At 55.5% G+C, this 57,451-nt stretch carries 55 protein-coding genes (2 of these 55 running past the window's edge); 27 read left to right on the top strand and 28 right to left on the bottom strand.

What is annotated here, in order from left to right; translation table 11 throughout:
• The 4 genes from pheT to JYB84_RS07830 form a co-directional block, all read left to right on the top strand.
• Nucleotides 1-42, top strand: the final stretch of a protein-coding gene (gene pheT, locus JYB84_RS07815; protein WP_207322841.1) for a phenylalanine--tRNA ligase subunit beta. 2,346 nt of this gene lie to the left of the window's left edge; only the last 42 of its 2,388 coding nucleotides appear in the window; its start codon lies off the left edge, out of view; the stop codon is at nt 40-42.
• A gap of 3 nt (nt 43-45) precedes the next feature.
• Nucleotides 46-342: an integration host factor subunit alpha gene (ihfA, locus tag JYB84_RS07820; protein WP_207322842.1), complete on the top strand. Its 297-nt coding sequence runs from the start codon at nt 46-48 to the stop codon at nt 340-342.
• A 78-nt stretch (nt 343-420) separates the two neighbouring features.
• Complete coding sequence (gene lpxM / locus JYB84_RS07825; protein ID WP_207322843.1) at nt 421-1,359, top strand: lauroyl-Kdo(2)-lipid IV(A) myristoyltransferase; 939 nt, start codon at nt 421-423, stop codon at nt 1,357-1,359.
• Nucleotides 1,360-1,445: 86 nt separating this feature from the next.
• Nucleotides 1,446-2,426, top strand: a complete 981-nt coding sequence (locus JYB84_RS07830; protein ID WP_207322844.1) for a sensor domain-containing diguanylate cyclase — start codon at nt 1,446-1,448, stop codon at nt 2,424-2,426.
• Nucleotides 2,427-2,442: 16 nt separating this feature from the next.
• Here the strand turns inward: JYB84_RS07830 and hisIE are convergent, their stop codons facing one another.
• The 8 genes from hisIE to hisG are packed head-to-tail and all read right to left on the bottom strand — an operon-like array spanning nt 2,443 to nt 9,583.
• Nucleotides 2,443-3,084: a bifunctional phosphoribosyl-AMP cyclohydrolase/phosphoribosyl-ATP diphosphatase HisIE gene (gene hisIE / locus JYB84_RS07835; RefSeq protein WP_207322845.1), complete on the bottom strand. Its 642-nt coding sequence runs from the start codon at nt 3,082-3,084 to the stop codon at nt 2,443-2,445.
• Complete coding sequence (gene hisF / locus JYB84_RS07840) at nt 3,077-3,868, bottom strand: imidazole glycerol phosphate synthase subunit HisF (RefSeq protein WP_207322846.1); 792 nt, start codon at nt 3,866-3,868, stop codon at nt 3,077-3,079. The genes hisIE and hisF overlap by 8 nt, the downstream gene beginning before the upstream one ends.
• Nucleotides 3,850-4,587, bottom strand: coding sequence for a 1-(5-phosphoribosyl)-5-[(5-phosphoribosylamino)methylideneamino]imidazole-4-carboxamide isomerase (gene hisA, locus JYB84_RS07845; protein ID WP_207322847.1), 738 nt, complete (start codon nt 4,585-4,587; stop codon nt 3,850-3,852). Before hisA ends, hisF begins: the two co-directional genes overlap by 19 nt.
• On the bottom strand, nt 4,584-5,243 hold the full coding sequence (hisH, locus tag JYB84_RS07850; protein ID WP_207322848.1) for an imidazole glycerol phosphate synthase subunit HisH: 660 nt from the start codon (nt 5,241-5,243) through the stop codon (nt 4,584-4,586). The genes hisA and hisH overlap by 4 nt, the downstream gene beginning before the upstream one ends.
• Nucleotides 5,243-6,310: a bifunctional histidinol-phosphatase/imidazoleglycerol-phosphate dehydratase HisB gene (hisB, locus tag JYB84_RS07855; protein WP_207322849.1), complete on the bottom strand. Its 1,068-nt coding sequence runs from the start codon at nt 6,308-6,310 to the stop codon at nt 5,243-5,245. The genes hisH and hisB overlap by 1 nt, the downstream gene beginning before the upstream one ends.
• Nucleotides 6,311-6,321: 11 nt before the next feature.
• Nucleotides 6,322-7,386 (bottom strand): histidinol-phosphate transaminase, encoded by a 1,065-nt coding sequence (hisC, locus tag JYB84_RS07860; protein ID WP_207322850.1) that lies wholly within the window; start codon nt 7,384-7,386, stop codon nt 6,322-6,324.
• Nucleotides 7,383-8,681 carry a histidinol dehydrogenase gene (hisD, locus tag JYB84_RS07865; RefSeq protein WP_207322851.1) on the bottom strand — a complete coding sequence of 433 codons (1,299 nt, stop codon included), beginning with the start codon at nt 8,679-8,681 and terminating at the stop codon, nt 7,383-7,385. The genes hisC and hisD overlap by 4 nt, the downstream gene beginning before the upstream one ends.
• Before the next feature lie 2 nt (nt 8,682-8,683).
• A complete protein-coding gene (hisG, locus tag JYB84_RS07870; protein WP_207322852.1) occupies nt 8,684-9,583 on the bottom strand; it encodes an ATP phosphoribosyltransferase in 900 nt (299 codons plus the stop codon).
• Nucleotides 9,584-10,090: 507 nt separating this feature from the next.
• On the opposite strand from hisG, the gene JYB84_RS07875 reads away from it, so the two are divergent.
• From JYB84_RS07875 to rnd, 8 genes are all read left to right on the top strand, one after another.
• Complete coding sequence (locus tag JYB84_RS07875) at nt 10,091-12,013, top strand: ATP-dependent DNA helicase (RefSeq protein WP_207322853.1); 1,923 nt, start codon at nt 10,091-10,093, stop codon at nt 12,011-12,013.
• A 77-nt stretch (nt 12,014-12,090) separates the two neighbouring features.
• Nucleotides 12,091-12,825, top strand: coding sequence for a tRNA (adenosine(37)-N6)-threonylcarbamoyltransferase complex dimerization subunit type 1 TsaB (gene tsaB / locus JYB84_RS07880; RefSeq protein WP_207322854.1), 735 nt, complete (start codon nt 12,091-12,093; stop codon nt 12,823-12,825).
• 96 nt (nt 12,826-12,921) lie between these two features.
• On the top strand, nt 12,922-13,209 hold the full coding sequence (locus tag JYB84_RS07885) for a hypothetical protein (protein WP_207322855.1): 288 nt from the start codon (nt 12,922-12,924) through the stop codon (nt 13,207-13,209).
• Nucleotides 13,202-13,897 (top strand): M50 family metallopeptidase, encoded by a 696-nt coding sequence (locus JYB84_RS07890; RefSeq protein WP_207322856.1) that lies wholly within the window; start codon nt 13,202-13,204, stop codon nt 13,895-13,897. Before JYB84_RS07885 ends, JYB84_RS07890 begins: the two co-directional genes overlap by 8 nt.
• 81 nt (nt 13,898-13,978) lie before the next feature.
• Nucleotides 13,979-14,785, top strand: a complete 807-nt coding sequence (locus JYB84_RS07895; protein ID WP_207322857.1) for a class I SAM-dependent methyltransferase — start codon at nt 13,979-13,981, stop codon at nt 14,783-14,785.
• Nucleotides 14,786-14,825: 40 nt separating this feature from the next.
• On the top strand, nt 14,826-15,710 hold the full coding sequence (locus JYB84_RS07900) for an alpha/beta fold hydrolase (protein WP_207323147.1): 885 nt from the start codon (nt 14,826-14,828) through the stop codon (nt 15,708-15,710).
• A 193-nt stretch (nt 15,711-15,903) separates the two neighbouring features.
• Complete coding sequence (gene fadD / locus JYB84_RS07905; protein WP_207322858.1) at nt 15,904-17,580, top strand: long-chain-fatty-acid--CoA ligase FadD; 1,677 nt, start codon at nt 15,904-15,906, stop codon at nt 17,578-17,580.
• Nucleotides 17,581-17,634: 54 nt separating this feature from the next.
• Nucleotides 17,635-18,744 carry a ribonuclease D gene (gene rnd / locus JYB84_RS07910; protein ID WP_207322859.1) on the top strand — a complete coding sequence of 370 codons (1,110 nt, stop codon included), beginning with the start codon at nt 17,635-17,637 and terminating at the stop codon, nt 18,742-18,744.
• Nucleotides 18,745-18,815: 71 nt separating this feature from the next.
• Here the strand turns inward: rnd and minE are convergent, their stop codons facing one another.
• Genes minE through minC form a run of 3 tightly spaced genes read right to left on the bottom strand, consistent with a single transcriptional unit; the run spans nt 18,816 to nt 20,579 of the window.
• Entirely contained in the window at nt 18,816-19,073 is a 258-nt protein-coding gene (gene minE / locus JYB84_RS07915; RefSeq protein ID WP_207322860.1) for a cell division topological specificity factor MinE, read from the bottom strand.
• A 2-nt stretch (nt 19,074-19,075) separates the two neighbouring features.
• A complete protein-coding gene (gene minD / locus JYB84_RS07920) occupies nt 19,076-19,885 on the bottom strand; it encodes a septum site-determining protein MinD (RefSeq protein WP_207322861.1) in 810 nt (269 codons plus the stop codon).
• Nucleotides 19,886-19,913: 28 nt separating this feature from the next.
• Nucleotides 19,914-20,579 (bottom strand): septum site-determining protein MinC, encoded by a 666-nt coding sequence (gene minC, locus JYB84_RS07925; RefSeq protein ID WP_207322862.1) that lies wholly within the window; start codon nt 20,577-20,579, stop codon nt 19,914-19,916.
• Nucleotides 20,580-20,701: 122 nt separating this feature from the next.
• Between minC and JYB84_RS07930 the strand changes: the two genes are divergently transcribed.
• The 3 genes from JYB84_RS07930 (at nt 20,702) to JYB84_RS07940 (ending at nt 22,482) form a co-directional block, all read left to right on the top strand.
• Nucleotides 20,702-20,980 (top strand): YcgL domain-containing protein, encoded by a 279-nt coding sequence (locus tag JYB84_RS07930; RefSeq protein ID WP_207322863.1) that lies wholly within the window; start codon nt 20,702-20,704, stop codon nt 20,978-20,980.
• A gap of 26 nt (nt 20,981-21,006) precedes the next feature.
• Entirely contained in the window at nt 21,007-21,984 is a 978-nt protein-coding gene (locus JYB84_RS07935) for a lytic murein transglycosylase (protein ID WP_207322864.1), read from the top strand.
• 90 nt (nt 21,985-22,074) lie between these two features.
• The gene (locus JYB84_RS07940) at nt 22,075-22,482 is read left to right on the top strand and encodes a YcgN family cysteine cluster protein (protein WP_207323148.1); all 408 of its coding nucleotides are present in this window, start codon (nt 22,075-22,077) and stop codon (nt 22,480-22,482) included.
• Between the two features lie 72 nt (nt 22,483-22,554).
• On the opposite strand, the gene dsbB is transcribed toward JYB84_RS07940, so the two are convergent.
• Nucleotides 22,555-23,067 (bottom strand): disulfide bond formation protein DsbB, encoded by a 513-nt coding sequence (gene dsbB / locus JYB84_RS07945; protein WP_207322865.1) that lies wholly within the window; start codon nt 23,065-23,067, stop codon nt 22,555-22,557.
• A gap of 81 nt (nt 23,068-23,148) precedes the next feature.
• Nucleotides 23,149-24,735, bottom strand: coding sequence for a sodium/proton antiporter NhaB (nhaB, locus tag JYB84_RS07950; RefSeq protein WP_207322866.1), 1,587 nt, complete (start codon nt 24,733-24,735; stop codon nt 23,149-23,151).
• Between the two features lie 299 nt (nt 24,736-25,034).
• Between nhaB and fadR the strand changes: the two genes are divergently transcribed.
• Nucleotides 25,035-25,751 carry a fatty acid metabolism transcriptional regulator FadR gene (gene fadR / locus JYB84_RS07955; RefSeq protein ID WP_207322867.1) on the top strand — a complete coding sequence of 239 codons (717 nt, stop codon included), beginning with the start codon at nt 25,035-25,037 and terminating at the stop codon, nt 25,749-25,751.
• 42 nt (nt 25,752-25,793) lie between these two features.
• Here the strand turns inward: fadR and JYB84_RS07960 are convergent, their stop codons facing one another.
• The 4 genes from JYB84_RS07960 to sodB all read right to left on the bottom strand — a co-directional run bounded on the left by JYB84_RS07960 (nt 25,794) and on the right by sodB (nt 31,405).
• Nucleotides 25,794-27,311, bottom strand: coding sequence for a SpoVR family protein (locus JYB84_RS07960; RefSeq protein ID WP_207322868.1), 1,518 nt, complete (start codon nt 27,309-27,311; stop codon nt 25,794-25,796).
• 9 nt (nt 27,312-27,320) lie between these two features.
• Nucleotides 27,321-28,589 (bottom strand): YeaH/YhbH family protein, encoded by a 1,269-nt coding sequence (locus JYB84_RS07965; RefSeq protein ID WP_207322869.1) that lies wholly within the window; start codon nt 28,587-28,589, stop codon nt 27,321-27,323.
• 56 nt (nt 28,590-28,645) lie between these two features.
• Nucleotides 28,646-30,580, bottom strand: coding sequence for a PrkA family serine protein kinase (locus JYB84_RS07970; RefSeq protein ID WP_207322870.1), 1,935 nt, complete (start codon nt 30,578-30,580; stop codon nt 28,646-28,648).
• A gap of 240 nt (nt 30,581-30,820) precedes the next feature.
• Nucleotides 30,821-31,405 carry a superoxide dismutase [Fe] gene (sodB, locus tag JYB84_RS07975; RefSeq protein WP_207322871.1) on the bottom strand — a complete coding sequence of 195 codons (585 nt, stop codon included), beginning with the start codon at nt 31,403-31,405 and terminating at the stop codon, nt 30,821-30,823.
• Nucleotides 31,406-31,646: 241 nt separating this feature from the next.
• On the opposite strand from sodB, the gene grxD reads away from it, so the two are divergent.
• Nucleotides 31,647-31,979: a Grx4 family monothiol glutaredoxin gene (gene grxD, locus JYB84_RS07980; protein WP_207322872.1), complete on the top strand. Its 333-nt coding sequence runs from the start codon at nt 31,647-31,649 to the stop codon at nt 31,977-31,979.
• Between the two features lie 47 nt (nt 31,980-32,026).
• Here grxD and JYB84_RS07985 read toward each other — a convergent pair whose 3' ends face one another.
• On the bottom strand, nt 32,027-33,277 hold the full coding sequence (locus JYB84_RS07985) for a uracil-xanthine permease family protein (protein ID WP_207322873.1): 1,251 nt from the start codon (nt 33,275-33,277) through the stop codon (nt 32,027-32,029).
• A 186-nt stretch (nt 33,278-33,463) separates the two neighbouring features.
• On the opposite strand from JYB84_RS07985, the gene JYB84_RS07990 reads away from it, so the two are divergent.
• Nucleotides 33,464-34,525, top strand: coding sequence for a DUF2066 domain-containing protein (locus JYB84_RS07990; protein WP_207322874.1), 1,062 nt, complete (start codon nt 33,464-33,466; stop codon nt 34,523-34,525).
• A gap of 92 nt (nt 34,526-34,617) precedes the next feature.
• The gene (hda, locus tag JYB84_RS07995) at nt 34,618-35,328 is read left to right on the top strand and encodes a DnaA inactivator Hda (RefSeq protein WP_207322875.1); all 711 of its coding nucleotides are present in this window, start codon (nt 34,618-34,620) and stop codon (nt 35,326-35,328) included.
• Nucleotides 35,329-35,399: 71 nt separating this feature from the next.
• Here the strand turns inward: hda and JYB84_RS08000 are convergent, their stop codons facing one another.
• The 4 genes from JYB84_RS08000 to bepA form a co-directional block, all read right to left on the bottom strand.
• On the bottom strand, nt 35,400-37,319 hold the full coding sequence (locus JYB84_RS08000) for a hypothetical protein (RefSeq protein WP_207322876.1): 1,920 nt from the start codon (nt 37,317-37,319) through the stop codon (nt 35,400-35,402).
• Between the two features lie 194 nt (nt 37,320-37,513).
• Entirely contained in the window at nt 37,514-37,888 is a 375-nt protein-coding gene (locus JYB84_RS08005; protein WP_207322877.1) for a DUF2069 domain-containing protein, read from the bottom strand.
• 11 nt (nt 37,889-37,899) lie between these two features.
• Nucleotides 37,900-38,250, bottom strand: a complete 351-nt coding sequence (gene arsC, locus JYB84_RS08010) for an arsenate reductase (glutaredoxin) (protein ID WP_207322878.1) — start codon at nt 38,248-38,250, stop codon at nt 37,900-37,902.
• A gap of 104 nt (nt 38,251-38,354) precedes the next feature.
• Entirely contained in the window at nt 38,355-39,788 is a 1,434-nt protein-coding gene (bepA, locus tag JYB84_RS08015; protein WP_207323149.1) for a beta-barrel assembly-enhancing protease, read from the bottom strand.
• A gap of 143 nt (nt 39,789-39,931) precedes the next feature.
• Here bepA and JYB84_RS08020 point away from each other — a divergent pair, with 143 nt between their 5' ends.
• Both JYB84_RS08020 and JYB84_RS08025 read left to right on the top strand, forming a co-directional pair.
• Complete coding sequence (locus tag JYB84_RS08020) at nt 39,932-40,159, top strand: sulfurtransferase TusA family protein (RefSeq protein WP_207322879.1); 228 nt, start codon at nt 39,932-39,934, stop codon at nt 40,157-40,159.
• Between the two features lie 45 nt (nt 40,160-40,204).
• Nucleotides 40,205-41,287 (top strand): AI-2E family transporter, encoded by a 1,083-nt coding sequence (locus JYB84_RS08025; RefSeq protein WP_207322880.1) that lies wholly within the window; start codon nt 40,205-40,207, stop codon nt 41,285-41,287.
• 73 nt (nt 41,288-41,360) lie between these two features.
• On the opposite strand, the gene bcp is transcribed toward JYB84_RS08025, so the two are convergent.
• Together bcp and JYB84_RS08035 are read right to left on the bottom strand one after the other, a co-directional pair.
• A complete protein-coding gene (bcp, locus tag JYB84_RS08030) occupies nt 41,361-41,822 on the bottom strand; it encodes a thioredoxin-dependent thiol peroxidase (RefSeq protein WP_207322881.1) in 462 nt (153 codons plus the stop codon).
• A 32-nt stretch (nt 41,823-41,854) separates the two neighbouring features.
• Nucleotides 41,855-42,394: a glycine cleavage system protein R gene (locus tag JYB84_RS08035; RefSeq protein WP_207322882.1), complete on the bottom strand. Its 540-nt coding sequence runs from the start codon at nt 42,392-42,394 to the stop codon at nt 41,855-41,857.
• Nucleotides 42,395-42,564: 170 nt separating this feature from the next.
• On the opposite strand from JYB84_RS08035, the gene dapA reads away from it, so the two are divergent.
• From dapA to JYB84_RS08065, 6 genes are all read left to right on the top strand, one after another.
• Entirely contained in the window at nt 42,565-43,446 is an 882-nt protein-coding gene (gene dapA, locus JYB84_RS08040; protein ID WP_207322883.1) for a 4-hydroxy-tetrahydrodipicolinate synthase, read from the top strand.
• 6 nt (nt 43,447-43,452) lie between these two features.
• Nucleotides 43,453-44,547, top strand: coding sequence for an outer membrane protein assembly factor BamC (gene bamC / locus JYB84_RS08045; protein WP_207322884.1), 1,095 nt, complete (start codon nt 43,453-43,455; stop codon nt 44,545-44,547).
• 239 nt (nt 44,548-44,786) lie between these two features.
• The gene (locus tag JYB84_RS08050) at nt 44,787-45,872 is read left to right on the top strand and encodes an efflux RND transporter periplasmic adaptor subunit (protein ID WP_207322885.1); all 1,086 of its coding nucleotides are present in this window, start codon (nt 44,787-44,789) and stop codon (nt 45,870-45,872) included.
• Nucleotides 45,869-48,970, top strand: coding sequence for an efflux RND transporter permease subunit (locus JYB84_RS08055; protein WP_207322886.1), 3,102 nt, complete (start codon nt 45,869-45,871; stop codon nt 48,968-48,970). Before JYB84_RS08050 ends, JYB84_RS08055 begins: the two co-directional genes overlap by 4 nt.
• 104 nt (nt 48,971-49,074) lie before the next feature.
• A complete protein-coding gene (locus tag JYB84_RS08060; protein ID WP_207322887.1) occupies nt 49,075-49,311 on the top strand; it encodes a ribosomal protein L7/L12 in 237 nt (78 codons plus the stop codon).
• 18 nt (nt 49,312-49,329) lie between these two features.
• Entirely contained in the window at nt 49,330-49,620 is a 291-nt protein-coding gene (locus JYB84_RS08065; RefSeq protein WP_207322888.1) for a YciI-like protein, read from the top strand.
• A 48-nt stretch (nt 49,621-49,668) separates the two neighbouring features.
• Here the strand turns inward: JYB84_RS08065 and JYB84_RS08070 are convergent, their stop codons facing one another.
• The 4 genes from JYB84_RS08070 to recC all read right to left on the bottom strand — a co-directional run.
• Nucleotides 49,669-50,679, bottom strand: a complete 1,011-nt coding sequence (locus tag JYB84_RS08070) for a D-alanine--D-alanine ligase (RefSeq protein ID WP_207322889.1) — start codon at nt 50,677-50,679, stop codon at nt 49,669-49,671.
• Nucleotides 50,680-50,801: 122 nt separating this feature from the next.
• Nucleotides 50,802-52,703 carry an exodeoxyribonuclease V subunit alpha gene (gene recD / locus JYB84_RS08075; protein ID WP_207322890.1) on the bottom strand — a complete coding sequence of 634 codons (1,902 nt, stop codon included), beginning with the start codon at nt 52,701-52,703 and terminating at the stop codon, nt 50,802-50,804.
• Nucleotides 52,700-56,245, bottom strand: coding sequence for an exodeoxyribonuclease V subunit beta (gene recB / locus JYB84_RS08080; protein ID WP_207322891.1), 3,546 nt, complete (start codon nt 56,243-56,245; stop codon nt 52,700-52,702). The genes recD and recB overlap by 4 nt, the downstream gene beginning before the upstream one ends.
• On the bottom strand, nt 56,242-57,451 hold the 3' end of the coding sequence (gene recC, locus JYB84_RS08085; RefSeq protein ID WP_207322892.1) for an exodeoxyribonuclease V subunit gamma. It continues 2,297 nt past the right edge of the window; 1,210 of the gene's 3,507 nt are visible here — the last part of the coding sequence; its start codon lies beyond the right edge, outside the window; the stop codon is at nt 56,242-56,244. The genes recB and recC overlap by 4 nt, the downstream gene beginning before the upstream one ends.

Genomic DNA, 57,451 nt, shown 5'->3' on the forward strand with positions numbered 1-57,451 from the left:
TCAGCACTCAAGTCCGAGTTCAACGCATCGTTGAGGGATTAAAGTATGGCACTTACCAAGGCCGAAATGGCAGAGCATCTTTTTGAAACGCTTGGTATCAACAAGCGTGTTGCCAAAGAGATGGTTGAAGCGTTCTTCGAGGAAATCCGTGGCGCGCTGGAAAGTGGTGAGCAGGTCAAATTATCCGGTTTTGGCAATTTTGACCTCAGGGACAAAAACCAAAGACCCGGTCGGAATCCAAAAACCGGTGAAGACATTCCAATTTCTGCCCGTCGCGTGGTGACTTTCCGCCCGGGACAGAAACTGAAGAGCCGCGTTGAAACGGCAAATTCAGACAAATAACACGGGTTTGAGTCCGAGGCAAAGCCACTCTAGGGGAGTGGCTTTGCTTTTTCTATGACTGTCAGCGCTGAGGTGAAATTGAGCAGACAGACCAAATACTTCGATCGCCGCTTTTATTGGGGATTGGTGCACCCAAGATTATGGGGCACCTGGCTGGCCATTGGCTTGCTGTTAATGTTCGGCTTGCTGCCGGCTTGGGTTCGGGATCCGCTGGCCAAACTGCTGGCCAAAGGCGTTTTTCGTATAGCGAAGAAACCGTTAAAGGTTGCCAGAGCCAATCTTAAGGCCTGTTTTCCAGAGATGCCGGAGCCGCAGCTTAACCAGCTGCTGCGGGATAACGTCGACAATTTTGTGATGATTTTGCTGGGGCAGGCCGAGCTGCTGATCAGAAGCAAAAGTTCCCTGCGAAAAAGAGTGCAGGTGACGGGGTTCGAGCATGTACAGGCTGCCAGGGGGGCCAATCAGCCCATCATATTTATCATGCCGCACGTGTGGGGTATAGATTACGCCGGACTGCGTCTTAATCTTGATTTACCCATGGTGACTATGGCCAAGGCCCACAGAAATGAGCTGTTCAATTGGTTTAACAACCGGGTGCGCAGTCGCATGGGTGGCCACGTGTATATGCGGGAGGCGGGGATCCGCGCCTTGTTGGCAGAATTGAAAAAGGGCAACAGCTTTTTCTACCTGCCGGATGAAGATCTGGGACCGGATCAGAGTGTGTTCACACCCTTTCTGGGCACCACCAAGGCAACCCTGCCAGTGGTCGGGCGCTTGGCTGCCGCCGGCAATGCCCAGGTGTTGCCGGTGAAAATTGGTTATGACAGCCAAAATCACAGATTTGAGCTGGGCATATTGCCGGCCATTGCCGCTGCAGATATGCAGGGCAAGGAAAACGAAGCTTTGGCCCTGAATAAGGCGGTAGAGCAGGTGATTCTGGCCTATCCTGAACAATATATGTGGTTTTTAAAGTTACTGCGGACCCGCCCGGAGGGCGAGCCCAGTATCTATAGCTGAAATTGCATAGTAAATCGTGCCTGGAATTCGCCAGGCGCGACTTGGGCGCATATACTCTATAAAAGGCTGTCCGAATAGGGTGCGCCATGCAGAAAGCTCCTTATCCCATCGATGAGGCCAAGCGATTGGCCGCGCTCAGGCGTTTGCATCTACTCGATACCCCCCCCGAAGAAAGATTTGACCGCTTGACCCGCCTGACCTGTCGGCTGCTGGACGTCCCTGTGTGTCTGGTGAGTCTGGTGGATGAGCAAAGGCAGTGGTTTAAGTCCTGCGTGGGCCTCTCCTTCAGCGAGACTCCGCGGGATGTTTCCTTCTGTGGCCATGCCATTTTGGGAGACTCGCTGTTTATCGTTGAGGATGCCGCTGACGATCCGCGCTTTGCCGATAGTCCCCTGGTCATGGGAGAGCCGCGGGTGAGGTTTTATGCCGGCTGCCCCCTGACACTGGCCAATGGCTACAGGGTGGGGACCCTGTGTGTCATGGATTTTCTCCCGAGGCAACTGGATGCCGAGAAATGTAAAGATCTGGAGGACATGGCGCATCTGGCGGTATCCGAGCTTGAGGCCATTCAGGTGGCCACCATAGACCCTCTTACCGGGCTCTGTAACAGGCGCGGATTTCACCGCTTGGCCCGTCAGGCCATAGCCAAATGTGGTCGCCTGCGTCAGGACGCCAGTCTGTTGTATTTTGATCTCGACCACTTCAAAGAAATTAATGACAGATTTGGCCATCATGAGGGCGATCAGGCGCTGCAGGCCTTTGCGCTGATCATTAACAAGGTATTGCGGGAGTATGATGTCATCGCCCGTTTGGGGGGCGATGAATTTGCGGCCCTGGTGAGCCACGGACACCAACAGTCGGCGGCCTTTGGCATTCAAGCCAGGCTGAAACAGGCGATGGCGGAGCATAATATGGCCGAGGCCCGCGGCTACCATTTATCCTGCAGCCTGGGGATCGCCAACTTCCAGTTCCGGGAACCCAAGACGGTGGAGGATCTGCTGCGGGAAGCCGATGCCCACATGTACCGGGAGAAGCAGGCCAGAGGCCTGCAATTCCAGGAGGGCTAATCTCAGAGCAGAGAGTTTAGCCCTGAGAGCGCTTTTGATGGCGCTCGAACAGACGCCGTTGGATATCGCCAAGCTGTAGCCCTTGATCTTCAAGCAGCACCATCAGATGGAACAACAAATCTGCCGCTTCATCCACCAGTTCTGCCTTGTCGCCGGTGGCGGCGGCCAACGCTGTTTCCAAGCCTTCTTCACCCACCTTTTGCGCTATGCGCTTGGTGCCGCTTTGGAACAAGCTACTGGTGTAACTGGCACTATTTGCAGAGCCTGTTTGCGGTTTGCGTGATTGGATCAGAGCCGCCAGCTGGGCGTTGAAATCCAAGGTACGGGTATCCCAGCAGGACGTGGTGCCCAAATGGCAGGTGGGGCCCTGAGGCAGCGCCTGCACCAGCAGGGTGTCGTTGTCACAGTCGCAGTCAATGGTCACCAGCTTGAGGCCATTGCCCGAGCTTTCACCCTTGGTCCACAGTCTTTGTTTGCTGCGGCTGTAAAAGGTCACGAGTCCCGTTTCCAGGGTTTTTGCCAGTGCATCCCTGTCCATATAACCCAGCATCAGCACTGTGCCGCTTAAGTGATCCTGCACTATGGCCGGGATCATGCCCTGCTGCTTGTCCCAATCGATACGCCCGGCCAATGTCTGTTGATGGCTGTTGTCATACATGCTCTGTTCCCCCGTTTCTAATCGCCACACCCTCCAGCCTGAGATAGTGTTTTAAATCCCCTATGGCTATGGTGCCCCTGTGGAATACACTGGCCGCCAGGGCACCATCGACGCCGGCCCCATTGAATACCTGCAGAAAGTGCTGCATTTCACCGGCACCACCCGAGGCTATCAGGGGTACGTGGCAGCATTGGCGCACCATGGCCAACTGTTTGATATCGTATCCCTTGCGGACCCCATCCTGATCCATTACGTTAAGCACTATTTCGCCACAGCCCTGACGTTGAACTTCCTCAACCCAATCAAGGGTATGCCATTGGGTTTCCCGGGTCGCGGCTTCATCGCCGGTAAATTGCTTAACCTTGTAACTGCCACTTTGGGCATCATAAAAACTGTCGATACCGACCACTATGCACTGGCGACCGAACTCGTCGGCCAGCCGCCTTATCAGGGAAGGATCGGTCAGTGCCGGCGAATTGATGGAAATCTTATCGGCACCATAGGCCAGCAGTTCCCGCGCCTGGGCCACTGAGCGTATACCGCCGGCGACACAGAAGGGGATGTCTATCTGCTCGGCGATGCGGCTGACCCAGGATTTGTCCACACCGCGGTCATGGGCGCTGGCGGTAATGTCGTAAAACACCAGCTCATCAGCGCCTTCTGCCGCATAACGGGCCGCCAGTGGCACTATGTCGCCGACAATCTCGTGGTTGCGAAACTGCACGCCCTTGACCACCTTGCCATCGCGTACATCGAGACAGGGGATTATGCGTTTGGCCAGCATTGGATAGCCTCCTTGACTGTGAATGCCCCTGTGAGCAGCGCCTTGCCTATGATGATGCCACTTGCGCCGCTGTCACGAACCGCGGCTACATCGTCCAGATTGGCTATACCACCGGAGGCTTGCCAGGCGATATCGGGGAAGCGTTCGGCCAGTTCCCGGTACAGGGCGGTATTGGCCCCCAGCATGGTGCCGTCACGGCTGATGTCGGTCACCAGGGCGTGTTTGAGACCTGCGGGAGCATATTGGGCCACCAGGGCTTCCAATGTTTTACCGCCGCCACTTTGCCAGCCGGATACGGCCACTATCTTGTTACCATCGGTGTCGATATTGACATCCAGCGCCAGGCAAATGGCCTCCGGGCCAAAACGTTCCAGCCAGCCAAGCACTGTGGCCGGCTGCGACACGGCAAGGGAGCCTATGACGACACGCTTGATACCGGCGGCGAACAGGGCTTCCAATTGCGCAGTTTCCCGAATACCGCCGCCCACTTGAATATCGACTTCGAGCGATGCACACAGCGAACTGATGAGTTCGGTCTGACGCCGGCCCGGATCCTTTGCGCCACTGAGATCCACCAGATGCAGCAGGGATGCACCCTGGGCCTGGTACGTTTGCAGCTGCTGCAGCGGACTGAGATCAAATGTGGTTTGACGGCCGTAGTCGCCCTGATACAGACGTACCACCTGGCCATCAATCAAATCAATTGCCGGTATTATCATGCAAAGGTCTCCTGGCAGGCATCTTGTGGCAGCGTGGCCACGGTCAGCGCTAAAAAGTTTTTCAGGATCTTGGCCCCGACCGGGCCACTTTTTTCGGGGTGAAATTGCACCCCCATAAAATTGCCTTTGCCAATGGCGGCACTGAATGGCTGACCATAGTCCGACTCGGCGAGACTGTATTTGGATACCGGGGCACAGAAAGAGTGCACAAAATAAACGTAATCGCCCTGACTTATGCCGGCAAACAGCGGGTGGGCACCGGGGGATAACTGATTCCAGCCCATGTGCGGCAGCGGCTGTCCGGCGCTGTCCAGTTCAACTATGTCCAGCGGGATGAGCCCCAGGCAGGGCACGTCTTTCTCGCCCGCACCCTGTTCACGTGAACTCTTGCAAAGCAATTGCATGCCGAGACACACACCGAGCACCGGCTGTTTTAGGCCGCGGATTATGTCGGTCAGGCCTTTGGCTTCGATGGCGGCCATGGCTGCGGCGGCCGTGCCGACGCCGGGCAGCACCAAACGAGGCGCCTGCTGCAATACATTCCTGTTGGAGGACACCAACACCCTGGCTCCCAGGCGCTCAAAGGCAAAACGCACCGAGTTCAGATTGGCGCAGCCCGTATCTATAATGACCACATCCACCTGATTATCCGTCATCAGAGCACCCCCTTGGATGAGGGCAGGGCATTACCCTCCACTGTGACGGCCTGACGCAAACTGCGACCAAGGGCCTTGAACATGGCTTCCACCTTGTGGTGATCATTTTCTCCGCTGCAACCTATGTGCAGATTGCAACGCAGGCCATCGGCAAAGGAGCGGAAGAAGTGTCCGACCATTTCGGTGGCCATTTCACCGACCTTGTCGCGCTGAAACTGCGCTTCAAATTTAATGAAGGGGCGACCGGAAAGGTCCAGCAGGCATTGGCCACTGGCTTCATCCATGGGCAAACTGAAGCCAAATCGACCTATGCCGCGCTTGTCACCCAAGGCCTGGCGCAGGGCATCGCCCAAGGCCAGGGCCGTGTCTTCAACACTGTGGTGATCGTCAATCTGCAGATCGCCCTTAACCTTGACCGACATGCTGAAATTGCCGTGGGTGGCAATCTGATCCAGCATATGGTCGAAAAAGCCTATGCCGGTATCTATGCTGTTATTGCCGGGCTTATCCAGGTCCACCTCGACCCGGATATCGGTTTCCCGGGTGGTGCGTACCACGGTTGCCCGGCGGCCAAGACCAAGGATGGCATCGGTAATAGCCGGCCAATCGAGACCGTCCCTCTGGTATTTGAAACTGCGAATGCCCATGGCGTTGCCGAGCTCCACATCCGTTTCCCTGTCGCCTATGACGGCCGACGATTGGAAATCGACCCGCCCCTCGGTGAGGAAGGATTTGACCAGGCCGAGCTTGGGTTTACGGCAACTGCAATTGTCCTGATTGAAGTGTGGGCAGATCAGCACCTCGTCAAACTTGACCCCCTGGCTGGTAAGAAACTGCATCATCAAATTGTGGGGGGCATCAAAATCTGCCTGAGGAAAAGAAGCCGTGCCCAGGCCGTCCTGGTTGCTGACCATCACCAGGCGGTAGCCCGCCTGTTGCAAGCGCAGCAGTGAGGGTACCACCAGCGGCTCAAACACCAACTTGGTCAGGCTGTCCACCTGCTTGTCGCTCTGGGGTTCCTCTATCAGAGTGCCATCGCGGTCGATAAAAAGAATTTTCTGTGCCATGGGGTGTCCTGTTAGCCTGTTATACCGTTAAGTAAAGCAATGATCCTGTCGGTGTCTGCACTGTTGCTGAAGCTGATGCGGATGGCTTGTTTAAGGCGCGGATCCTTGTAGCGTCTTGCCACCACACCACCTTGTTGTAATGCGCCCGCCACGGTTTCCACCTGCTCGAAAAAGGCCAGTACAAAGTTGCCCTGACTGGTGGGCACCCGGGCGCCGGCTGCAACCAAAGCCTCACGCAGTCTCTGTCCCTGTAACTTGAGTTCTGCCACATCCCGGCGCATCCGCTTGATCCCGGCATCGCTGAGGGCCGCCAGCGCCAGCTCGGACACGGGCACGGGAACCGGGTAGGGCGCAATCACCCTCATCACCATTTGCACCACATCGTCCCGCGCAATTAAAAAGCCGCAGCGGGCGCCTGCGAGACCAAAGGCCTTTGACAGGGTGCGCAGCACCACCAGATTGGGGTAACTGTTCAACAACTCGAGGGCACTGCCGGTGTCCGCAAATTCGGCGTAGGCCTCATCCACCACCACCAGGCGATCATCAAAACGCTTAAGTACGGATTCTATGGTGCCGGGTGAAAGCACTGTGCCCGTGGGGTTGTTGGGGTTACACAGAAAAATGATTTTGGCATCGGCGACGCCATCCAGTTGCGCGGGCAGCTGGAAATTGTCATCCAATGCCAGGGCCCTCACGCCCACATTGAAGGTGGCTGCGCTGATGGCATACATGCCATAGGTGGGACCGAACAGGGCAATACTGTCCTTGCCGGGGGTGCAAAAGCAGCGGATTAGCAGCTCTATGGCCTCGTCGGCGCCGCGACCACAGACTATGTTGCTTGCCGGTACCCCAAGGTAAGCACCATAGGCCTCAAGCAGGGCCTTTGGTTGACATTCGGGATAGCGATTCAACTTATCTATGGTGCTGGCATTGAACGGCGACTCATTGGCATTGACCCAGATATCGCCCTGACCGCCAATGCGTCTGGCGCTTTGGTAAGGCTCAAGCTCAAGCAGTTCCGGACGGGCCAGCCGTGCCGCCAAACTCATGCCCGGATCAAAAAAGGTGTTGCTCATACTGGTGACTCCCCGGTCTGTAAACGAATGGCGACGGCATGGGCGTGGCCACCGAGCGCCTCGGCATTGGCCAGGGTGATCACCGCCTGACCCAGGTTGGCCAGGCCTTCCCGGCTCAGTTCCTGCACGGTAAAACGGCGACTGAAATCCGCCAGCGACAGGCTGGATACGGTGCGGCTGTAACCATAGGTGGGCAGCACGTGATTGGTACCTGAAGCATAGTCGCCGACCGATTCGGGGGTATAGGCGCCGAGAAATACCGAGCCTGCGCTGCGAATGGCCGGCAGCAAATCCCGGGGAGCATGGGTTTGTACTATCAGGTGCTCCGGTCCGTAAGCGTTGGATACGGCAACGGCTTGTGCCAAGCTTTGTGTCAGAAAAATTCGGCTGTTGGCCAAGGCCTCCAGGGCTATGGCTTTTCTTGGCAACTGCTCCAGTTGTTTGGCAAGCTCTGCCACCACCTGCCCGGCGAGGGTGTCAGAATCTGTTACCAGCATGGCCTGAGAGTCGGGGCCGTGCTCGGCCTGGGACAAAAGATCGGCCGCCACAAACGCTGGATTGGCACCGGCATCGGCAATCACCAACACCTCAGAGGGCCCGGCGGGCATGTCGATGGCGGTTTTCAGTCCCGGAGTCTGGGCCAATTGGCGTTTGGCTTCGGTAACATAACGGTTGCCTGGGCCGAAAATTTTGTCGACGGGCGCAATGGACTCGGTACCAAAGGCGAGGGCCGCAATGGCCTGGGCACCGCCACATTGATAAATTTCGTCGATACCGCACTCCCTGGCGGCATAGATGATGGCATCGTCTAAGGGGGGCGGGCTGACCAGCACCCGTCTGCGGCAACCGGCGATCCTTGCAGGCAGCGCCAGCATCAGCACGGTCGAGATCAGCGGCGCACTGCCGCCGGGGATATAGAGGCCGACACTGTCCAGCGCCTCGCTTCTGAGCTCACAGCGCACCCCTGCCATGGTGTTGATGCACAGGGGCTCAAACTGCTGGGCACTGTGAAAGGCTTCAATATTGGCCATCGCCAGGGCTATGGCAGACTTCAGTGACGGACTAACCCTGGCACAGGCGGCGTCAATCTCGGATGGAGTGAGGCGCAGTGACTCGGGTTGGCATCTATCAAATTGCTTGCTCAGTGCCGCCAGCGCCGCATCGCCACCGCTGCGGACCCTGGCCATGATATCGGCAACCTGCTTGCCCAGTTCGCCCTCATCGACCAGGGGGGAGCGGGACAAAGCTTCGGCCTGCGCTTCGGTGCTCAATTGGTTCCAGTTGAGGATTTTCATGCTTACCCCATCATCTTTTCAATTGGCATCACCAGGATGGAACTGGCGCCGAGGGCTTTCAATTGTTCCATGGTGTCCCAGAACAAATCTTCGCTGCTGACGGCGTGGATTGCCACCCTGTTGGTGTCATCGTTGAGCGGCAGCACTGTTGGGTTTTCGGCACCGGGCAACAGGGCAACAATCTGCTCCAGTGTGGCGGTGGGGGCGTGCAGCAGTATGTATTTGCTTTCCCGCGCCTGCACCACACCGTTCACCCGCGACATGATTTTGTCCACCAGCGCCTGTTTGCTCGGGCTCAACTCACCGGGGGCCTGCACCAGGCAGGCCATGGAGCGGAAGATCACCTCGGTCTCATAGAGGCCGTTGGCCTCCAGGGTGGCGCCGGTCGAAACCAGATCGCAGATACCGTCCGCCAAGCCCGCCCTGGGAGCCACTTCCACCGACCCCTTAAGCATGCAATCCTGATAGGATATGCCTTTATTTTGCATAAATCTTCGCAGTAGGTTGGGGTAGGACGTCGCTATCCGCAATCCTTCCAGAGATGCCGCATCCTGATAGGCAAATTCGGTCGGTACCGCCAGGGATAAACGACAGGCACCGAAATCCAATGGTCTGAGTTTGATGACCTCGGCGCGTTTGCCAATCAGTTCCCGTTCAAGTTGCTCTTCTTCCAGAACGTTCTCGCCAATGATGCCCAGATCCACGACCCCATCCATCACCAGGCCGGGAATATCGTCGTCCCTGACCCGCAACAGATCGATGGGCATGTTATCGGCGTGGGCAATGAGGCGTTGCTCGTTGACGTTGAATTTGATGCCGCAGCTTTTCAGCAGTTGCTGGGAATCTTTCGACAAGCGGCCGGATTTCTGGATGGCGATACGCAGTCTGTTACTTGTGGTCATGGCGTGGATCCCTGTATCTATTTCAGTATCTAAAGTTATTGCAAAACAATTTTTTGAGCGCAAAGAAAAACCCCCGGAATTCCTTCCGGGGGTTCTATTGAAACTTTAGATCCTGACCGCCAGAAGGAAATAAACCTTCGGCAGTGAGCTTCCGAAGGCTACCGCTTATGATGGTGATGATGGTGCTTGGCAGTCGGAAGTAAGAACATGGTGGATCCTCTTTAGCATCTGTTGCGGGTCAATTGCCCGTCGTGAGGTTTAAACTAAGCCTATTTTTTTGCCATTGCAACCTAATTTTTACCTAACTTCAAAAATCCTCATGATGAATGAATATGCAATTACCCCAATGAGCATCGAGTGAATGAAAAATACAAGGCTTGTTCCGCAAGCGAATTCCCGCATAATGCAGGCATTTGAACTTTATCGACTCTGACTTTGACCGCCAGCCGCATTTTCCCAACAGCCCAAACGCCAACATCCGGCCCCGGAACCCCTGCGGGCAAAGGCATGTCGCTGGTTGAGCGCGTGCATGCTGTGCTTGGGCAAGGGGGGCTGTTGGCCAGCCAATTGCGTCACTATCGTGAACGGGCGGTGCAGCTGGAGATGGCCGCCGAGGTGGCCGGGTGTTTGACAAGTTCCGCTCAGCCCCTGGTGCTGGAGGCCGGTACGGGCGTGGGAAAGACCTTTGCCTATCTGGTGCCGGCATTGCTGAGCGGAAAGCAGATTATCATCAGTACCGGGTCGAAAAATCTGCAGGAGCAATTGTTTTTCAAGGATTTACCCGCACTGCTTGGCTTATTGGGGCTGGACATTCAGGTGGCCTTGCTAAAGGGGCGCAGTAATTACCTGTGCCAGTGGCGCTTGGCCCGTCAGCTGGAAGCTGTGGGCACACATCAGGAAGCCGTGCTGGACGATCTGCTCAAGCTGCAGCAGTTTGCCGATAGCACCACAGACGGCGATCTGGGCAATCTCAGCGGCGTTTCCGAGTCTTCACCCGCCATCGGCATGATAAACAGCAGTCGCGACAGTTGCGGCGGACAAAAGTGTGCCTTCTATGAGCAGTGTTTTACCCGTAAGGCCAGGCAAAGGGCGCTGCAGGCCAGGCTTATAGTGGTTAACCACCATCTGTTTTTTGCCGACCGCCTGCTTAAAGACACAGGCTTTGCCGAATTGCTGCCCGATGCCGATGCCGTGGTATTTGATGAAGCCCATTTGCTGCCCGATATTGCCGTCAGCTATTTCGGCTCGCAATTGTCGATGGGCCGTATCAAACGGCTGCTGGATGAGGTCGACAAGGTGTACCAGCAGCAACTGCGCGATACGGCGCAGCTGGCTGCCATGGCCGGTCGTTGCAGCGAACGGCTGAGCGATTGGCAAAATCGGCTGTTGGACAAGGGCTATAACGATTGGCGTGACAGCCTGGCCGACAAGGAAATGGCAGCGGCTTCCTGGGCCCTGGTGGCCGAGTTGTTGGCGTTGGAAAAATTGGTCCAGGCCCACTTGGGCCGCAGCGAAATACTGGATGTGTTGGCGCCGTCGCTGACCGAGGTGCGGGCACAACTGGAACAATTTTTTCATTGTGATAATCCCGAGGCTGCCTACAGTGTGGAGTGGGGGGAGCGGCATTTACAGCTGCGGATTGCCGCCATGGATGTGGCGCGCCAGTGCGCTGAGCTGTTCAATGATAACAGCCGCTGGGTATTTACCTCGGCGACCTTGCAGGTGCAGGGCTCTCTGGGTTTCTTTGTCAGGGGAATGGGGCTGACAAAGGCGCGGCAAGTGGTGCTCTCCAGTCCCTTTGACTATCCCAATCAGGCGCTCCTCTGTGTGCCGCGCCACCTGGGGCATGTGGCCAATCAGACGGCCATGGTCAAACGCCTGGTGGATATCTGCCTGAAGGCTTTTGCGGCGGCCAGAGGCCGCACCTTTGTGCTGTTCACCAGCCACAGAATGCTGCAACTGGTGGCCCATGGACTTGCGGGGCGTACGCCCTATCCCATGCTGGTGCAGGGGCAGGGCAGCAAGCAGCAGCTGTTGTCCAAGTTTCGGCAACTGGGGGATGCGGTACTCTTGGGTACCGGCAGTTTTTGGGAAGGGGTGGACGTGCGCGGCCATTCGCTGTCCTGCGTCATCATAGACAAACTGCCTTTTGCTTCTCCCGATGATCCTCTTTTCCGGGCCCGCGCCGGTCAATGCCAGCGCCAGGGACTGGATCCCTTTACCCAGGTGTCTTTACCCCAGGCGGTGATTGCCCTTAAGCAGGGCGCCGGACGTCTCATTCGTGATGAGCGTGATAAAGGAGTGCTCATCATCTGTGACAATCGTTTGGTCAACCGCGATTATGGGCGTGCCTTTCTCGGGTCATTGCCGCCTATGGCCCGCACCCGGGATCTGGACCGGGCTTTGGCATTCCTGGCTGACATTCCCTGAGTCTGTATTCCCCGGGGGCTTTCTAGTAGAATGGCGCCACTTTTTTGCCGCAGCCTATAGCGGCACCGGATTTGAAGATGAGTGACATGAGCCAAACTCCCTCCGCCATCCAACTGAGCGCCAATCCCGTCATTTTGGCCCTGGATACCTGTACCGAAGCCTGCTCTGCTGCCCTTTGGGCCAACGGGCAACTCTACGCCGACATGGCCGATGCGCCGCGGGAGCACAGCCAACGTTTACTGCCGATGATAGACGCCTTGCTGACCGACGCCGGCCTGACCCTGGCGGATGTGGATCTGCTTGCCTATGGTCGTGGTCCGGGCAGTTTTACCGGCATACGGATTTGTACCAGCATGACGCAGGGGCTGGCACTGGCCAGAGACTTGCCCGTGATTGGCATCTCCACTTTGGCGGCCATGGCTCAGCAGGTGATGCAGCAGGAAGGCGCACCGGAAGTGCTGGCTGCCATCGATGCCCGCATGGGAGAGGTCTACATGGGCCAGTTCAAACTGGTGAATGGCCTGGCGACCCTGGTCGGCGAGGAACAGGTATGTCCTCCCGAACTGGTGGCCCTGGTCGATGCCGGCAGTCAGGTGTATGCCTGTGGCACCGGTTTTGATGCTTACCCACAACTGCTTGAACTCAATGGCGGACTGGTTGCCTCAGATAAGGTGAAATTCCCCTCTGCGGCGGCTATGATTGAATTGGCCAAGGCCGGGATAGCGCTGGGCCAGGTGACCTCGGTCGATGACTTGGAACCCGTTTACTTGCGTGATACCGTAGCCTGGAAGAAATTACCCGGGCGTGAATAATAACGGGGTGTAATTATGATGGCACAGGGCCAACACGGGAGCGCATTCTCCTGGTCCCCACAGGGGATAGCGGCCTATGTGCAATCCGGAGGGGCAATGCAGCTGGACTTCAATCGCAGTCTTCCCGTCAACATGGGCGCGCGCCAGATAGCCCCCGTGGCTGCACGCCAGCAGCAGGAAACCGTTACGGTTGACCCAGAACAGCCTGAAGCCAGGTCGGCCAAGGGCTTTTTGGTGCCCCTGGATGAGCGCCTTAACGCCAAACTGGCCTATGACAGACACACCCGCGCCAATCAGGGCGCCATTTCCCAATACCTGCTGACCCAACACGCCGATAAGCGTGAACAGATCCAAAAGATGGTGGGAATCGATCTCTATGCCTGATCCCCTGACCGGGATCCCCGGCCGCTCCCGCTTCCTGTTTGAATTACTCCTGGCTCTGACCCTGACCCGGCTACCCTGGCTGGGTATTCCCTTCAAGTGGCTGGAAAGTTTTTTCCATGAATTATCCCATGCCTTTATGACCGTCATCAGCGGTGGTGAAGTCAGCCATATCAGTTTGTTTGCCAATGGTGCCGGCCTGTGCTTCAGCGAAGGCGGCATGCCAGTGCTTATCGGCATCGCCGGTTACGCCGGCGCAGCCCTGTGGGGCGGGCTGCTGTTTTCCCTGGCAACCTGGCCCAGGGGGATCCGCACCAGCTATGCCTTGCTCGGCACCATGGTGCTTGGGGTCATAGTCGCCTGGGGCCGTGACTTGTTGACCTTATCCATGCTGCTTTGCCTGGCGATACTCTTTTTTCTGCCGCTGCGCTTAAGTCAGGCCAGTTGGCTGGTGTCGGGCCTGAGGATCATGGGCTTAATGGTGATGCTTAATGCTTTGGCCAGCCCGACGGTATTGCTGGGGATGGGGGGACGCGGGGATGCGGCGTTACTTGCCGAGCTGACCTGGTTACCGGAAATCTTCTGGATTGTGCTCTGGCTGTTGTTGGCGCTGAGTGTGCTGTATCTGTGCTGGCGCCGTGTTGAGCGGATCAGTTTGGCGCGCGATCAGCTCATTGGTAACAAAGTATGAAGCCTGCTTGGCAAGGGCGGTTGTGGCTGTTAGCTTAGGTTAACCATATCAAAGCCTTAGACTGGTAAAAGGAGTTTCCCCATGAAAAAGACCCTGCTGTGCGGCATGCTGTTGTCGCTTTGTTCCCTTACAGCCCATGCCGATCCCGCCATGGAGCAGGCCCTGAACAATCCCCTGCGCAGTGCCGATAATCAAGCGCGCGACCAGTACCGTCATCCAGGTGAGACCTTAGGTTTTTTCGATGTCCAGGCGGGCAAGACTGTGATTGAGCTTTGGCCCGGTAGTGGTTGGTATGCGGAAATTCTGGCGCCACTGTTGGCGAAAGACGGCCATTATGTGGCCGCCAATTTCGATACCCAGCCGGCAAAAGACAATCCGGCCCCCGCTTATCGGGCCAAAATTGGGCTGGCCTTCGAGGCCTGGCTTGATGAACACAGGTCGGCACTTGGCAACGCCTCCAGCCTGGCCTTTGATCCGCCATTCAAAAGCTCCCTTGGCAATGACAACAGCGCCGATGTGGTGTTGACCTTCCGTAATCTGCATAACTGGGCCATGCAAGGGCAATTGGAAACCGTGTTCGACTCGGCGTACCGGGTGTTGAAGCCCGGTGGCGTGCTCGGGGTGGTGGAACACAGGGCCAAGCCAGGCATGACTATGGACTCGGGTTACATGGATGAGGCGCAGATGATTGCCATGGCGGAAAAGGCCGGCTTTACCCTGGCCGCCAAAAGCGAGATCAATGCCAATCCCAAGGACAGCAAAGATCATCCCAAAGGGGTTTGGACCCTGCCTCCCCGTCTGGCGTTGGGTGATACGGACAAGGAAAAGTACCTGGCCATTGGCGAGAGCGATCGCATGACGCTGAAGTTTGTCAAACCCGGAGCCTGATGTGCCCTGGCAAAGGATCCTTGCCGGCAGTGACGCCGGCATTATCATCGATGGTGTAAAGGTCCGGGACATTCGCTTTCATCCCGGGCACCTTGAGTTTGCGGCCCGCCTTTTCGGTGATACCGATAAACCTTTGCTGCTCGCGCTGCATGGTTGGCTCGACAATGCCAACAGCTTTGTTCCCCTGGCCGCGTCCCTGCAGGACTATTGTATTCTGGCGCCCGACTGGCCGGGACATGGTCACAGTGAGCACAGATTGGGTGGTTATCCGCTGCATTGGCTGGATTATCTTTACGATTTGCACGCCATTCTGGGTTGGCTTGCCGAATTTGGATTGGCACCGGTGGCGATTGTCGGTCATTCCCTGGGGGGCATAGTGGCCTCTGCCTATTGTGCCGCCCATCCCCATGCCGCCGAGGCGCTGGTGTTGCTTGATGCCCTGGGGCCCTTAACCGAAAGTGCCGACAATGCCAAAGCCCGTCTGGCTCGCAGTTTTGCCCAGCACGGACGGGAGCGCACGGGGGAAGACAAGCTCTATCCCAGCGTCGAGGCCGTGGCCCTGCTCAGGCAAAAACTGACAGGTATGGCATTGGAACACGCAGCTCTTATCGTTGAGCGCAATCTGCTGGCAAGGGGGAGCCACTGGTGCTGGCGTACCGATAAACGCTTGAAGCTGGACTCACCCCAGCGGTTGACACCGGAGCATGCCGATGCATTGATGGCAGGCAGTGAAATTCCCACCCTGGCACTGCTGGCGGAGCAGGGGTATGAGACCATAGCGCGCATGTTACCCAAGGCCAAGGATTGGTATCTGAACTTCAATCACCAGAGACTGCCGGGTGATCATCATTTCCATATGTCCCATGCTGAAGCCACGGCCAAAGCCATAAGAGAGTTTCTCCAGCCGCAGCAGCTCGCCCGATAAAGCCCGCAAAAAGGGGCTGGGCTTTTTGTTGCTTTTGTGTGATGATGATTCGAAATTCAAACGCCCGTATGATTTTTGGGCGATTCAATAATAACAATCTAAGAAAAAGCTGCGCCGAGCGGTACATTCGACTCCCTGAAAATCGGGCGAACGAATGGCGTTGTGAGCGGCAGTGGGGTGTTAGGAGACTTCTGTGGACAAGCCTTGGATCAATCATTTGCCACATGACGTGCCGGCGGAAATCAATCCGGCCCAGTTCGAAACCTTGGTCGCTATGTTTGAAAATGCGGTTGGTCGGTTTGAAGATCAACCCGCCTTTATCAATATGGGCGCGGTACTGACCTATCGTAAGTTGGAAGAGCGCAGTCGTGCCTTTGCCGCTTACCTGCAAAACCGGCTCAAACTGAAAAAGGGCGATCGCGTTGCCGTCATGATGCCCAATCTGCTGCAATACCCCATAGCCCTGTTCGGCATACTGCGGGCCGGTCTGGTGGTGGTAAACGTCAATCCCCTGTACACCCCGAGAGAACTCAAACATCAACTGATAGACTCGGGTGCCCGTGCCATAGTGGTGGTGTCCAATTTTGCCCGGACCCTGGAAGAAGTGGTTGATGAAACCCCGGTGGAGAGTGTGATCATTTCCGGCCTGGGCGACATGCTCAGTGCCCCCAAGCGCACCCTGGTGAACTTTGTGGTCAAGTACATCAAGAAGCTGGTGCCCAAGTATTCATTGCCACACGCGATTTCCATGCGCGATGCCCTGAGCCGCGGTCGCCGCATGCAGTATGTCAAGCCCGAGCTTGAGCACAGCGATCTGGCCTTTTTACAATACACGGGTGGTACCACAGGCGTATCCAAGGGCGCCATGCTCAGTCACGGTAATATAGTTGCCAACGTGCTGCAGGCCGACGGCGCTTATTCGCCGCTGCTGACCGACGGCAAGGAGCTGGTGGTTACCGCCTTGCCCCTGTATCACATCTTTGCCCTGACCGTGAACTGTCTGCTGTTCCTGCACAAGGGCGCCAGAAACCTGCTGATCACCAACCCAAGGGATATTCCCGCCTTTGTCAGTGAATTGCGCAAATATCCGTTCACGGCACTGACCGGTGTCAACACCCTGTTCAATGCCCTGGTCAACAACAGCGACTTCGCCTCGCTGGATTTTTCCCGGCTTAAATTGTCCATAGGTGGCGGCATGGCGGTACAACGTGCCGTGGCCGAAAAGTGGCAGGGGATCACCCAGACCCGCTTGCTTGAGGGGTATGGTTTGACCGAAGCCTCACCACTGGTGACCTGCTGTCCCTATAACCTTGACGGTTATAACGGCTCCATTGGTTTTCCGGCGCCTTCCACCCTGATCCAAATTCGTGATGAAGACGGCAAGGTGCTTCCCCAGGGAGAAACCGGTGAGCTGTTCGCCAAGGGCCCCCAGGTGATGCTGGGTTACTGGCAGCGTCCGGAAGAAACTGCCAAGGTATTGGATAAGGACGGCTGGCTGGCCACAGGCGATATAGGTTACATGGACCCACAGGGATTCTTTTTCCTGGTGGATCGCAAGAAGGACATGATCCTGGTATCAGGCTTCAACGTTTTCCCCAATGAGGTCGAAGATGTGGTGGCCATGCATCCCAAGGTGCTCGAAGTGGCAGCCATTGGAGTGCCCAATGACGCCAGCGGCGAGTTGGTGAAGATTTTTGTGGTCGCGAAAGACAAATCTTTGACCGAACAGGACATCATCAAGCACTGCAAGCATCATTTAACGGGCTATAAGGTGCCCAAGCTGGTAGAATTCCGCGATGAGTTGCCAAAAACCAATGTGGGAAAGATTCTGCGCCGGGAGCTTCGGGACGAAGAACTCAAAAAAGCATGAATCCAAAGCCGGCGACAGCCGGCTTTTTGTTGCCCGCCCTGTGGGAGACCTGGGTTGTTAGCCTTCGAATATATAAAAGATGATCAAGCATTGGCGGCACTGGTTGCCCAGTACAGCCAGGCCAATTTGCTGGTGTTGGATACCGAATTTGTCCGCACCCGTACCTACTATGCCCGCCTGGGCTTAATCCAGGCCTATGATGGCAAGACCCTGGCCCTTATCGACCCCCTGGCCGTTAAAGACTTATCCGGCTTTTGGGCCCTGTTGACCAATCCAGCCATCACCAAGCTGGTGCATTCCTGCAGCGAAGATCTTGAGGTGTTTGCCCGCAACGGTCGCTGCCAGCCAACGCCTCTGTTTGACAGCCAGATAGCCGCAGCTCTGGCCGGCCTGGGTCATGGCCTGGGTTACGCCAAGCTGGTGGAAATGTGTCTGGGGGAAGTGCTGGACAAGGGGGAATCCCGTACCGATTGGATGAAGCGTCCCTTGACCGAGGCCCAGCTGCAATATGCGGCCAATGACGTGTACTTCCTGTATCAGTTGTATCCTCAGCTCAAGGAAAAGCTTGAGCAGCAGGGCAGGTTGCAATGGGCCCTGGAAGAAGGCGAGCGCATGACCGAAGGTCGATTGCAGCAAGCCGATGGCGACACCGCTTATTTGCGGGTTAAGAACGCCTTCCAATTACAGCCCAAACAGCTGGCCTATCTCAAGGTGCTGGCCAAATGGCGTCTGGAGCGGGCGCTGGACAGGGATTTGGCGCTGGGCTTTGTGATTAAGGATCATGGCCTGATAGCTCTGGCGAAAAAGCAACCCCAGACCATGAATGAACTGCTTAAGATAGTTGATTTGACCGAGCAGGAAAAGCGCATTCACGGCAAGGAATTGCTGCGGGTGATGCAAAGCGCGGATCTGCAGCATTTGCCCGAGCCCCTGGATGTGATAGCCCTGAAGCCAGGTTATAAGCAGGCCTTCAAGGACATCAAGACAGCCCTCACAGAGATCTGTGAACAGCAGCAGGTGCCTTCGGAATTGCTCTGTTCCAAACGTCATATCCACGAATACCTGCAGTATGTCTGGGATGGTCGTATCGGCGACGAGCCGCTGGTGATGCAGGGGTGGCGTGGTGCGTTGGCCAAAGAAGCGCTGGCTAACTTGAGTCTGTAAGCCGCATTGTTTGCAAAAGCGCAATAAAAAAGCCGCCCAAGGCGGCTTTTTTATTGGCAGTTCGGCTTACCTTACCTGTCGGGCAGGGTAACGTTCAGCTCAAGTACCGAGATATTATCGTCGTTTTGTTCCAGTTGAACCGAAACCTGATCAGGCGAGATCTGCACGTACTTGCGGATCACTTCGATAATTTCCTGCTTCATCAGCGGGAAATAGTCCGGTGCTCCCCGCTCACCCCGTTGATGGGCAACGATAATTTGCAGCCTTTCTTTAGCCGTAACTGCGGTACTGGATTTTTTGTTGCTTCTGAAATAGTCGAGTAAGGACATAATTAGCTACCAAAAATTCGTTTGAGGAATCCCTTCTTTTCTTCCGTGACAAAGCGTACCGGTACTTCTTCACCCAGCAGACGCGCCACGGTATCGCTGTAGGCCAGGCCGGCATCGCTTTCCTGGTCGATGATTACGGGAACACCCGAGTTGGAGGCCTTGAGTACGGCCTGTGACTCGGGGATCACGCCAATGAGTTCAATGGCCAGAATTTCTTCCACGTCGGCGACACTGAGCATTTCACCTGATTTGACCCGGCTTGGAGAGTAACGCGTCAGCAACAGGTATTCCTTGATAGGCTCCAGGTTCTGCTCGGCGCGGCGTGAGCGACTTTGCAGCATGCCCAGGATCCGGTCCGAATCGCGCACTGAACTCACTTCCGGGTTGGTGGTGACTATGGCGATATCGGCAAAGTACAGTGCCATCATGGCACCGGTTTCAATCCCGGCCGGTGAATCACAGATAATGAAATCAAAATCTTTGGATAAATCTTCCAGTACCCGACCGACACCCTCTTTGGTCAGGGCATCTTTGTCACGGGTTTGGGATGCCGGCAGGATAAACAGCTTATCGCAGCGTTTGTCCTTGATGAGCGCCTGATTGAGGTTGGCCTCGCCGTTGATCACATTGACGAAGTCATAGACCACACGGCGTTCGCAACCCATGATAAGGTCGAGGTTACGAAGGCCGATATCAAAGTCAATGACCACTGTCTTGTGGCCCTTGAGTGCCAGGCCGGTGGCTATGGCCGCACTGGAGGTGGTTTTACCCACGCCGCCTTTTCCTGAAGTGACAACAATAATTTGTGCCATGTCGCTATTTATCCTTTAAATCTGTCCCTTATTGGGGCAGTGATTCAACCGTTAACGACTCGCCGACGAGGCGAATACAACCGCTTTTTGAGGTAACATGCTTTTGCAGGTTTTCAGTCAGCCAATATTGGCCTGCAATGGAAACCAGTTCTGCCTCAAGGGATTGCGCAAGGATCACGGCATTCGCGTCACCGCTGGCGCCGGCCATGGCCTTACCCCTTAAAGCACCGTAAATATGGATACTGCCATCGGCGATGACTTCGGCACCGTTACCGACTGCTCCGAAGATCACCAGATCGCCGTCTTTGACATAAATCTGCTGTCCTGAACGTACGTTCTGTTTCACTATACGGGTGTTTCTGGGGGGCGGGGGAGGTGTTTTGCTTTCTTTGCCGGCCTTGAGTATGGCAAGCCCAAGGGCTTTGGCCTGTTCACTCAATGGGTTGCTGGCGCCGGTAACACCGACGATGACCAACTGCCGCGACTCCAACAGTTGTTTTAGGGCGGCAAGGTCCACCTCTCCATCCGACAGGGCACTGAGATTGACGACCAGAGGTGCACCCAGAAAAAACTGTGGTGCCTGGGCCAATTTGCTGTCCAACTCGGTGGCAATACTGTCCAAATCTTTGCTGTTAATATGCAAAACGGACAAGGTAAAAGACGATCCCTTTAATTCCAGGCTTGCTTTTGGCATCCCCGCAAAATACTCCAGAAATTAACCAGTCTAGGCGCTGATTTGCATTATATTCTCAGGGGCCCATGTTATAGTGTGCCCAATTGGCTGGCAAGTTTGATAACGGGGAATTTGAAACAACCATGATTTGTGCGGTATATAAAAGCAGTCGTAAAGCTGAAACCTATTTGTTTGTGCCCAAACGCGATGATTTCAGTCAGGTGCCCGATGCCTTAATGGACATGTTTGGTACCCCGACTCTGGTAATGATGTTACCGTTGCAAAAAAGACAGGTCCTGGGACTGGCTGATATTAACAAAGTGCGCAGCGAGTTGGCTGACAAGGGATACTACCTTCAGTTGCCACCGCCGACCGAAAACCTGCTCAAAGAGCACAGACTCAGCCTGGGACTCAAGGATTAAGCTGATAAAAGCTAAAAGGAGACCCTGTGATCGATAACAAAATGTTGCCCTTGTTTTTGGCGCCCTTTTTGGTCGCGGCGCCGGCCCACAGCGAAACCTACCCTGAGTTTCTGGCGGGGCTGAAGCAAGAGGCAAAGTCGATTGTTGGTATGAATGATGAAGCGCTGAACAGCGCTTTTTCGCAAATTAAACTGTTTAAAAAGGCTTCTGCCGGGGGGGCTCCACAGGCTCAGCCCGAAAAGCTGGACGACTATTTCCCCTTCAGGGTCCCCGAGTCCCTGGTGGAACAGGCCCGCGAGCAGTTCAAGCTGCATCATGAAAGCCTGCTGCAGATTGAAAAACAATTTGGGGTACAGCCGAGATTTGTGGTGGCGCTGTGGGGACTCAGGTCAGAATTCGGTAACCGCAGTGCTGGTTATCCGGCGCTGACTGTGAATGCGTCACTGGCCTACGACGGCGATGATAAGGCGTTTCACCGTGAACAGGTGCTGGCCGGACTTAAGGCGCTGGCAAGGGATGGATTGGCATTCGATGCTTTTACCGCCAATACCAAAGGGCTGCTGGGACAAACAGCGTTCAGCGCCGCAGACTATTTGGCCTATGCCACTGATGGTGACGGCGACGGTAAGAAGGACATCTGGCAAAACACAACCGATGTTTTTGCCTCCATCGCTACCTTGCTGGTGAAGAATGGCTGGCAGGCGGAAGCCACCTGGGGACGCCAGGTGCGGGTACCGGATGGCTTGGATGCCAATTTGGTGGGTTTGACTCACAGCGAAAGTTTTGCCCAATGGCAGAAACTGGGCGTCAGGCGTTATGATGGTACAGATCTTCCGGACCGTGCCGATATGCAGGTGTCACTGATCATGCCCGAAGGAGCCAAGGGCAGGCAGTATCTGGTATATGAGAATTACCGGGTACTGTCCAAGTTGTTTGCCTCGGACTTTGAGGCCCTGGCGGTGACCTATTTGTCGGAAAGGATCAAATATCCGCCCATTGAATAGTGTGGATTCGTGCCCTTGGTGGCCAAGCAGTAAATAGAGCCTAGGTGGGTAGACGTGACTGAATTCTGGAAACACAAACGCCTTGATGAAATGAGTTCGCAGGAGTGGGAATCACTGTGTGACGGTTGTGGCAAATGTTGCCTTAACAAGATCATAGATGACGATACCGATGAACTGTATTACACCAATGCGGCTTGCAAGTTACTCGACAGGGATGAGTGCCGCTGCCGTCATTACACCGAGCGCTTCTCCTATGTGCCCGGTTGTGCGGCGATCACAGTGGACAATATTGGCCAATTGGATTGGCTGCCGGAAAGCTGTGCTTATATCAGGTTGTACAAGGGCCGCGATTTGCCATCCTGGCATCCGCTGTTGACCGGATCAAAGGATGCCATGCATGCGGCAGGTATGTCGGTAAGGGGTAAGGTGGTCTGTGAAACCAAGGTCAGGTACCTGGACGATCACATAGTGCTTTGGCCCCTGCTGGATTGTGACTGAGCAGCTGGATTGACTGTATTGGTTAGCCATAAAAAAACGCCCTCATGGGCGTTTTTTTATGGCGCAATGTTCTCAGGCTTGCTTTTTGAGCACGGGCACCAAAAACAACGCCAGGGCCGCAAGAAACGTGGTGAAGGCCACAATCATCCACTGGGCCATGGTGACATCGGCGAATTCCCAGGGAATGTCGGTGCACATGCCGGTAGGCATAAACACCGAGGGCAGCCAGTCATGCAGTGGCATCCAGCCGGGAAATTCAGGCAGGAAGGAGCAGGTGGCAAAGGGGGAAGGATTGGTTTGAATGTCCACCAACTCCATCGACAATTTCACTCCCCATGCCGCACTGGCACCCCAGAGCAGGCTCGCCAACATCCTGACTGGCCTTAGCGTCGGTGCTGTCATGCCAATGATACCTGCCAGCAACAGGCCCAGTACCGCAAGGCGGATATAGATACACATGACACAGGGATCGAGTTTCATCCCGTACTGGAAATAAAGGGCCGATAATTCCAAACCAAGTGCTGTCAGCGCCAACAGTCCCCAGGCAAGGCGACCATGGGCAAAGCGCGTTAATTTGCTAAACATAAGTGCTCCATATAAAAATTGCCCCGCGGCGTCAGCGCGGGGCAATCAAGACTCTACTTAAAGCCGGCGTACCGGTCAACCTCAGTGGCTGGACAGGGCGTTCGCTGCGGCTTCCTGCACTGTGTGATGGTGGATCAATCCGCTTTCATAAAAGAAGCGGGTCGACTGTTCCAGAAAACCTGTTTCTATGGCCATGATGCCGACAACTGACAGCATCACAGTGTAAGGCAGCGCCATCCATACCATGCGTCCATATGACAGACGAATGAGGGGCGCCAGTGCCGAAGTCAGCAGGAACAGGAAGGCCGCCTGACCATTGGGTGTGGCTACCGAAGGCAGGTTGGTGCCTGTGTTGATGGCTACCGCCAACAAGTCAAACTGGTCACGGCTGATTTGGCCATGGAGCAGCGCAGATTTGACTTCGTTGATGTACACGGTGCCGACAAATACGTTGTCACTGACCATGGAAAGCAGGCCGTTGGCTATGTAGAAGATGACCAACTGGACATTACCTTCAAAGCTCAGGGCCCATTGCACCACGGGCGCAAACAGCTGCTGATCGATTATCACACCCACTACGGCGAAAAATACTGCCAGCAGCGCGGTAAAGGGCAGGGCTTCCTCGAACGCTTTTCCCAGGGCATGCTCATCGGTTACACCGTTGAAGGCCGTGGTCAGGATGATCACCGACAGGCCGATAATGCCCACGGCTGCCAAGTGGAAAGCCAGTCCCAGTATCAACCAGATACCAACCAAGGCCTGCACCACCAACTTGACGTTGTCCTTGTTGGTACGGTGAGAATCTTCATAGGCAGAATAATCGGTCAGGATCTTGTGCACTGCATCGGGCAACTTGGCGCCATAGCCGAACCAGCCCAGTTTCTCCACCATAAAACAGGTAAGGATACCGGTCACCAATACCGGCACTGTTACTGGGGACATGCGCAGGGCAAACTCGGCAAAGTTCCAGTTAGCCTGGGCAGCAATGATCAGGTTTTGCGGTTCGCCCACCATGGTGCAAACACCGCCCAAGGCCGTCCCCACACCGGCATGCATCAGCAGGTTGCGCAGAAAACCCCGGAAGGATTCCAGTTCATCATGGTTAAGCTGCTCGGCAGCTTCTGAGGTGTGGTCATGATCCGAGCTGAAGTCCTTGCCTGATGCCACCTTGTGATACACAGAGTAAAAACCCACAGCCACTGTGATGATTACTGCTATCACTGTCAGAGCATCAAGAAAGGCCGACAGGAACGCCGATGCACAGCAGAACATCAGTGATACCATGGTTTTGGATCGGATCTTGGTAATGATCTTGGTGAAGGCAAACAGCAGCAATTGCTTCATAAAGTAGATGCCTGCCACCATAAATATCAACAGCAGCAACACTTCCATGTTAGCGATTAATTCGTGCAGCACCTGTGAGGGCGAGGTCATGCCGATAATCACGGCCTCAATGGCCAACAATCCCCCGGGTTGTAATGGATAGCATTTTAGTGCCATGGCCAGGGTAAAAATAAACTGCACCACCAACGCCCAACCGGCAACAAAGGGATTCAGACTGAATAAAATCGGGTTGATTAAGAGGAATGATAAAATAGCGAATTTGTACCATCTGGGGGAATTTCCCAGAAAGTTGCCAAATATCGCCTGACCAATAGTCACAGGCATGCCACCTTCTCCCATACTGTTGAATTATTTATAAAGTTTATGGTTTTGTCATTGAAATCCAATCCAGTCTAGCCTAAAGCCCCACACAATGTAATCCGCCATTTACAACGGACTTTCAAAAATCTGAACCAATTTGCAAAAACGGTCAGCGTAATTTCCCGCTTGCTCTCTTTTTAGGCGTTTTTTGTGACTAAACACCTTTTATAAACCGGAATGGTTGGTGCTGGTGGTTTTCATTTTTTACCGCTCTGGTATGATCAGTGCCCATCATAGTGCTGAATAACCGGAAAAGTGGGCAGATGATCATCAATGCCAAAGGCCCTGCAAGTTTTGCAGAGAAGTACATAGTACGTTCGATCTGGGAAAATAAGTTTCCCCCCGGTTCCATTCTGCCGGCAGAGCGGGAATTGTCTGAACTTATCGGTGTTACCCGCACTACACTGCGTGAAGTGCTGCAGCGTCTGGCCCGTGATGGCTGGTTAACCATTCAACATGGCAAGCCGACCAAGGTAAACAATTTTTGGGAAACCTCTGGCCTGAATATCCTGGAAACCATAGCTGATCTTAACCCTGAAGGTTTCCCCGTATTGGTTGATCAGCTGCTGTCGGCCAGAACCAATGTCAGTGCCATCTATTTCCGCGGTGCGCTGCGCCACAACCCCGACACGGCCATAGCTGTGCTTGGCAAGATCCATGAGTTGCCGGACACCCCCGAGGCCTATGCCGAATATGACTATGAGCTGCACCATACCTTGGCATTTTCGTCAGGAAACCCTTTGTATGTCTTGATTCTCAACGGTTTCAAAGGACTCTACAGCCGTGTTGGTCGCTACTATTTCACCAGCGCCGAAGCACGTAAGCTGGCACTGGAATTCTACAAATCACTGGAGCTGTTGGCGCTGAAAAAGAGCTATGGTGAAGTACCGGCACTGATGCGCAGCTATGGTATCAACAGCGGCAAAATGTGGCAGCAGTTGCGCGATGACATGCCGGCGGACATTGCCCGCGAGGCCTGATTTAACGAAACGCTGCCAATTGGCAGCGTTTTTGTTTTGAGCTTATTGAACCGCCTCTCTTGGTGGGCAATGGGATAACTCTTTGATAGTTCCATCTTCCTCCTGTTGCTCAAGGGATATATCAAACCCCCACAGCCGGTGCAGATGCTTGAGTACCTCGGCGTGATTGTTGGATAAGGGGATATGGTTGTGTGGCACGTATCTGAGCGTCAGGGATCTGTCGCCAGTGACTTCGACACTGTACACCTGAATATTGGGTTCCAGATTTGACAGGTTGTACTGTTGTGACAGCATCTGGCGGATTTCCCGGTAACCCTGTTCGTCATGTATCGCCGACACCGACAGGTAGTTTTTGCGTTCGTCATCCACCAATCCGAAGAGCTTGAACTGACGGATCAGATTGGGTGACAGGTACTGGCTGATAAAGCTCTCGTCCTTGAAATTCTGCATCGCAAAGTGAAGTGTATCGAGCCAGTTGCTGCCGGCAATTTCGGGAAACCAGGCCTTGTCTTCATCTGTCGGGCGCTCACAGATGCGCCTAATATCACTGAACATATTGAATCCCAAGGCATAGGGATTGATGCCCGAGTAGAAGCGGCTGTTATAGGGTGGTTGGGCAATGACACCCGTATGGCTTTGCAGGAACTCCAGCATAAACCTGTCGGTCACCAGCCCTTCATCGTAGAGGTGATTGAGTATGGTGTAATGCCAGAACGTGGCCCAGCCTTCGTTCATCACCTGGGTTTGCTTTTGCGGATAAAAATACTGACTCATCTTACGCACTATGCGCACCAGTTCCCGCTGCCATGGCTCCAGTAGTGGGGCATTTTTTTCAATAAAATACAGCAGGTTTTCCTGTGGCTCGGCGGGGAAACGCTTTTTCTTCTGCACGGCCTTTTCGCTGACCGCTATAGGTATGGTGCGCCACAGATCGTTCACCTGACTTTGCAGGTATTCTTCTCTTTCTTTCTGGCGCAGTTTTTCTTCCCTGAAGGAGATTTCACTGGGACGTTTATAGCGATCGACGCCGTAATTCATCAGCGCATGACAGGAGTCCAGGATCAGTTCGACCTGATCAACGCCGTGGCGCTCTTCGCATTCGGCCACATAGTTTTTGGCAAATACAAGATAGTCTATGATGGAGCTTGCATCTGTCCATGTCTTAAACAGGTAGTTGTTTTTAAAAAAACTATTATGTCCGAAACAGGCATGGGCCATCACCAGCGCCTGCATTGTAATGGTGTTTTCTTCCATCAGATAGGCAATACAGGGGTTGGAGTTGATCACTATCTCGTAGGCCAGCCCCATCTGCCCACGCTTGTAACCTTGTTCGGTTTCGATAAAGCGTTTACCAAAGGACCAGTGGGTATAACCTATGGGCATGCCGATGCCGGCATAGGCATCCATCATCTGCTCGGCGGTAATGACTTCAATCTGATTGGGATAGGTATTCAGCCTATAGTGGGCTGCCACCCGCTCAATCTCCTTCAGATATTCGTCCAGCAACTCAAAGGTCCAGTCCGGTCCGTCACTCAAAGGTGTTTTTTTGCGTTTCCCCATAATGCCCCCTTAAACCGCTTGTTTTTTAAAGAGTTCCCTGAATACGGGGTAGATGTCTTCGGCCTGGCGTATGTGTTGTACCGCCATATTGTCGAAATGTTGCATCAGGCCCTCGTATTCGCGCCAGAGTGTCTGGTGGGCGCGGTTGGTGATTTCTATGTAACTGAAATACCTGACCAACGGCAAAATGTGCTTTTCAAGCAACTGCCTGCAGGTCGGGGAGTCGTCTGCCCAGTTGTCGCCGTCTGAGGCTTGGGCGGCATAGATATTCCACTCACTGGCGGGATACCTTTCTTTTTGGATATCTATCATCAGCTTAAGTGCGCTTGAGACTATGGTTCCGCCGGTCTCCTGTGAATAGAAAAATTCGTGTTCATCCACCTCCTTGGCCTGGGTATGGTGGCGGATATACACCACTTCAAGGTTTTTGTAGGTTCGGGTTAAAAACAGGTACAGCAGTATGTAGAAACGTTTGGCCATATCCTTGGTGGCTTGATCCATGGAACCTGATACGTCCATCAGACAAAACATGACGGCCTGACTGGAGGGCACTTCACGCTTGGCAAAATTGTTGTATCTGAGGTCAAAGGTGTCGAGAAAAGGCACAGCGGCAATTTTCTTTTTCAGTGCCTCAATTTCTTCCCTCAATGCCAGCAAGGCCTCAGCCTTGGCGCCAGGGGTATTTTCCAGTTCGGCAAGCTCAGCTTCCAACTCCCTGAGTTTGCGCTTTTTACCCGCGGCCATAGCGGTACGCCTCGCCAGCGACGAGCGCAGCGAACGCACTATGTTGATATTGGCCGGCACGCCGTCATTGGTGAAGCCGGCACGATAGGTCTGATATTCCACCAGTTTATTGAGGCGGTTTTTCTGCAGATTCGGCAACTCCAGATCTTCAAACAAGAGTTCCAGGTATTCGTCCTTGGATATTTGAAATACGAAATCGTCTTGGCCTTCGCCTGAGTCCGAGGCATCGCCCTTGCCGCTGCCCTGACCGCCACCACTGGGTGGCCGCTCAATCTTGTCACCCCGGGTAAATTGATCATTGCCCGGATGCACGCGTTCCCGGTAGCCTCCACGTCCCTGATGAAACATGGGTTCACTGATGTCTTTTGTCGGTATGCTGACCTGTTCGCCCTTTTCCACATCGGTCACGCTGCGACGAGTGACAGCATCACTGACAGCCTTTTTGATTTGTTGCTTGTATCTGTTGATAAAACGTTGACGGTTGACCGTGCTTTTTCCCTTAGCATTAAGCCGCCTGTCGATGAAATTCGCCATACGCACCTCCCAAAACCACCGGACTGCCCGCGGCTGCGGGCAGTGGCGGATTAGCATCAAGACGACTTGCGGACCCGCAGGTACCACTCGGACAGGAGTCTGACCTGCTTCTTGGTATAGCCTTTCTCCATCATACGGTTGACGAAATCATCGTGTTTGCGTTGATCATCTGTGGATGTCTTGGCGTTGAAGGAAATAACCGGCAGCAGATCTTCGGTGTTGGAGAACATTTTCTTCTCTATCACGGTGCGCAGTTTTTCATAACTGGTCCACAGCGGGTTATTGCCTTCATTATTGGCCCTGGCTCTGAGTACAAAGTTCACAATCTCATTGCGGAAGTCCTTGGGATTGCTGATCCCGGCGGGTTTTTCAATTTTTTCCAGCTCGGCATTCAGGGCAGAGCGGTCAAACAATTGCCCGGTTTCGGGATCGCGGTATTCCTGATCCTGGATCCAGAAATCAGCATAGGTGACATAACGGTCGAAAATGTTCTGACCGTACTCTGAGTAAGATTCCAGATAGGCGGTCTGAATTTCCTTGCCGATAAATTCCACGTATTTGGGGATCAGGTAACCCTTGAGGAATTCCAGATACCTTTCCGCCGTGTCGCTGGGGAATTGTTCAGCTTCAATTTGTTTCTCAAGCACATAGAATAAATGCACCGGGTTGGCGGCGATTTCCGTGTGATCGAAGTTGAACACCCTGGAGAGGATCTTGAACGCAAAACGGGTCGACAGCCCCTGCATGCCTTCATCGACGCCGGCATAGTCCCGGTATTCCTGATAGGACTTGGCCTTGGGATCCGTGTCCTTGAGGCTCTCGCCGTCATAGACCCGCATCTTGGAGTAGATGGAGGAGTTTTCCGGCACTTTCAGTCGTGACAGCACACTGAATTGGGCCAGGGTTTCCAGGGTTCCGGGGGCACAGGGGGCCCGTGCCAGCTCGGAGTTGATAATGAGCTTTTTGTAAATCTGGATTTCTTCGGAAACCCGCAAACAATAGGGCACCTTGACTATATAGACGCGGTCGAGGAAAGCCTCGTTGTTTTTGTTGTTCTTGAAGGTGGACCATTCGGACTCATTCGAGTGCGCCAGGATTATGCCGGAGAAGGGCAATGCAGACAAACCTTCGGTACCGTTGTAGTTGCCTTCCTGGGTTGCGGTCAGCAAGGGGTGCAATACCTTAATCGGGGCCTTGAACATTTCCACAAATTCCATCAGGCCCTGGTTGGCACGGCACAGGGCACCCGAATAGGAATAGGCGTCGGCATCATTCTGGGCAAAATGCTCCAGCTTGCGGATATCGACCTTGCCCACCAGGGACGAAATATCCTGGTTGTTCTCATCACCGGGCTCGGTTTTGGCCACGGCAATCTGGTCCAGCACAGAGGGGAAGACCTTGACCACCCGGAATCGGGTGATATCGCCACCGTAATCGTGGAGGCGCTTTACCGCCCACGGCGACATGATGTTGCGCAGATAGCGGCTGGGAATGCCGTATTCCTGCTGCAGCAATTTGCCGTCTTCCTCGCTGTCAAACAGGCAGAAGGGATGATCATTCACCGGACTGCGCACCCCGTCGGCACTGAGAATATAGATGGGCACCTTTTGCATCAGCGCCTTGAGTTTTTCGGCCAGGGATGATTTACCGCCCCCCACAGGTCCCAGCAGATAGAGGATCTGCTTGGATTCTTCCAGCCCCTGGGCTGAATGCTTCAGATAGGCCACTATCTGCTCAATGGAATCTTCCATTCCGTAGAAGTCCTTGAATGCGGGATAGCGGGAAATCAAGCGATTGGAGAATATCCGGCTCAGCACCGGATTTTTGGCCGTGTCTATGACCTCTGCTTCGCCAATGGCAAGCAGCAAACGTTCCGCCGCAGACACATAGGCGCTGCGATCCGCTTTACAGATGTCGAGAAACTCCTGCAGCGTATATTCTTCTTCGAGTTTTTTCTCGTAGCGCTGCTGATAATGTTCAAATATGCCCATAAAAACCCCCTGAAACGCCGGTACGGTTAGGATAGGGACCTGGGATTAGCGGATCCCTGTTTTAATCTTAGACAGGAATTTTGGGGCTGTGTCAGAAAAAACAAATAAAAACAAAGACAAATAGTTGCAAAAGCAATATTTGCATATGTTTATATACCGAGGGCGAGGCTCAGCGGTGGGACAATGAGGCAATAAAAAAGGGCCCGATGGGCCCCTTTGAATTTCTGATGAAAATCAGAATTAACCGGCGTAGTTCTGGTTAACGAAGTCCCAGTTTACCAGTTCCCAGAAGTGGGCCAGGTAGTCAGGACGTACGTTGCGATAATCGATATAGTAAGCGTGTTCCCAAACGTCAACGGTCAGGATTGGGGTTACAGAGGCATCGGTCAGCGGAGTGGCTGCGTTGCTGGTGTTGACAATGGCAACAGAACCGTCAGCCTTCTTGACCAACCAGGTCCAGGCGCTGCCGAAGTTGTTTACGGCTGCATCGGTGAACTTGGCCTTGAATTCTTCGAAAGAACCGAAGGCTGCGTTGATGGCATCAGCAACAGCACCGGTGGCAACGCCGCCGCCATTGGGTGACAGGCAGTTCCAGTAGAAGGTGTGGTTCCATACCTGAGCGGCGTTGTTGAAGATGCCACCGGTAGAAGTTTTTACGATATCTTCCAGGCTCTTGCCTTCAAATTCGGTACCTGGGATCAGACCATTGAGCTTAACAACATAGGTGTTGTGATGCTTACCGTAGTGGTATTCGATGGTTTCCTGGGAAATATGGGGTTCCAGTGCGTTCTTGGCATAGGGCAATGCGGGTAATTCGAAAGCCATTATTGTCTCTCCATGGATTTGATATGACACAGTCATGTTTTGCTCACTGGGAGCTATTGTACTGATAAAATCTTTGATGTGAATCACTGTTTGGCCGATTGATTGGATTGACAGCTTAGAAAAAATCCAATGGCGACATACCCCTACATTATGTGGGATTTTGTTCTCGGGCCAGCTGTCGTACAATATCCTCAAGTCGTTGCCAACTGCCGGGGCTCTTGTCCCGCCATCAGGAATTAAAATGGACACAGTCGAAAAAATCAAACAGCAAATTGCTGAAAACCCAATCATAGTTTACATGAAAGGCTCTCCAAAGCTGCCAAGCTGCGGTTTCTCAGCCCGCGTCGCCGAGCTGATGATCAACATTGGTGAGCAGTTTGCCTATGTGGATATTCTGCAACATCCGGATATCCGCGCCGAGCTGCCAAAGTATGCCAACTGGCCAACATTCCCCCAACTGTGGGTGGAAGGCGAGCTGATCGGTGGCTGTGACATCCTGACCGAAATGTATCAGAAGGGCGAATTGCAACCGCTGATCAAGGAAGTGGCGGCTAAATACAAATCGGCCGAGTGAGTTGATGCAAAAGATAAAAAAGCCCTGCAATGCAGGGCTTTTTAGTTTCAGGCCTCGCTGGCCTCTATCTGTTCTTCATCCTGCGGTGCATGGGATGCGGGTAACAGCAGGTTCATGGTGATGGCCACAATACCGCACAGGCTGATGCCGCTCAGGCTGAAAGACCCTATGCCAAAGGCCATGCCGCCGATGCCGAACACCAGGGTGACACCGACAATTGCCAGATTACGCGGGCAGGCCAGGTCGACCCGGTTACGGATCAGGGTATTGAGACCGACGGCGGCAATGGAGCCGAACAGCAGGCACATGATCCCACCCATCACAGGCACAGGAATGGTTTGCATCAGAGCGCCGAGTTTACCCACAAACGCCAGCAACAGGGCACTGATGGCGGCCCAGGTCATGATGACGGGGTTGAAGTTGCGGGTCAGGGTTACGGCACCCGTTACCTCGGAATAGGTGGTATTTGGTGGTCCACCGAATGCGGCCGCTGCCATGGTGGCCAGTCCATCGCCGGCAAGGGTTCTGTGCAGCCCGGGTTTTTTCATAAAATCTTTTCCGGTGACACTGGAGATGGCCAGAATGTCACCTATGTGTTCCACGGCGGGGGCAATGGCGACCGGGATCATAAAGGCAATAGCGTGCCAATTGAATTCCGGCGCGGTAAAGTTCGGCAGCGCCAACCAGGCTGCGGTCATCACCTTGTCAAAGTCGACAATGCCAAATCCCAGACTCAAACCATAGCCCACCAGAATACCCGCGAGGATCGGCATCAGTTTCAGCAAGCCCTTGGCGAAAATGGCCACCAATATGGTGGTCAGCAGGGACGCCAGCGACACTATCAGGGCGATATCCGGAGCCACCAGCACCAGGGCGCCATCGCCGCTCTTGCCCAACGCCATATTGACCGCCACTGGTGCCAATCCCAGACCAATGATGATGATCACCGGCCCCACGACCACTGGGGGTAACAAGCGATGAATAAAACCCACGCCTCTGATGCGTACCACCGAGGCGAGCAGCAGATACACGGCGCCCGCGGCCATCAGGGCCCCGAGAGTCGACGGCAGTCCCCAGGTTTGCACCGAATAGAGTATGGGGGCGATAAAGGCAAAGCTGGAGGCCAGAAATACGGGGACCTGGCGCCGGGTTACCCACTGAAACAGCAGGGTGCCCATACCGGCGGTGAACAGGGCGACACTGGTGTCCATGCCGGTCAACAGCGGCATCAGTACCAGGGCGCCGAAGGCGACAAACAGCATCTGAGCGCCTTGCAGGGGAAGCAGGATTTTTTGCATATTGTTATTCCATATGAGGGTAGCGCCGCTATTGTAACAGGCTGATTATGTTTGATAAGCCAACAGCATGATTTTTCTCCGTTCCCTTCGCTCCCTGAGCCCGCTGCCCTTTGAGTGGTCAGGGCTTGCTGTGTTACACTGCCGCTTCCTTATCGGGTCCTGACGCTATGCAGGCGGAACCATTAGATGCGCAACAAATTTTTATCCATCAGTTTGTTAATTTCCTTGCTGGCTTGGCAGGGGGCTCAGGCCGTTGAAGTCGCCAAGCTCGACGAGGCTGATGTTCAGGTAGGATCTCGCTCGGCATCGGAACGCGACAGCGCGGTACGAGAGGCGCTCGCCCGGGTATTGGTCAAAAACAGCGGATCAGCCGCCGTGCTGGAACACCCGCTTATCCGGCAGCAGCTGTCCAGCGCATCGGCCTTGCTGAGACAATACGGTTACCTCGAAAAAGAGCGTCAGCTCTATGTGCATGCCAGCTTCGACCAGGCCAGGATAGTTTCCCTGTTGCGTGATGCCCAGTTGCCAGTGTGGGGGAAACAGCGCCCTTTGACCCTGATGTGGCTGGTGGTTGAACGGGATGGCGAACGGGCTCTGCTTGCCGATCAGGGGGAAAGCGTACAGCGGCAGTTGTTGATGCAAGCCGCTGAAAACGCGGGGATCCCTGTTTTGCTGCCCTTGATGGACCTGGATGATTTGATGCAGGTGTCGGTCAATTCGGTGCGGGGCATGTTTGTGGATGAAGTGATGACCGCAACCAACAGATACCAATCGGACTTTTTCGTGTTGGGCAATATGGAAGCAGCCGGAGAGACGGTGAATTACCAATTGAGCCTGTACTCCAGACCCCGTGAAGGTGAGACGTTGCCGCCACAGGCGCTCTTGAGCCAACAGGGCAGTGCGGCCAGTGAAGACCAGGCCATGTCAGCCCTGTTGAGCCTGTTAAGTGGCTATTATGTTGAAAAGTATGCCGTGACCAGCACGGGTGAATCCCAATTAAGCGAACTCACCTTTGTGGGGATCAATAAGTTGGCTGATTTAGTGTCCCTGGAGGCCTTCCTCGGTCAGCTGTCGGTGGTAAAGTCTGTTTCGCTCAAGCAGATGGCGGCGGACAGAGTCACTTTCAATCTGTCACTGTTTGGCACCAGAGAAGATCTGGATCGTTTGCTGAATCTGGAAGGCAAGATTAGCCGGCTTGACAGCCTTCAGGATGAGCAGGCCAACACCTATCAGTGGCGTGGTCAATAACCGCATTTTTCCCCGCCAGTCACTTGTGTTACACTGCGCGGGGCTCCCGAACGGGTGCCTTGCCAAGTAGCCAGATTATTGAGAAGTACCGAGTGTCCCAACACCCTCCATTGCAGTTGTCCTTGCCCGTTCATCTCCCCGATGACGAGACCTTTAACAGCTATTATCCTGCCGCCGGCAACGATGAGCTGATCCAGGCCCTGCATGGCATTGCCAGCGGTCAGGACAAGCAAGCGCTGTACCTTTGGGGCCCCGGAAAATCAGGCCGCACCCATCTGATGCATGCGGCCTGTGCCTACGCCAATGAGCATGAGCGTCGCAGTTTTTATCTGCCGCTGGGTATTCATGCTTCCATCTCAACGGCCTTGCTTGAGGGACTTGAACAGCTGGATCTCATCTGCATCGATGATGTGGATGCCATTGCCGGCCACCCTCTGTGGGAAGAAGCCATCTTTGATTTGTATAACCGGGTGGCGGAGCACAAGCGTTGTGCCCTCTTGGTCAGCGCCAGTGCATCACCGGCCGAAGCGGGATTCCAACTCCCCGATCTGCTGTCAAGAATGCAATGGGGCCTGACCTACCAACTACAGCCTATGATGGATGAGGAAAAGCTGGCGGCCTTGCAAAGAAGGGCGGCGATGCGCGGCTTACAGCTGCCGGAAGACGTGGGCCGTTTTTTGCTGAACCGGATGGCGCGGGATCTGCGTACCCTGTTTGACGTACTGGACCGCCTCGATAAGGCATCCATGGTGCACCAACGCAAGCTGACCATTCCTTTTATCAAGGAAATGCTGCGTCTCTAAACTCTGATGTCTAAAGAGCTCTATAACAAAAAAGCCCGGGATATTCCGGGCTTTTTGCATTCAGATCAGGCTTAGTTTCTCGGCCGGGCATACCTGTCGCCGGAGAATTGCAGCGGTATTTCAGCAGCGGGTTTGGCGCTGACTGCCGCCCTGGTGTTGGCCCCCTGGGGACTGATGGTCAAATTAGTCAGCCAGCTTTGTCCGGATTGCATGGCAATGGGGGCGGGCAGGGAAGCGACGATAGCGGTACCATCCCATTCGGGGAAGATGCCTTCAAGCACAAAGGCGGCCCTTTGCGCCAGGGCATCATCGCCTATGCGGCCCCGCTGGCCCCAATCGACTATCACTGTGCTGGCAGTGGGATTGGCAGGGCTGTCGGTCACGGCCACGTCCCTTAATACCCCATGACGATAGTTCATCATCAGCTCTTCAAACACCATGGCCGCATCTTCCCGCTCGGTGGAGTAGGCGTAAAAGTCGGAGGCGATATCGTTGCTGAAAAAACTGCTGACATCGGCCGGTACGTAGGCTTTTTGGGTATCTGAGGCCGCCTGGCCACGGAATCTGACATTGGCCAGGCTGCGCATTTCTTCACTGCCCAGAGGATATAAATCGGCTAGCCTGTCTGAGGTTAACGCCTTGGCGGTGGCACGCTTGTTGTAGTCATCAAGCAAGGTGGGGCCCGCCAGGCTGCCGTGGATACTGCGGGGAAAGAAATCATTGGCGTGGGCCAGCTCGTGATACAGCAAGGAGGCCAGATCCGGTGTCAGCTCATCCAAACTGCGATGGCTTCTCTGGGTACGGGGCACAATCGAGGACGCGTATTCATTGTCTTTGACATAGCGCCAGGGCATGAGGAACTTCAGATCGGCACCGAAGTTGCTGCGGTAATCCGGCTGCTCGTTGATGGTATCCCGTTGCAGTGGCGTGAGCCACAGATCTTCAGGGTCCAGATATATCGCGCCGGTGACCACCCAATAAAAGGAAGGCCTGACATCGTAACTGATGACCACGGCGGTAACGGATTGCAGCAGGTTAGCAAAGTCGCTGTTGGCATCAACAGTGTCGAGGAAGCTGGCAAAGTTATCCCCCATCCATTGATGGGATACCAGCACCCGGTCGAGTATCGCTTGTTTGTCCATACCGTTGGCTGTTTGGCCAAGCAAAGGCAAGCGGCTGATGCTGCAGGAACTGTTTAACTGATTGGAATAGGTACAGGCCTTGAGATCGGCGGCCCAGGGGCTGTCGCTGTGGTAGGGGAAGGTGCGTGCCAGGGCAGAGTCAAAATAACCTGAGGTGATGCTGCTTTCCCGGGTGATCAATACCCAGGCACTGTCGCTGCCGGCAATGCCGTTATGGCTGCCGCTGGCCCTGAGTTCCACCAGGGTATCCTGGCTGACGCTTGGAGCGGTAAACAAGGGCCGTTCGTTGTTGCTGAGATCCACGTTCAGGTTTGCACCGCTGGCGCACCAATCAATGGCCGACAGGGTTGACCCCTGAACCCTGTCCAGCCTCAGGCTGACGGCATTGCCGCTGGTTACCTGGTGATCTTGCCTCAGCTTTACCGGATTGGCGTTATCTGTATCGGCGTTAATGGCTACGCTGGCGGTTACCGAGGTGCCGGGACCTGTGATGCTGAGCTCGAATTCATAGCTACCGGCACTTGTCGGCACAAAGGACAGTATCGGGGAATGGCTGGCCACCAATTCCAGTTGCGGTCCTGAACTTTGGCGCCATTGATAATTGAGCCCCTGGCTGTCCTTGCCCAGATCGGCATAGATCATGGCAGGTTGCTGCGCCCGGTAGTTTTGCTCGGTGACAAAAGTGACACCTCCAGCGGCTACCCGGTTAAGCGTGGTCGCGTTGCTACAGGCTTTAAGCCCAGGGGCGGGTGGCTGGATTGGGGGAGAAACGCCACCGTCGCTGCTGCCTCCGCCACAGGCGGTTAACATCAACATGCTGGCAAAGGAAAGAAGGCTGGCCTTTTTCATCGGCTGAACTCCGGCTAATGTGAACTTGATGTAACATTCCAAACGTCACTATAGCATGCCGATAACCTGGCTTGGCAATTGCCTTCAGGTGTTTGTTTGTAATGAAAAAATTCTAAAAGAGCAGGGCTTTGAAATCTATTGGTGGGATCAAGAGAAGAAAAAGGCGCCTTGCGGCGCCCAGATCATCAGCAGAGTTATTCCTTCGTTTTCTTCTTTAACCCCAGCCCCAATTCCCGCCCGCGCAGACGGGCATAGAAGGGGAAGGTAATCGACAACAGCGCCAACAACCCCACCTCTAAGATGGCGAACCAAAGTTTGTCGCCGGCCACATACAGAAGCGTCAGGCCGTGCAGCAGATACAGGCACAGAATAAAGCTGGCCCAGGCATGGGTATAAGGTTTGCCTTGCATGATCCCCGGCAGCGGCAGCAGCAAGGGCACCAACCACAGGGCATTAAAGGCCATGGAATAACCGGCACCATTACCCAAAAACCAATAGCCGAGCAACAGTAGCAGCAGGGGATAACCAATGCGATTTATGAGCAGGAGCAGTCGGGTGTTTTCAGCCACGCTTGTTACCCTCAAAGGATTGCCAGGACATTTTCCGGTGGCCGTCCAACGGCGGCTTTGCCGTTGGCCAATACCACGGGACGTTCGATCAGCTTGGGGGTGGCGACCATGGCGGCAATCAGCTCGGCCTCGGTGAGAGCTGGATTATCCAACCCCAGGGCCTGGTATTCCTCTTCCTTGGTGCGCATCAGTTGCCGCGCCGTCAGGCCAAGCAGGGACAGGATCCGGGTCAGCTCTTCGGCAGTGGGAGTGTCTTTAAGGTACTCCACCACAGTGATCTCCGCGCCCTGTTGTTGCAGCAGTTCCAGGGTTTGGCGGCTTTTGGAGCAACGGGGATTATGGAAAATAGTCGCTTGAGTCATAAGTTAAGATCTTGATAGTTAACGTGGTCGCATCATAGCAAAAAAGTGAGGCGCCGTCAGGCGCCCCGGTGGATTCTGTGCAGCGATAAAACTGCTCGCCGCTGTCACTTCAAGGCATCAAGTGCCTTTTCTGCTTCGCGGAATTGGCGGATCCTGGCTTCAATGCGCGCCAGTTGCAGAGGATCGTCCTTGGTGAAGCGATAGGCAAAGTTAAGCTGATCAACTGCACCTTTGTAATCCGCGGCCAAGGCCATGGATTCGGCGCTGGCAAAGTGCTCCAGTGCCTGGTTCCCCGTCTGGCGATAAACCTGGGTCATCATTTCATAGGGCAGGGGATTTTGCTTGTCGAGGAACACCATGTCTTCGAGCAACGGGATGGCCTTGGCGGCTTCTCCGGCCTCAATATAGACATTGGCCAGGTTGGCGTTTATCACCTGAGAGGTCGGTTTGAGCTGGCGTTGTTGCTCCAGCAGCGCCTTGGCCGCGGCAAAATCCTTTCGCTCCACCAGCAGATCCGCCTTGGTATCGAGATAAAACAGATTGTTGGCATCCCGTGTCAGCAGCTTATCTATGATGACTTCTGCTTCCTTTGCCCGTTTCAGTCTCAGCAGAGCAAGGGCCTTACCGTAAAGGGCGGCACTTTCGAACGCATAGCTGTTGCGGCTCAATTGCTTTTCAAACAGGGACAGGGCCATTTCATCGCTGTAGCTTGAAAAGCGCACCTGGATCCTGGCCTTGGCCAACTGGTAATTGAGATTGTCCGGCACAAACCTGTGGGGATATTGGTTGGCGCGATTTCGGGCCTCGCTGATGCGCGATTCGGGTAAGGGGTGAGTCAATAGCATCTGCGGTGGCGTAGTGGTAAAACGGTAGCGACTGGCGAGTTTCCCGAAAAAATCTCCGGCGGCTTCGGGGTCAAAACCCGCATCCACCAGGATTTGCATCCCGATACGATCAGCCTCTTTTTCGTGTTGACGGGTATAGTTGATTTTAGCCTGGGTGGCCAGCGCCTGGGTGGTTGCCAGGGCAGCCATACCTGCCTGGGGCGCTGCTATGGTCAGCAGTATTGCACCCAACATACCCGCGACGGTCGCCGGGGCAGTTTTCTCCTGAGCCTCCAGACTTCTGGCCAGGTGCCTTTGGGTCACGTGGGTAATTTCGTGTGCCAGCACTGAGGCCAGTTCACTCTCGCTATCGGCGTTAAGAAACAGCCCGGTATGCACGCCCACATGGCCACCGAAAAACGCAAATGCGTTGATTTCGTCATTGCGCAGCATAAAGAAGTAGAACGGCGTTTTTACCCCGGTGGCGTGGGCAACCAACTTATTGCCAAGCTCTGTGATGTACTGGCTCAGCACAGGATCATTGAGCACGGGGGCTGAAGAACGTATGACGCGCATATAGGCATCACCGTACTGCATTTCCTTTTCCAGACTGAAGGTATTGACCGCTGCAGTACCCAAATCAGGTAAGTCATTGTTGGCAAAGCTGTGATTGGAAGCGAATGACAACAGGGCCGTGGTGGCAGCAGTCAGCATGACACGGGGGAAACGACTTGGAATTAATCTACGCAAAGGGGTCCTTAGTAATCAGTGATCCGGAACGCTGTCCTTGGACTGTGGCTTGTGGTTTAGCCTTCAAGCAAGGATAATGGCCCCGGGATATCCATGGCAAGTTCATTATGGTTTCTATTGATTTAACCGCGCAGCGCTGTCCCCTGGCGTTGGTCAATGCCAAGATGGCACTCAAGCCACTGGCCATAGGTGACAGTTTGCAGATTACCCTGTTGGACAGCGGTTCCCGGCGGGATGTTCCCGCTTATTTTCAAAACCAGGGGCACGAGCTGACCATACTCAAAGATGATGAGCAGAGCCTGAGCCTGATAGTTACCAAGAAAACCCAAAGTTAATCCCTATCTTTGCCCTCCGGGGCCTATGTTTGAGGTCGATAAGGCATGTTGGATTTTGTAGCCCGCTGGTATAAAGACAGATTCAGTGATCCCCAGGCTGTCACCCTGATGTTTATTCTGCTGGGACTGGCAGCGCTGATTTATTTCGGTGGTGGCTTGCTGGCGCCTTTGCTGGTGGCACTGGTATTGGCTTTCCTGTTGGAATGGCCCGTGGCGCAAATGAGCCGCATAGGGATTAATCGCACCACGGGCGCATCCCTGGTGCTGGTGCTCTTTATCGCCCTGGTGTTGATGATGGCCTTTGGTTTGTTCCCGAGCCTGTGGCGTCAGGGGCTCGCCCTCATCGGCGAACTGCCGAATATGCTCGACAAGGGCATGCTGTATCTGGGCTCCCTGGTGGAAAAATACCCCCAGTTCGTCAACGCTGAGCAGTTGCAAACCCTGCAGTCGGAGCTGAAGCGCATGTTGGATACCCAACATTTGCTCGACATAGGCAAGCAGCTGCTCGGTTACTCAGCGTCCCTGTTGGTACTCATGGTTTACGCCATTTTGGTGCCCTTGTTGGTGTTCTTTTTTCTGAAGGATAAGGAACAACTCATTCGCGGCAGCAAACGCTTCTTCCCCAGCAACAGGGAATTGGCCCGTAAGGTCTGGAGTGAGATGAATCAGCAGATCTTCAACTATATTCGCGGCAAGGTGATTGAGATTGTTATCGTCGGTGTCGCCAGCTATATCTTCTTTGCCCTGATGGGGCTGCGCTATTCGGCGCTGCTGGGCGTGTTGACCGGCTTCTCTGTTTTGATCCCCTATGTGGGGGCGACCCTGGTGACCTTGCCCATTGCCCTGGTGGGTTTTTTCCAGTGGGGATTCAATGCCGACTTCGGTTATCTAATGTTGGGTTATGGCATTATCCAGGCGTTGGATGGCAATGTGCTGGTGCCCGTGCTCTTCTCCGACGCGGTAGATCTGCATCCTGTCATCATCATCGCCGCCGTGTTGGTCTTCGGCGGTTTATGGGGCTTCTGGGGGGTATTTTTCGCCATTCCTCTGGCATCGCTGGTGAAGGCGGTTATCAATGCCTGGCCGGCGTCTGTTCCTGCCAAATTGGATTTGGGTGAAGGTATTTAATATCTCAGTCATAAAAAAGGCCCGTTAAGGGCCTTTTTTATTCATTATCAATAAGTTTGTTGATCAATAAATATCACAGCAATGCCAGCACGGCCTGGTGGTGGTCTTTGGTTTTGAACTTGTCCAGCAAGGTGTGAATCGAGCCGTCTGGGTTGATTAAAAAGCTCAGGCGGTGAATACCGTCGTAAACCTTGCCCATGAATTTCTTCTCACCCCAGACGCCGAAGGCATCGGCAACCGCATGGTCTTCATCGCTGAGCAGGTGAAAGTTAAGTTCATGCTTTTGCTCAAACTTAGCGAGCTTGGCAACGGGATCTGGACTGATGCCAAGCACTGTCACGCCCTTGGCATCGAGTTCGGCCTTGCTGTCTCGCAGAGCACAGGCCTGCACTGTACAACCGGGCGTCAACGCCTTGGGGTAGAAGTACACCAGCACCGGGCCCTGTTTAAGGCACTGGGCCAGGGAAATGTTGACACCGGCCTGATTTTTAAGGGTGAATTCGGGTGCCTTGGCACCGGCTTGTAGTGGGGTCATACCAACTCCGTTTCTGTACCTGAGCGCAATTGTCAGGGGGCGGCTATGCCCTGCATCCGTTTGATGATGCACTCCAGCGACATCTCGGCCGCCAGTTCGTGCAGGCTTTTTTCCAGCTTATCCAGTTCCACTTTTTCGGGGATATTGATTGCCAGGAACACGTGCTGGATTTGCTCACCTGAGGCGGTTTCCTCGGCATGGGAACGCACCGCCGCCAGATCCAAGGAACGATCAGCCAGGAACTGGGTGATGCGCTTCATGGTGCCGCGCTGGTCCTTGCCGTTGAAATTGACTTCAATGCGGGAAATGTAATTTTGTGGCGTGTGCTTGGAAGTGCGCTTGACCACGGTCAACAGCTCCAGTTCCACCGACAGGCTTGGCAGGCTGGTTTCTATCTTGGTGATGGCAGCCCAGGAACCGGACAGCATCATGATCAAAGTGAATTCGTTGCCGAACAAGGCCATGCGGCTGTCCACTATGTCACAATCGCAATCGCTGGCGAGCCTTGCCAGCTTGCTGACTATACCGGGACGATCTGAACCCATGGCGGTAACGACCAGATAGTTGGTCATGTATCTTCCTCTTGTTGCATATCTTTCCAGGCGCAGACGCGGCGCGCCGGCAGCGGTTGCTGCGCGGGGCAATGCTACCACAACTAATTGTGTTTGAGATCCCCGTAAATGCTTGTCATAACCCATAGGCCTCAGTACCATAGCGAATCCTGAAATCTAGGGGAAGTCAGATGATAAACGGAAGCATCGTAGCCTTAATCACGCCCATGAACAGTGATGGCTCAGTGGATTTTGCCGGCCTTGAGCGCCTGGTGGAATTTCATATCGACAATGGTACAGACGCCATAGTGGCCGTGGGTACCACTGGCGAGTCGGCAACCTTGCCGATGAAAGAACATGTCAATGTGGTTGCCCAGACTGTGGCCTTTGCTGCCGGCCGCATCCCCGTCATCGCCGGCAACGGTGCCAATGCCACGGCCGAAGCGATTGAGTTGACCCGCTCGCTTGCCAAGACTGGTGTGGCTGCCATGTTGGGTGTGACCCCCTATTATAACAAGCCGACGCCCAAGGGCCTGATTGCCCACTACACGGCTGTGGCGGCGGCAACCGACATTCCGCAAATTCTGTACAATGTTCCCGGCCGTACCGCGGTTGATATGAAGCCCGAGACCATTGGCGAACTGAGTCAGATTGACAACATCATAGGCATCAAGGAAGCCACGGGCGATCTGTCCCGCGTGGGTATGTTGCGTCATCTGTGTGGCAAAGAGTTCAAACTTTACAGCGGTGATGATGCCACCGCCCGTGAATTTCTGCTGCTGGGCGGTGACGGGGTCATTTCCGTGGCCAACAACATAGTTCCGGCCCAGTTTAAAACCATGTGTACCCAGGCGCTGGCCGGCGAACGTGAGGGTTCTTTTGCCACCGATCTGCCCCTGCGCGGTCTATACAGCACCTTGTTCATGGAAGCCAATCCGATCCCGGTAAAATGGGCCGCCCATCGTATGGGATTGATCAGTAATGGTCACATTCGTCTGCCTTTGACTGAACTTTCTGAGTCTTGTCATGGTCTGTTGCTTGAAGCAATGCAAACTGCCGGCTTAGAGGTTTAATTCTTAATGCTTAAAAAAGTTACCCCCTTAATCATGATTGCTGCGGTCAGCGCGTGCAGCAGCCAGATGGAACGTCGTCAAACCAATGATGACGACACTTACCTGCAGGCCGCCACTGGCGAAGCCCTGCAGATCCCGGATGGTCTGCAACAGCCCAGGTACAGTCATGAATATGATTTGCCCCAGCTGGGCAACAAGGCCAACCCTGAACTGGTTGGCCGCAGTCTGGACATCAGGCCACCACTGCAGGTGCTGCCGATGGCCGAAGGTACCCGTTTGGAAGAGGGCAGCGACAACATCAAGATTGTGGTGGAGTCCATCAACAACGATGTGGATCTGAAGCAGGAAATCTTTGCAACGCTCAAGGGTTTCCTGGCACAGCAACAGATTGGCATCCAGGCCGAGGATTACGGCAAGGGCGTACTGGAAACCGATTGGATTGAAAGCAGTGAAGTGCTGGATTCCAGTTTCTGGGGCAGTGACGAGGTCTACAGCCTCAGGCAGAGATACCAGTATCTGGTGGAAGTCCGTCCCCACGGTCGCAGCGGCAATATAGTGATCAACCTGCTGGAGCATGAAGAGTCCTACCAGGGTGATAATCGCGATGTGGTGCTCAGTGGCGAAGACAAACGCCGCTATACCATAGATATGCTGAACCGCTCCATTGCCTACATGAGTATCAAGCGTGAACAGGCGTTGGAAACCAAGCGCCGTCAGGAAAGCATGGGCATTGAGATGACCTTGCAGGACACTGAAACCGAGCCTGCTTACTGGTTGGCCAACGCTCAGTTCAAGCAGGTTTGGAACCGTCTGCGCCTGGTTCTGCCCGAGTTGGGGCTGGAAATTGCGGAAATGGATTCCAGCAAAGGCTTGCTCTACGTGAACTATGCCGATGATTCAGGTTTCTGGAGCTCCCTGTGGGGCGATACCAAGCTGCCACTTGAGAAAGGGGTCTATCGCGTATTGGTCAAGGACGCCGGCGAGCAAACCAAGCTGTGGATGCACGACAGCGAAGATAAGCCTCTCAGTGATGAGCAGATGACTGAAATCTACAAGGTGCTTTCCGAGCAGATGCAGGAAGAGCGTAACCGCCGCCGTTAATGCGGACGAAAGGCTTACAGAAAAACGGCGCCAAGGCGCCGTTTTTTATTGCCTGAATTTTAATGTGAACCGCCATGCAATGGCTGACTGTCAAGCTACTTCGTAATTTGTAAGTAAAAGTAAAACCTAATTAAAACGTATTGAAGCCCGATTACACCCAGGTAAACTAAGCTCTCGCCCATTTTTTCTGGCGCGGTTTGCATTACACATCTTTTTTGCCTGACGTTTTTGGAATTCTGATGAAAAAAATAATCACAGTACTGGTACTGGGAGGACTGGCCTGGGCCGGTTTCCAGTATTTACAACAGAATAAAGGGCCCGAGGCCAAGCGCGCCCGGATTGTACCCAACGTGGTGGTGGCCACCGCGGCCATGCAGGCAGTAAGGGATGAGGTGGAAGCGCTGGGCACAACGCTTGCCAACGAATCGGTCAATATTACCGCCAAGGTGACCGAAGTGGTGGCCTCGGTAAATTTTAACGATGGCGATCTGGTTGCCAAAGGTGAACTGCTGGTGCAGCTGCAGGATGCTGAGCAGCGGGCCAAGGTCACAGTGGCCAAGGTCAAGGTCAGCGATCATCAGCGGGAACTGAAACGCATCAGTACCCTGGTCACCAATCAGACAGTGGCCGAAACCGAACGTGACAGGTTGCAAACCGCCATAGATACCGCCAAGGCCGAACTGGAGCAGGCCGAATCGGCGCTGCGGGACAGGCGCATAGTGGCGCCCTTTACCGGCAGACTCGGCCTCAGACAAATCAGCAATGGCGCACTGCTGACGCCGGGTACCAGCATTACCACATTGGATGACATCTCCAGCGTCAAACTGGACTTTTCAGTGCCGGAGCGTTTTTTGACCGACCTTATCCCCGGCAAAGATGTCGAGGCCAGTGCCGTGGCTTACCCGGGGGAGTTGTTTATCGGTAAGGTGCTGTCGGTGGACAGCCGGGTCAACCCTGCTACCCGCGCCGTAACAGTGCGGGCCGAAATTCCCAATCCCCAGGCCAAGTTGTTGCCCGGGATGCTGATGAAGGTCAAGCTCATCAAGCAAAGCCGTGAAGCTCTGTTGGTGCCGGAGTCGGCGATTATCCCCATTCAGAAGAAGCATTTTGTGTATCTGGTCAACGGTGATAACCGCGTCGAACAACGCCAGGTCACCGTGGGGCTGCGCAAACGCGGCTGGGTGGAGCTGACCGACGGCATAGAAATGGGGGAAAAGATCATTATCCGCGGCATTCTCAAGGTGCGTCCCGGTGATGAGGTTAAGCCCGAACAGGAAGAACATTTTGGCCGTCACTATGACGACAATGGGGAGACTGCCGCATGAGACTGACGGATCTGTCCGTTAAGCGGCCGGTATTTGCCTCGGTATTGAGTCTGCTGCTTATCGCCTTTGGCCTGGTGTCCTTTGACAAACTGCCACTGCGGGAATACCCCAATATAGACCCACCAGTGATCTCCATTTCCACCAGTTATCGCGGCGCCAGTGCCTCAGTGGTGGAGAGTCGCATTACCCAGTTGGTGGAAGACAGGGTCAGCGGCGTGGAAGGCATACGTCATATCAGCTCATCGAGCAGCGATGGCCGCTCTTCTGTGACCCTGGAATTCGACGTCGGTCGCGATATTGAGGCCGCCGCCAACGATGTGCGCGACCGTATTTCCGGCATGCTGAACAACCTGCCGGAGGAAGCGGATCCACCGGAGGTACAAAAGGCCAACGGTGGTGACGAGGTCATCATGTGGCTCAATCTGGTGTCGGATCAGATGACCACACTGGAGCTGACCGACTATGCCAACCGCTACCTGGTGGACCGATTCTCGGCCCTGGATGGCGTCGCCATGATGCGTATCGGTGGCGGCAAGGTCTATTCGATGCGAATTTGGGTCGACAGGCAAGCGCTGGCGGCCCGGCATCTGACCGTGGGTGACATAGAAGCCAAGCTGCGTTCCGAGAACGTGGAACTGCCAGCGGGCTCCATCGAATCCAAGGAACGTCACTTTACTGTGCGCCTGGAGCGCAGTTTCCGCACCGCCGAGGATTTTGCCAACCTGGTGCTGGCCGAAGGGGATGACGGTTACCTGGTGAAACTGGGGGACGTGGCCCGGGTCGAAATCGGCTCGGAAGAAGACAGGATCATGTTCCGTGGTAACCGCGAGGCCATGATAGGCCTGGGGGTCACCAAGCAGTCCACAGCCAACACCCTGGAAGTGGCCCGCGGTGCCAACGCCTTGGTGGACAAGATCAATCCGACCCTGCCGGCCGGCATGTCCATCAAACGATCCTATGACAGCTCGGTATTTATCGAGGCCTCTATCGCCGAGGTGTACCAGACACTGTTTATCGCCATGGTGCTGGTGGTTATAGTGATTTACCTGTTCCTTGGCAGCGTGCGTGCCATGTTGATCCCGGCGGTGACAGTGCCCGTGTCGCTGCTGGGCACCTTTATCGTGCTCTATGCCCTGGGTTATACCATTAACCTCTTGACCCTGCTGGCGATGATCCTTGCCATCGGCATGGTGGTGGATGACGCCATTGTGATGCTGGAGAACATCCACCGTCGGATAGAGGAAGGGGAATCGCCGCTGGTGGCCGCCTTCCTTGGTGCCCGCGAGGTGGCCTTTGCCGTTATCGCCACCACGGCGGTATTGGTGGCGGTATTCATGCCCATTACTTTCCTGGAAGGGGACCTGGGCAAGCTGTTTAAGGAATTTGCCGTCACCATGAGTGCGGCGGTGATCTTCTCCAGCGTGCTGGCGCTGTCACTCAGCCCCATGATGTGTTCCAAACTGCTTAAACCTGCGGCCCAGGATACCTGGCTGGTGCGCAAGGTGGATGCCGGTATGGACAGCTTGCAGGCTTTTTATCGCCGGGTATTGCTGCGCACCATAGGCCATCCTGTGCTGGTCAGCATAGGGGTGCTGGCGGCACTTGGCGCCAGTGTGGCCCTGGTGAAGCAGGTGCCACAGGAGTTTGCTCCCCAGGAAGACAGGGGTTCCATGTTCCTCATGGTCAACGGTCCCCAGGGCGCCAGCTTTGAGTACATAGAATCTTACATGAATGAAGTGGAAGCCAGGTTGATGCCCCTGGTGGACAGTGGCGAAATCAAGCGTCTGCTGATCCGTGCTCCTCGTGGCTTCGGTCGAAGTGCCGATTTCTCCAACGGCATGGCCATCATAGTGCTTGAAGATTGGGGCAAGCGCCGCAGTGCCTTTGAGATCATCAATGATATCCGTGGCCGTCTGGGGGATCTGGCAGGTGTGCGGGCCTTTCCCATCATGCGCCAGGCCTTTGGTCGCGGCATTGGCAAGCCGGTGCAGTTCGTGCTCGGTGGTCCAAGTTACGAAGAGTTGGCCCGCTGGCGGGACATCATTTTGGAAAAGGCCGCCGAGAATCCCAAACTGCTGGCGCTGGATCATGATTATCAGGAAACCAAGCCGCAACTGCGGGTGGTGATAGACAGGGACAGGGCCGCGGACCTCGGGGTCTCTATCGCTCATATAGGACGCACCCTGGAGTCCATGTTGGGCTCGCGCCTGGTTACCAACTTTATGCGTGACGGTGAGGAATACGATGTCATCATCGAAGGCGAGCGGGATAACCAGAACACGGCCCGGGATTTGACCAATATCTATGTGCGTTCCGATCGCAGTAAGGAATTGATCCCACTGTCCAACCTGGTATCAGTGGAAGAGTTTGCCGATGCCTCCAGTCTGAACCGCTATAACCGTCTGCGCTCCATTACCATTGAAGCCAGTCTGGCAGACGGTTACAGCCTGGGTGAGGCCTTGGATTACCTCAATACCCTGGCACGCACCTATTTGCCGGCGGAAGCCAACATCAGTTACAAGGGCCAGTCCCAGGATTATCAGGAATCCGGCGGCTCCATGTATTTTGTATTTATGTTGGCACTGGGGGTGGTGTTCCTGGTATTGGCAGCCCAGTTTGAAAGCTACATTCACCCCATGGTGATCATGCTGACTGTGCCGCTGGCTACCCTGGGAGCCCTTATTGGCCTGTATTTGACCGGCCAAAGCCTAAATATTTACAGCCAGATAGGTATCATCATGCTGGTGGGGCTGGCGACGAAAAACGGCATCCTTATCGTGGAATTCGCCAACCAGTTGAGGGACAGGGGAGAAGCGTTCCAGGAAGCGCTGTTGAAGGCCTCCTGCCAACGACTGCGGCCCATTCTGATGACGGGGATCACCACGGCCGCCGGTGCCGTACCCTTGGTGATGGCCCAGGGCGCCGGTGCCGAGACCCGCTTTGTGATAGGCGTGGTGGTGCTGTCGGGAATAATGCTGGCAACCCTCTTTACCCTGGTGGTGGTGCCTGTTGCTTACGCCTTGCTGGCCAAACATTCAGGTTCACCGGATCAGGTGGCCCAGCAGCTCGAGCGCGAGTTGGCCGAAAGGCAGCAGTAACCTTTAACAGGAGCGCCGCAGGGCGCTCTTGTTTTTTATGGAAAGATCCAGGAGCCATAGTGGACTATTCTGGATTATTAATCGTTGGATCAAGGGGATCGGATATGGATGTCATGGAACCGGAAGTGGTGCAGGCCATCAAGAGTGGTCGTAAGATAGAAGCCATCAAACGATTGCGGGAACTCAGGGGCATAGGGCTCAAGGAAGCCAAGCAGCAAGTGGAACGCTACGCCAGGGAAAACCATATTGAGATCCCCACGGACAGCAACGGCTCCATGGTGTTCTTGCTGTTGGTTATCCTGGTGTTGCTGGGCTATTTTGCCTTTCGCTATTTAAGCTGATGTTTGGATTAACAAAGAATGCACTATTTACTGATGTACGATGTCATAGATGATTACGTGGCCAGGCGCGCCGAATTTCGCGCCCTGCATCTGGCCCATGCCAAGGCAGCCGAAGCCCGTGGCGAGCTGCTGCTGGCAGGTGCCTTGGCCGAACCTGTGGATGGCGCTGTGCTGCTGTTTGAGGCTGACAGCCCCGAGGTGGCGGAGCGTTTTGCCAGGGCCGATCCCTATGTGATAAACGGCCTTATTACCCGTTGGCAGGTGCGGCCATGGACCACCGTAGTGGGAAGTCTGCTCAACCAGGAATGAATCAAAAAAAAAAGCGCCTGCGGGCGCTTTTTTCATGCTGTCCTGGCATCAGGCCGGTTCCAACTCGGCGAGAATGCAGTCCTGCAGATAGCTGGCAAAATCGTGGCCGTGGTGGGCCAGCATCTTGGGGAACATGGAGATTGGGGTCAGTCCCGGGAAGGTATTGATCTCGTTCAGCAGGATTTCGTCGTCTTCGGTGAGGAAGAAGTCGATACGCGACAGGTGACGCAGCTTCAGCCCCTTGAAGGCACGGATGGCGTAATCGCGCATGGCAGCAATGATGTCTTCGCTGACATTGCCGGCTTCCACATGGGTCACTGCCTGGCTCTTGGCATCGTATTTCTCTTCAAAGCTGTAGAAGGTATTGGCGGCGCAGACGATTTCCCCGGGGCGGGTCGCAATAACTTCACCCTGGTATTCGTAGACGGCGATTTCGAGCTCCCTTGCCTTGATGGTCTTCTCCACCACCACGTAGGGAGCGTATTCGAACGCCTTGGCCAGCAAGGGTGCTATGTCGGCCTTGTTATTGGCCGGGAAGCAGCCAACGGACGAGCCCTGACTGGCGGCCTTGATAAAGACGCTGCCCCAGTCATCGAAGGCGGCTTCAACCCTTGCCACGGCATCTGGGTTGTATTCCCCGAGGAACAGGTAAGGCGTATTGGGGATCCCAAGGGCGCTGAACCACATCTTGGCGGTGATCTTGTTGAAACAGTTGCTGCTGGCTTCTGAGGTGCAGCCGAAATAGGGCAGGTTGATAAGGTTGAACCAGGATTGAATATCGCCGGTCTCACCCGGGTAGCCGTGAATGCAAGGGATAACATAGTCCACCGGCCAGGGGGCCTGCTTGTCGTCCGCAAAACGAATTTCCCGTTTATTGGTCAGCTCCACATAGCTGCCGTTCTTGGTGCGGTACAGACCCTCGGCGGTCAATTCCAGCCACAGGGTGTTGAATCTGTCCAGCTTGGCCAGACAGGTCTCGAAATAGCCCGCCGACAGCAAAGAGATGGCGTGCTCGCTGCCACCACCGCCGCAGAGCAGCACCAGGTTGTATTTAGTCATTGTCACTCCGTGATGAATTGGGGCGGGGCCAGGATGCAATGGGCCATCCGCGCCAAGCAGTGTAATGAGGGGCGGCCAACCTCGCAAGGGGGACCGCTATTTGTCTCATCTTTGCCATTGTTTTAGCTGCCCCACAACCTGGCGGCCAGGCCGGATGCGCGGCGGGTGGGCCGAGCCACGGCGGCAGCAAACAGGGCTTCAGTGCCAAGGCAGCAGAAGGCATCCTTGGCACGGGTAATGGCGGTGTACACCAGTTCCCTGCTGATGAGTTGCTGCTGGCCCGGGGACGGATCCGGCGGCAGCACCAGAGCCACCTGTTCAAATTCGCTGCCCTGACTCTTGTGTACCGTCATGGCGAAACAGCTTTCGTGGCTTGGCAATCTCGCCGGCAGCACCTTGAGCAGGCTGCCGTCGCTTTGCACGAAACAAGCCAGCAGGCGCTTGTCCGGTCCCTGAGGCAGAATAATGCCTATGTCGCCGTTAAACAGGCCCAGGCCATAGTCGTTGCTGCCAATGATGATGGGGCGTCCGGCGTAAAATTCCTGGTTGGGTACTATCAGCCGTTCCCGGGCCAGACGGGCGGTCAGCAGGCGGTTGATGCCTTCAACGCCGAAGTCACCGGCACGCATGGCGCACAGCACCCGGAAGCGGTTGTACTGGGCTATGATGGCGTCGGCGCTTTCGCCCCGAACCATGGCTTCGAGATAGTCGCGGTATCGGGACACCGCCAGTTGCAACAGCTGCTCCAACCCCTTGCCGGCGTCGTGGCCAAGCCAGCTCAGCTCCCGATACCCCTGTTGCCATATCTGGGTGACCGCCTGATTGTCACCCTCGTTGACGGCCTTGGCCAAACGACCTATGCCGGCATCGCCGCTGAATCTGTGGCTGTGCCACAATCGGCACAGGTTATCGCCAAGCCTGGCGTTTTCCGTGGGGCTGAACGGGTATCCGGTCAGCTGCGCCAGTATGGCTGCTTGCTCGCGGCTCACCCTCGACCCTTGGCTGATACCCTGGCAGATATCTGCCAGCACGGCGCCGGCTTCCACCGAGGCCAGCTGGTCCTGATCGCCCAGTAAAATCAGCCGAGCCTTGGGCGGCAGGGCATCCAGCAGGCGGTGCATCATGGGCAGATCCACCATGGAGGCTTCGTCTATCAGCAGCAGATCCAGCTCCAGTGGATTGTCGCCATGGTGGCGGAATTTGTGCGAACCCGGAATTACCCCCAGCAGGCGGTGCAAGGTGGCGGCGTCCTCCGGCAGGGCGGCCACCTGCTCCGGGCTGATGACGGCGGGATCCAGACTGCTGCCCAGACGCTGCTTGGAGGCCTTTATGGACTCACTCAAACGCGCTGCCGCCTTGCCTGTGGGGGCCACCATGCGGATCCTTAATTCGGGTTCAACCGCCAGCAATAACAGCAAAAGTTTGGTCACTGTGGTGGTCTTGCCCGTACCCGGTCCGCCGGTGATGACAGTGAGTTTCTGGCGACAGGCGGTGGCGACGGCAATTTTTTGCCAATCCGGCGCAGTGTTGTTGTCAGCACGATCGGCAGTGGTGCCGGGAAACAGGGCTCCGAGCAGTTGCGCCGTCTGCTCTGAGAGCGGCTGCTGCTCACGACTGAGGCTCAGCAGGGTGTCAGCCACACTCACTTCATAGCTGTGGTAACGCTTGAGATAGAGCCTGTCACCGTCCAGCACCAAGGGTTTGGTGATCTTGTCCCCGGGGGCCGCCACCATGGGCAGTGCGGTAATGGCCTGAAGCAGTCCGGGCAAGTCGGTGTTGATGGATACCGAGGGATGGCGCTCGCCGAGGGGATTTTGCAAGTCGAGATCCGATAACAGCAGGCAGCTGTTTTGGGCACTGAGATTGCGGCTCACCAGGGCGCAGCACAGTAAACCCAGCGGGGAATCATCCCCATGCAGCCGTGTCAGTTCCAGGGCAAAGTGCCGATTGAGCGGCTCCAGCAGTCCCTGTTGCTGCCAAACTTTGAGCTGCTGCGCCATGGGGATAGGGCAAGTGAGGATCATCCTGGCTCTCCTGTGAACATCTTATCCAACTCCTCGATCAGTGCCTTGGGTGGCCTGTCGTAAAAGATGCCCTTGCCGGGCTCGGTGGCATCCATACCGCGCAGGAACAGATAATACACACCGCCGAAATCCTGCTCATAGTCATAGTCCGGCAGCCGCTGGCGAAGGAAGCGATGCAGGGCCAGGCTGTACAGCAGGTATTGAAGATCGTAATGGTGATCGCGAATGGCACTGGCCATCGCCTGTCTGTCGTAGCAGGAAAAATCATGACCAAGATGGTTCGATTTGTAATCGGCCACATAGAAGCGGCCCCCATGGCAGAACACCAGATCGATAAAGCCTTTAAGCATGCCGCACAAGGTGTCAAAACCGTATTGGCTGCCATAGCCGTAGCGGCCAAGCAGGGCCGACAGTTTATCGGGATTGAGCCCCATGACCGGCAGGTAAAATTCCATTTCCACCAGTTTGTCGGCTGCGGTCAAACGTGACAGGGTCAATTGCCCGCCATCGAGCGGTGCTTGCAGCAGTGACAGGTACCAGTCTTTGAGCATATCGAACCAGTGTTCGGCGATGCCGTATTGGGCCATGGCCTTGGTCAGCGCGGTTTCCAGCTCGGCATCGGCGCGGGTGAAGTCGAACAGCTCCAATACCAGGTGCATAAAACTGCCGGCATTGGCGCCGCGATCAAAACCAAAGCGGTCAAGGCTGGTCTCGGTGGTCCGGGGGGATGGCAGGGATTCGAGCACATCATAGTGCTCATCGGCGGCCCCCGGCTTGCTGCCATGGCTGCTGTCCTTGACCAGGGCTGAGTAGCTGCCGACGCGCCAGCGCACTGCGTCTCTGGCACGGGGCTTTCGCAGCATCAGCTCGCTGCCCTGGTGCTCGGTCGTTGGCAGCACTCGGTTGTCTGATCCGGCTGCGACCCATTCCAGCGCCATGATATCGCCGGCAAGCGCCCTGGCCTTTGCCGCCAACAGTTGACTGTCGCAGTCCTCATTGTCTACGCCGAGGCAATAGCCGATGGCGGTCTGATGCAGATGGCTTTTAAGGCCGGCCTTCAACATGCGACTGTGGTTGGCTATGTAAAGGTAACAGCGGTACACGGGGCGGGTCAGGGCAACGTACAGCAGGCGCAGATCTTCGGCCAACTGTTCCTGCTTCCAGCGCTCAAAGGCCTCATCGCTGCCGCCTAGATCCCAACACAGGCCCTTGTCTGAGTGATACAGCAAGGGGGTGGGCTTGCGGCTTTGATCCCGTGCCAGGCTGATAAAGGGGATAAAGCAGACGCCGTACTCCAGGCCCTTGCTCTTGTGTATGGTGACTATCTGCACCAGATTTTGTTCGCTTTCCAGTCGCAGCTGCTGCTCTTCGCCGCCGCTGGCCTGGCACAGTTCCTGTTCGTACCAGTGCAGCAGGGCCGCCATACCGTCCAGCTCGCTGGCTTTCTGTTGCAGCAATTCCGACAGATGGCGTATATCCGTCAGCCGTCGCTCGGCGTTTTCATGGCCCTTGAGACGTTCCAGCAAGCCGGTTTCCGTGGCCAGTTGCATCAGTGCCGGCATCACCCCCTGGCGTTGCCACAGCAGGTGCAGATTGGCAAATTGCTCCAGCAGCGCAGCCCTTTTGTCTTCATCGACGTTGAAGCCATGAATATCGCTGGCGCGGCCGCCCCAAAGCTCGGTTGCCATGGCCGCGCGGATAGCCTGCTCATCCCTGGGCTTTGCCAGCGCCAACAGCACCAGCGCCAGCTCCCTGGCCTCCAGGGTATCGAACACGCTGTCGCGGCTGAGGAATACGGCGCCTATGCGCCTTTTGGCGAGGGCATCGCGCATCTCGGCGGCCTCGTTCCTGTCCCTGACCAGCACGGCGATATCCCGCGCCAACAGTGGTTTTTCCTTGGACTCTTTGACTATCTGTGCCTCACCGTCTGCAGCCAGGGTCAGCAGGCGGCAGATCTCGGAGGCGGCATCTTCGGCAAGCCTCGCCCTGGCATCTGTCTTGTTAAGACCCGTGACAGGATCCTCTGCCAGCAGGCGTAGCTGCAGTCCCGGCGCTGTGCAGCCGCCAACCTTGAGGCTTTTGTCCTCGCCGCGGGCCTGGCTGTCAACGGCGTCAAAGGGAATGGCGGCATCGATAAAGGCATCTTCCCGGGCCTGGAACAGTCGATTGACCCCAGCCACCATGGATTCGGCGGAGCGGTAGTTGGTGCCCAGATGATATTGGGCCGTGGTGGTTGCACGGGCCTTGAGGTAAGTGTGTATATCACCGCCACGGAAGGCGTAAATGGCCTGTTTGGGATCGCCAATCATCAACAAACGGCCTTCGGGATAGATGGTGCCGAAAATGGCGAACTGCAGCGGATCCGTATCCTGGAATTCATCGATAAGGGCAATGGGGAAACGGCGCCTGAGCACGGATGCCAGGGTCTTGTCTTCACCTTCGAGGGCGCCTGCCAGGGTCAGCAGCAGATCGTCCGGGCTCAGCAGTTGCTGTTGGCGCTTAAGGGCGTGGAAACGCTGACGGATTTCCTCCCGGGCCGTCACCAGAAAGGCCGGCAGCAATTGCTCTGCTGTGTGTGCCAAAGCCTCAATCTGCGCCAGCAGTGGTGCTTGCTGGGGCGAGGGCAGGCTGCCGCCCTTGTTGAGCTTGATGTTGCCAAGGGCCAGCGCCGAAAGCACCTTGGCCGGAGGCAGGCCGCTGCCAAACCGGCACCAGTTATCCATATCCAAAAACATGTCGGCCAGCTTGGGATAGCCGTCGGCCTGTTTGCCATAGCTGGTGCCATTGAGCGGCAGTTTGGTTAACAGCGCCAGGGTGGCATCCCTGTCCCTTGGCCAGGACAGGCGCATACGGGCCAATCCCTGGCTGAGATCTTGGGCGGCCTGCTCAAAGGGGACCGGTGATTGCGCCGGGACCGCGTCCTGGGCGCCGAGCAAGGGTCTCAGGGCCGCCATCAGGGCATCCGGGCTTTCAAATTTTGCGCGGATTAAGGCCGCCAGTTCAGGGGCCATGCCATAGCAATGGGCTCGCCAGAAGTCGCGCACCGCCCGTTGCAGATATTCACTGTCATCCAGGGTGAACTCGGACTCAAACAGCAGCGCAGATTCAAAGGCCATATCCGCCAGCACCCGCTGGCAAAAGCCGTGAATGGTATAGATGGCCGCCTCGTCGAGTCCCTTGAGTGCGGCGTCGAGGCGCCTGAGCGCCATGGGTCTGTCTTGCCCGGCAACCCCGTCTAGCAGCGCCTCAATAAAGCCATCCTTGATGCGAAGGCCCAGAAACGCCCGGAAGGCCTGCTGAATGCGGCGACGGATCCTGTCCCTGAGTTCACTGGTGGCGGCATTGGTAAAGGTCACCACCAGAATCTCATCCACCTTCAGCGGGGTTTCGCTGGCCCCTTGCTCCCCCAGTCCCAGCAACAACCGCAGGTACAGGTTGGCTATGGTGTAGGTCTTGCCGGTGCCGGCGCTGGCCTCAATAAGCCGGGTGCCGTGCAGTGGCAGGTTGAGGGCGTCCAGGGTTTGGCTGCTTGCGGCGCTCATACTGTGGCTCCTGTGGTGGGTCCGACGCGGACGAAATCGCCCAGCGCGGCCAGCTTGTCCTTGTGGTACAGGGCCAGCAGCGGCGTGTAGACATCCAGCGCCAGTTGGCCGAAACCGGCTTCGCTGAAGTCATCGGGAAAGCGGAACAGGCGCCGGTTGTGGGGCTCGGTACCTTCACCGCGCTCTTCCCCCCCTTGCTCATCGAGCCAGATGGGGGCCACGGCCGCGAGCCGGGTCTCATGATCGCCCTCGGCCTGGGCGTATTCCAGGGAGCAGCCGGGGAAAAAGGCCAGAGGCACTGTCGCGGCATGGCGGTAATGGGCCACCAGACTATCCAGCAGCGTCAATGCCATTTCCGGCAGCAGCGGGCTTAGGCTGTGGAAATGCCCGGAATCCAACAGGAAGGAGGGGGCGCTTCTGCCGGCTGCACACAGACACAGGTGCCTTAAATACAACGCCAACAGATCTTTGGCCTTGGCGGTGCCGGGACGGAAATTGACCATGCCCTTGGGGTAGAGGCGGTCGATTCGGCCACTGAGTTTTTGACCCGAGGGCAAGTTGAGCTCCAGGGCCAGGGTATCCGGCTCGGCATCGGCGAACAAAAAGCGGCAGCGCTCGATGGCCGGGGCCACATCGCGGCTGAAATCCGTCAGCAGCAAACCATCAAAGGGCGCCATCGGCAATTGACCGGAGGCGCCGAGGCGCATGCCTAGATCTGCCAGCGCCTCGGGGGCCTGATCTTCATCCACGGTCAGTGCCGTGTCCATCAGCAGCAGCTGCAACTGGTAGCGTTCCAGGGCGTTAAGGGCAAAGGGCTCCTCGTCTTCCTGTTGCTCCAGATCCAGGCGCAGATCCAGCTTGAGGCGCCGCTGGCAATAGAAACGGCTGCTGTCACGGTAGAAACGTATGAGCGCGGCGAGCGGCAGGGCGTCGGCCCATTCATCGGCGTCCGCCGTGAGCTGGATGTCGACAAAGGGCAGCCTGTCCTTAGCCGTGGCCAAGGCCTGTGGATACCACTGGGGCGAAAAGCTGGGGGTCAGCGACTGGTCATCGGCCCGGTACAGGCGCTCATCAAAGGGCTGCAAGGGTTGACGCCACACCAGCATGCGCCAGAGTTCGGCACTGCAGCGGTCGGCAAAATCGCTGGCCATTTGGGCGTCATCGACTTCGGGCAGTGGCAGATGGGCCGGGCGCACGCTCAGTTCG

Source organism: Shewanella cyperi (genome assembly GCF_017354985.1).
In the GTDB taxonomy this organism is placed as follows: domain Bacteria; phylum Pseudomonadota; class Gammaproteobacteria; order Enterobacterales; family Shewanellaceae; genus Shewanella; species Shewanella cyperi.

Coding starts and splice junctions, on each gene's coding strand:
- JYB84_RS07940 (WP_207323148.1), top strand. CDS start 22,075: ATGAGTTCGCAGGAGTGGGAATCACTGTGTGACGGTTGTGGCAAATGT.
- grxD (WP_207322872.1), top strand. CDS start 31,647: ATGGACACAGTCGAAAAAATCAAACAGCAAATTGCTGAAAACCCAATC.
- JYB84_RS07965 (WP_207322869.1), bottom strand. CDS start 28,589: ATGGCGAATTTCATCGACAGGCGGCTTAATGCTAAGGGAAAAAGCACG.
- ihfA (WP_207322842.1), top strand. CDS start 46: ATGGCACTTACCAAGGCCGAAATGGCAGAGCATCTTTTTGAAACGCTT.
- hisD (WP_207322851.1), bottom strand. CDS start 8,681: ATGAAAATCCTCAACTGGAACCAATTGAGCACCGAAGCGCAGGCCGAA.
- JYB84_RS07890 (WP_207322856.1), top strand. CDS start 13,202: ATGCCTGATCCCCTGACCGGGATCCCCGGCCGCTCCCGCTTCCTGTTT.
- JYB84_RS07930 (WP_207322863.1), top strand. CDS start 20,702: ATGATTTGTGCGGTATATAAAAGCAGTCGTAAAGCTGAAACCTATTTG.
- bamC (WP_207322884.1), top strand. CDS start 43,453: ATGCTTAAAAAAGTTACCCCCTTAATCATGATTGCTGCGGTCAGCGCG.
- JYB84_RS08000 (WP_207322876.1), bottom strand. CDS start 37,319: ATGAAAAAGGCCAGCCTTCTTTCCTTTGCCAGCATGTTGATGTTAACC.
- minC (WP_207322862.1), bottom strand. CDS start 20,579: ATGCCAAAAGCAAGCCTGGAATTAAAGGGATCGTCTTTTACCTTGTCC.
- arsC (WP_207322878.1), bottom strand. CDS start 38,250: ATGACTCAAGCGACTATTTTCCATAATCCCCGTTGCTCCAAAAGCCGC.
- JYB84_RS07830 (WP_207322844.1), top strand. CDS start 1,446: ATGCAGAAAGCTCCTTATCCCATCGATGAGGCCAAGCGATTGGCCGCG.
- hisF (WP_207322846.1), bottom strand. CDS start 3,868: ATGCTGGCCAAACGCATAATCCCCTGTCTCGATGTACGCGATGGCAAG.
- tsaB (WP_207322854.1), top strand. CDS start 12,091: ATGAGTGACATGAGCCAAACTCCCTCCGCCATCCAACTGAGCGCCAAT.
- recB (WP_207322891.1), bottom strand. CDS start 56,245: ATGAGCGCCGCAAGCAGCCAAACCCTGGACGCCCTCAACCTGCCACTG.
- JYB84_RS07985 (WP_207322873.1), bottom strand. CDS start 33,277: ATGCAAAAAATCCTGCTTCCCCTGCAAGGCGCTCAGATGCTGTTTGTC.
- minE (WP_207322860.1), bottom strand. CDS start 19,073: ATGTCCTTACTCGACTATTTCAGAAGCAACAAAAAATCCAGTACCGCA.
- JYB84_RS08050 (WP_207322885.1), top strand. CDS start 44,787: ATGAAAAAAATAATCACAGTACTGGTACTGGGAGGACTGGCCTGGGCC.
- JYB84_RS08035 (WP_207322882.1), bottom strand. CDS start 42,394: ATGACCAACTATCTGGTCGTTACCGCCATGGGTTCAGATCGTCCCGGT.
- hisG (WP_207322852.1), bottom strand. CDS start 9,583: ATGACCACAAGTAACAGACTGCGTATCGCCATCCAGAAATCCGGCCGC.
- hisIE (WP_207322845.1), bottom strand. CDS start 3,084: ATGTATGACAACAGCCATCAACAGACATTGGCCGGGCGTATCGATTGG.
- fadR (WP_207322867.1), top strand. CDS start 25,035: ATGATCATCAATGCCAAAGGCCCTGCAAGTTTTGCAGAGAAGTACATA.
- JYB84_RS07960 (WP_207322868.1), bottom strand. CDS start 27,311: ATGGGGAAACGCAAAAAAACACCTTTGAGTGACGGACCGGACTGGACC.
- JYB84_RS07875 (WP_207322853.1), top strand. CDS start 10,091: ATGTCGCTGGTTGAGCGCGTGCATGCTGTGCTTGGGCAAGGGGGGCTG.
- JYB84_RS08070 (WP_207322889.1), bottom strand. CDS start 50,679: ATGACTAAATACAACCTGGTGCTGCTCTGCGGCGGTGGTGGCAGCGAG.
- JYB84_RS08065 (WP_207322888.1), top strand. CDS start 49,330: ATGCACTATTTACTGATGTACGATGTCATAGATGATTACGTGGCCAGG.
- JYB84_RS08025 (WP_207322880.1), top strand. CDS start 40,205: ATGTTGGATTTTGTAGCCCGCTGGTATAAAGACAGATTCAGTGATCCC.
- dsbB (WP_207322865.1), bottom strand. CDS start 23,067: ATGTTTAGCAAATTAACGCGCTTTGCCCATGGTCGCCTTGCCTGGGGA.
- JYB84_RS08020 (WP_207322879.1), top strand. CDS start 39,932: ATGGTTTCTATTGATTTAACCGCGCAGCGCTGTCCCCTGGCGTTGGTC.
- sodB (WP_207322871.1), bottom strand. CDS start 31,405: ATGGCTTTCGAATTACCCGCATTGCCCTATGCCAAGAACGCACTGGAA.
- JYB84_RS07990 (WP_207322874.1), top strand. CDS start 33,464: ATGCGCAACAAATTTTTATCCATCAGTTTGTTAATTTCCTTGCTGGCT.
- JYB84_RS08060 (WP_207322887.1), top strand. CDS start 49,075: ATGGATGTCATGGAACCGGAAGTGGTGCAGGCCATCAAGAGTGGTCGT.
- hisH (WP_207322848.1), bottom strand. CDS start 5,243: ATGACGGATAATCAGGTGGATGTGGTCATTATAGATACGGGCTGCGCC.
- JYB84_RS07895 (WP_207322857.1), top strand. CDS start 13,979: ATGAAAAAGACCCTGCTGTGCGGCATGCTGTTGTCGCTTTGTTCCCTT.
- minD (WP_207322861.1), bottom strand. CDS start 19,885: ATGGCACAAATTATTGTTGTCACTTCAGGAAAAGGCGGCGTGGGTAAA.
- recD (WP_207322890.1), bottom strand. CDS start 52,703: ATGATCCTCACTTGCCCTATCCCCATGGCGCAGCAGCTCAAAGTTTGG.
- dapA (WP_207322883.1), top strand. CDS start 42,565: ATGATAAACGGAAGCATCGTAGCCTTAATCACGCCCATGAACAGTGAT.
- JYB84_RS08055 (WP_207322886.1), top strand. CDS start 45,869: ATGAGACTGACGGATCTGTCCGTTAAGCGGCCGGTATTTGCCTCGGTA.
- bcp (WP_207322881.1), bottom strand. CDS start 41,822: ATGACCCCACTACAAGCCGGTGCCAAGGCACCCGAATTCACCCTTAAA.
- JYB84_RS07970 (WP_207322870.1), bottom strand. CDS start 30,580: ATGGGCATATTTGAACATTATCAGCAGCGCTACGAGAAAAAACTCGAA.
- hisA (WP_207322847.1), bottom strand. CDS start 4,587: ATGATAATACCGGCAATTGATTTGATTGATGGCCAGGTGGTACGTCTG.
- nhaB (WP_207322866.1), bottom strand. CDS start 24,735: ATGCCTGTGACTATTGGTCAGGCGATATTTGGCAACTTTCTGGGAAAT.
- bepA (WP_207323149.1), bottom strand. CDS start 39,788: ATGCTGACTGCTGCCACCACGGCCCTGTTGTCATTCGCTTCCAATCAC.
- hisC (WP_207322850.1), bottom strand. CDS start 7,386: ATGAGCAACACCTTTTTTGATCCGGGCATGAGTTTGGCGGCACGGCTG.
- JYB84_RS07885 (WP_207322855.1), top strand. CDS start 12,922: ATGCAGCTGGACTTCAATCGCAGTCTTCCCGTCAACATGGGCGCGCGC.
- hisB (WP_207322849.1), bottom strand. CDS start 6,310: ATGGCACAGAAAATTCTTTTTATCGACCGCGATGGCACTCTGATAGAG.